Source organism: Chryseobacterium sp. (assembly GCF_029240215.1).
GTDB lineage: Bacteria > Bacteroidota > Bacteroidia > Flavobacteriales > Weeksellaceae > Chryseobacterium.
The window spans coordinates 230,687-288,357 of record NZ_JARBTK010000002.1; the positions used below are offsets into that span (position 1 = coordinate 230,687).

Below are 57,671 nucleotides of genomic sequence, written 5' to 3' on the forward strand. Positions count from 1 at the left end.
GAATTGTTGATCGTTCCGTAACCGCCTTCCATTAAATCTTTTCCATTGACGTAGAATTTGTTGATTGCATTTCCCTGATAAAGAATAGAGCCGTCTGCATTGACTTCAATTCCCGGGATTTTCTTCATTACGTCAGCCAAAGTACGGTCATTTTTGCTGTCGAAAGCTTTCAGATCGTAGGCAATGGTGTCACCTCTTGCGGTGATCATTTTGGTTTTCAGCTGTACTTCTTTTATTTCTGTAGCCTCAGACTGCATTTTGAATGTTAAAGTCTGATCACTGTTGCTGATTTGTTTTGTAAGAGGTTTTTGGTTAAAAGCTTTTACTTTCAGATCTACATTTGATTCTGCAGAAGTGAAAGTTACCTTATATTCCCCTTTAGAATTGGTGATTCCGTATGCAAGAATGGCATCTTTTCCTGGTTCTTCAACCGTTACACTTGCGCTTGGGATCGCAACACCGTCTTCATCTGTAATTTTACCCGAAATTGTTTTCTGAGAAAAAGCAACTACAGAAAAAAACACCATGAGAAATAAGGAGATTTTTCTTTTCATATGTATTGATTTATTTTTTTAAAAGGTCATATGGAATCGCAAGACCTGAATTCATGATGGCATTTTGCCAAACATGGCGATTTCATAATTTATTATTTGAATAATTAGTTATTAATTCATGTTTTTTGTTACATATTAGAGAGATATAATTTTGATTGAAAAGTTAAATCTCCATTTTATAACTACAAACATAGTTATAATTTTTTTATTTTTTAGTTTCTTATGAAGTTTTCTTATTTTTATTATGAATTTATCTTTTCTGTTTTACTTAAAAGTATAAATTTGTATAAACAACTTATAGTTATGGGAATAGGAACCAATCTCAAAAGATTAAGAAGCAAGACAAAATATTCCAGTAAGGATATTGCAGATCTGTTGGAAATAGACAGAAACACGTATTCTAATTGGGAAAACGAAGCTACAGATGTAAAATCTCAATATATTCCAAAGTTGGCAGATATTTTTAATGTAAAAATTCAGGATCTTTTTGATGATGGACAAAAGACCAATATTATAAATAACATTTATGATAATAAGGATAGTTCTGTGGGGCAAAAAGATATTCAGCAAGGTATCATCATTAACATAACCGATTCTGAAACAGCAAAACTTCTAAGTTCACAGCTTGAAGAATTGATCAAAAACCTAAAAAAATAAAATTCTCTCGGTAATTTTGTCATTCCGGAGGAATCTAAATTGTTTTTATTCATAGTCTAGATTCCTCCGGAATGACAAAAAAACTTTAAATACTGGCTTTTAATTAGAAGTAGTTATAAAACCATAAGCAGTTCCAATCGTGGTCATTCCATAGAGCCAAAATTAATAAAAACACAAAAAAATGATCGAATTTTCAGAGGGTATTTATACTTTCTATGTTTATATCCTGACTAATAAAAAACGAACCGTTTTATACACAGGCGTTACAAATAATCTCCATAAAAGGTTATCTCAGCACCAATCAAAAAACAATCCGAACAGCTTTACAGCAAAATACAATCTAGAATTTCTAGTTTACTACGAAAAATTTGGATGGATTCATCAAGCTATCGAAAGAGAAAAAGAAATTAAAGATTTCTCTCGGGATAAAAAACTTGAATTAATACGATCTCAAAATCCAAATTTAGAATTTTTTAATCACCTGTTTACTTCGCTTTAGATTGTTGAGATTCGTAGCCTGGATTCCTGCGGAATGACAAAGATGCCGTTATAACTATTCAAAAATTCTAATTCTAAAGGATTTAATTGACAATATGTTTGCCGTTGCAACACTATATTTGCCGTTCCAATTCCAACGTCATGCTTGTCGTTTTCCAACACTCTGTTTGTCATTCCGGAGGAATCTAAGCTGTTTTTTTCTTAGTCTAGATTCCTCCGGAATGACAAAGATGCTGTAATAATTATTCAAACAGCTTTAATTCTAAAGGATTATTAATGACAGTATGTTTGCCGTTCGTTGTTGAGATTCCTGCGGAATGACAAAGATGCTGTAACAATTATTCAAATAGCTTTAATTCTAAAGGATTATTAATGATAGTATGTTTGCCGTTCCAATGCTACATTTGCCGTTCCAACGTCATGCTTGTCATTTCACAACACTCTGTTTGTCATTCCGGAGGAATCTAAGCAGTTTTTTTTTCGTTGTTGAGATTCCTACGGAATGACAAAGATGATGTTATAATTATTCAAAAGTTTAATTCTAAAGGGAATGTTATTTGACAATTTTTCGGCATTCCATTGCTATGCTTTCCGTTTTCACCGCTACGTTTGTCATTCCGGAGGAATCTCAACAACGTATAAAATAGCTTAGATTCCTCCGGAATGACAAAGATGCTGTTAGAATTATTCAAAGGGCTTTAATTCTAAAGGATTATTATTCATTTTTTTTAATTTCTCAAATATTGCTTCTGTTTCTTTTCTCATACCTGCATCCATATCTGGGAAACCTGCAATAGTGTATTTTAGATTATAAGTTGCTTTTAGAAAATCTTTTTTACTAAGTTTTTTATATCCATTCAGATTGAATTCGAAATCATCTGTATTTTTTTCCAGCTTTATAACAGTAAAATGATAGTCATTTCGCGTATCATACAATTCAAATATCAAACCTGGTAAACCCGTAAACTTGTAAGGTCCCAAAGATTGCGGATATTCTTTAGAAAAATAAGCAATCCATCTTCTGCCGTATTTATTGGTTGCTGCCATTTGACATTTTATACCATTAATTATTTTTGTTTCACTATATAATACCCATTGTGTAGCAACATTTTCATCATATCTTAGTCTTTCGTCAATATAATTTCCGTACACGTTGGTAATACCATTTTTTTTCAATATTCTTTCGTCGATGTAATCTGCTGCCGAAAAGGTCACTCCAGATTTTCTTGAAGTTTTCTCTTCCTGATCAGTATCTTTTAAATAATTATTATATCCTGCAAAATAATAATCCTGTGAATTGCCAACTAAAACAAATTTTTGATCCCGCTGAAGATACTTATCTCCTAACTGAAGGGATGCTTTATAAATTACTTTTATTGTAGGTTGAAAGTCAAAATTTTGTCCGAAAAAGTATAAAAAATTAAGAGATAGAAATAAAATGCAAATTCTTTTCATATTTTATATAGTTTTTTCATTTGTTTTTTATTGAAAAGTATAAATTTGTATAAACAACTTATAGTTTAGTTATGGGAATAGGAACCAATCTCAAAAGATTAAGAAGCAAGACAAAATATTCCAGTAAGGATATCGCAGATCTGTTGGAAATAGACAGAAACACGTATTCTAATTGGGAAAACGAAGCTACAGATGTAAAATCTCAGTATATTCCAAAGTTGGCAGATATTTTTAATGTGAAAATTCAGGATCTTTTTGATGATGAACAAAAATTTCAAATTAATAATTTTGAAAACCGTGATAGTGCGACTGGTCAGCAAGGCATTATCATTAATATAACAGATTCTGAAACAGCAAAACTTCTAAGTTCACAGCTTGAAGAATTGATCAAAAACCTAAAAAAATAAAATTCTCTCCAGAGTTTTGTCATTCCGGAGGAATCTAAATAACTTATAAAAATTGCTTAGATTCCTTCGGAATGACAAAAATGCTGTTATAATTATTCAAACGGCTTTAATTCTAAAGGATTATTACTCATTCTTTTTCCTTTTTCTAAAAGAGATTCATAATATTTACGTTCTTCCGCACTAATAATTAAGCCCGGCAAAGCTTCAAATGTATTTTCTAAATTATATTTTGCTTTTAAATATTTATCTTTAGAATAGTTTTTAAAACTTGATAAATTATATTCGAAATCATCATCAAATTTCTCAACTTTTGTCAATGTAAAATGATAATCGTCCCTTGTATCATACAATTCAAATATTAAACCTGGTAAACCCGTAAACTTGTATGGACCTAAAGATTGTGGGTATTCTCTAGAAAAATAAGCAATCCATCTTCTACCGTATTTATTTGTTGCTGCCATTTGACATTTTATGCCATTGATCATTTTGGTATCTCCATACAATACCCATTTTAGATTTATTTTTTCTTCATAGCGAATTTTATTGTCCGGATTAATAAAAAACACAGTCGTTACTCCATTTTGTTTAATCAGTCTTTCCTGAAAATAATCGCTATAAACTCTTAGATCAATTCCTTTTGCTTCATACTGTCCCGTATCATTTAAATAATTTTGTGCTCCAGCAAAATAATAATCTTGCGAATTACCAACCAAAACAAACTCTTGAGTTTTTTGATATTTTTCACCCAATTGCAGTGAAGAATTATAATGCACTCTTATTGTAGGCTCAAAGTCTATCTTCTGACTAAAAAAATTTATAAAGCTACATACCAGAAATAAAATTTTTATTTTTTTCATATTTTGTTTTTTAATGTATAAAAAGCGGGGTTTCCTCCGCCGTTCATTTAATTAAGATTAAGACTTACTGTAGGTTTAACTCCACATTCACGCTCATTAATTAACGCAATTGAATTAGCAATTTGTTGATAAGTAGCACTATCTGAAAATGTAGTATAGTGTTTTATACCACAGGTTGAAGTCCAAACAGCTTGAATATCCTTAGCAAAAGCCATAACCGAAACGCCCATCATGGCGCAAAAAAATAGTTTTTTCATTTTGAGATTTTTAAAAATTAGTAAATAAATTTTTCCCAGATTGAAAATTTCGTCTAGAATAAATTTCCCATCCGGATGATGCATCATTTATGACTTTAAAAAGAAGTACATTGATACAGCAGAGTGCTGCAAAATGTTTCGCGATTTTCTAATTTGATGTCATGCAACAAACTTAAAAATAATTTTAAATAAATAATATACAATAAATTAGGCAATTATTGCGGTGTTTTTTTACCATAATCAAAATTTATAAACATTTCATTCGTATAAATTTTTAATATTGCAAATTATATTTCATAATATTATTACCATTACAACAATTGTAAAGACCAATCAAAAAATTTTTATCTGGAACAAATAAAAAAGTGATGAAGGTCATAGATTAAAAAGAACATTATTTGATTTATTGTATTCATATATTTAATAATTTTGTAACATAAAATATATAATAATGGGGGTTATTCTAAAACCTATAGATATTGTTGACGATATTACGAAAGAAGAGTTCCTTGAAAAATATCTGAAACCAAGAAGACCGGTAGTGATCAAAAACATGGCAAGAAAATGGCCGGCTTACCAAAAATGGACGATGGATTATGTGAAGGAAGTGGTAGGTGATGTCACCGTTCCTCTTTATGACAGTAAAAAAGCCGATCCCGCTGCTCCTATTAACACTCCGACAACCGAAATGAAGTTTGCGGATTATATCGATCTGATCCAAAGAGAGCCGACTGATCTGAGAATTTTCTTTTTTGATCCTATCAAACGTGCCAATAAATTGCTGGAAGATTATATTTCTCCTTCTGATTTGATGGGTGGATTTTTAGATAAATATCCTTCTATGTTCTTTGGCGGAAAAAGTTCGGTTACGTTTTTACATTACGATATCGATTTAGCACATATTTTCCACACCCATTTTAACGGAAGAAAACACGTTCTTCTTTTTGAACAGAAATGGAGAGACCGATTATATAAACTTCCTTATGCTACTTATTCTCTAGAAGATTTTGATATTTCTAATCCAGATTTTGAAAAATTTCCTGCACTTGACGGCATCGAAGGAATTGAGTGTTTTCTTGAGCATGGCGATACTTTATTTATGCCAACCGGATGGTGGCACTGGATGAAATATCTTGACGGAAGCTTCTCGCTTTCTCTTCGCGCATGGGACAAATCCTGGGCGGTGAAAGCCAACTCTCTCTGGAATCTTACCGTTCAGCGAAATTTTGACAATTTTATGAAAGGTCGCTTCAAAAAAAGATATATGGACTGGAAAGAGAAGAAGGCTGTAGAAAGAGCCAACTACGCTTTGAAAAGAGGTTTACCTAAATGATAAAAAAGACGTTTCGATTTGATGAAACGTCTTTTTTATTATATAAACGTTAAAACAATATTCTTTGATTTAGTGTATCCTTCCTACAAGAATTCTTCCATTTTCTCAAAAAGTGATATCATCGATTTTCCTTTTTCTGTAAGATGATATTCTATATGCAGTGGCTTATTCCTGATTACAACTTTTTCCAATATATCTGCTTCTGTCAAATCTCTTAATGCGATTGCTAATGATTGCTTATTTGCACCCTCTATTTCACGCAAAAGAGTATTAAATCTTAGAAAAGACTTGGTAGCCAAAAGAAAAATTTCTGGTTTTAATTTACCCGAAAACAGCTTCAGAAACCTTTGTACCGGGCAAATATGAGACTTATCATTTGTGTTTTTAGTAGTCATATTTTTTTTACTTATTGTAAAGTTATTCTAAAAAATTCATATTTGTATGACTTTTTTTTACAAAAAAAAGAAATAAAATAAACAATTAACTTAAACACATTAATGAAATGGAAAAGAAATCTTTTTTAAAATTTCTGCTTTTATTTTTGGGTCTTATGCACATCCCTATCTATTCTCAAAGTATAGTGGATCTAGACTCAAATATTGAAATTACCCAAACAGTTAACCAGAAAGGAGCTGTTGTAATAAAAGGTAATTTTAGCAAACCTGTAACCTCCGATCACGTAGTTCTTACGATCAAGTACAAAAACGACTTGGGAAATTGGATTCCTGTATGGAACAAAACGTTTATTGCCGCTAATGAGTTCAATCAAAATTTAACGGCAACATTTGAATTACCTGCTTCTAATGTTGGTATGCAAAATGTAAAAATTGAATTAAGTTCTAATTCTAATCTTTCAAATTGGCAGTCGATTATTTGGCAAAAAACGGTAGCTCATTACAAACAATCTGACTATACATCAGGAAAATGTCAGCTGGACGAAAATGAATATACCTACTTGTTTACACCAAAAACCAGTGGAACTGTTGTCTTAAATCCGGATGGAACTGTACAAAGTGTGAAAGACAGAGTAACTTCTCTGCAATTACCTAAAAAACTTGATAATATTGCTTTATCAATCAATGCCAACGGGATATTAGATAATTCCAACCCCGATGCTCCTGTCATCAATATCGAAAACCCTAATAATCTTGCTACTATAGCAAGCTCTCAAAAATATATTTACCAGGGAAGTGATACAAGCCCGTGGGAATATTCTTATCATGATCCTGTTTATATGTTTGCAGGAAAATTTTCAAGTGCAGGTTTTTTCATCAATTTCAGTAACTGGTTTTTACCCCCAGAAGAAGGAGGCGAACAGGCAGGTAGAGGATATTTAGACTTTACTAATCCTAATGCTTTGGTCAACAGATATTATAATCTTTACAATTATATTAATGAAGAACTGACTGATGTAATCACAAATCAGGAACCTGTAGTAATTATTATTAGTAAAGTAACAGGTTTAAGGGTATATAAGGCTAATGGAAGTTATGTTACTATTAACGCACTAAGTAATTATAATACCACTAATGATTACGGCTATCCTCCTTTATATGATAAAGACAGAGGACCAGGATCTGAAAATTTCTTTCTGAGCAATACTTCAAAGGCATCTATATATGGAGTTGGAGCCATCAGAAACAGACAAGTTACTTCAAGTTGGAACGGAACCTCCAGACCTTTAGCTGAAATAGAAACAGAAATTAATAAATTTATTAATTATGTGGGTATTTTTGGCAATACCGTTAACCCCGATACTGTTGCTTGTATCACAATTAATCCGGGGGCACAACCAGATGTTGTTGATTGGACAAAAGCGCCTAACAGTTATATTTTCACAGGTAAAGACAAAAATGGGAATAATGTAGACGGACTATATATTCCTGTGAAAAAAGCCTATGAAATGTGGAAGAACGGAAATTACATGAAAGGAACTACGATACCTTCAGGAGTGATAACGGCAGATGTATTGTGGGAAGATAATATGGGACTGATAAAATCTAAAGAAAATTATACTTTAGATATTATAGGAACTGGTGAAAATGCAGAAATAAAAGTACCTGTAAATAAGGTAAAAGAAGGAAATGCTCTTATCGCTTATAAAGTAAACGGAGAGGTTTTCTGGTCGTGGCATGTGTGGGTAACCGATGATCCCACAAACGGTTCCACGTATAAAAGTTATGATGACGTAAAAAGAGAATTAAGTAACGGTACTGTAGAAACTATTCCGAGTTCCGAATGGGGATGGATGGATAGAAACCTTGGTGCTTTAGGGGGATCTCTTAACGGCGATGGTTGGAATAGAAGTGGCGGGCTAATGTACCAGTGGGGAAGAAAAGATCCTTTTCCATCGTTAACAAATAATGACGCCAGCTTTTATCAGATAACCGGTAGTATGGGTAAAATTGTCTATGATGACGCAACAGCAAGGCTAAAATACGCCAACAGTCCTTTTAATGATTATAAAAACTTTAATGATCTAAGGTTATTTGTAAATAAATCAGTAGCCAATATAACAGACAACATCAGAGCATCGGTAAAAAATCCATTAAGTTTAATTTACGTCAATGATGATAATACTTCAACACCTTCTGTATATGGGACAACAGCTGATGGTGTTCCGTATTATTATAACTGGTTTGGGCAGGTACCGGGATTGCAGACTAATGAATTAAGTAAAGCTAATTTATGGTCAGATAATTCTATGGGGACACAGGCAACTGATATTACAGTTCCACAACCTTACAGAAATAAATCTTCTTACGACCCATGTCCAAACGGATGGAGACTTCCTTCAGTTTTGGTTGCATCATCAACAAAAAATGTAAGGATGGATTTTACACCTTTTGGACCTAAAGTAAACAGTCCGCTTTCAGCTTTAAATTTATCCGGATCAAATGTCCCTCCGGGATTATCTAACTTAAAACCATATTTGGCTGGTATAAAAGTATACCCTCAATACGGTTTTGACATGACTAATGTAGGTGGTAACAATATTGGCATATTTCCAGGAACCGGTTGGATCGGAAGAGGAAAAAGCGGAGATGGCAGATACCATACGAAAGCAACCTTCACAGACCAGCTTGAAACCTACTTATGGACCGCAACGATGACTAGTTATAGTGGATATTCATCAATTGCCAGTGCATTAAGATTAATTCCGTCTGCAGATCAGATCGTGAACGGATATCAACCGGACGCCGCAAATTATCCTAACGTTTATGGTTTGTATAGTTATAAACCTGCTGATGATTATCCAACGAATAATGCACATGCCTGCAGATGTATCAAAGATCCGTTGTTTGTAAAAAATAATTATGATTTCGAAACTAAATTTTTCAGTGAAACCGAAACTTACAAAACAGGATTAGATAACCCTAATAGTTATATGATTACAAAATCTACTACAGACCAAGTAATCTCAATACCTGTGAGCAAAGCTTTTTCTGTACAAAGCAATTATCTGGGTAATACTCAAATTTTAAACGCCGCAAATTTTAATGATTTAAAAGCGAATGTACTCTGGACAGATAATAATGGTTTAATAACTCAATTAACCATAGATAATCCGTCTTCTAAAGATGCTAATATAAACGTAAAAGTAAATGCCAACAAAGCAGGAAATGCTGTAGTTACATTACACAATGGCTCAATTACTAATCCTGTCTACTGGAGCTGGCATATTTGGGTAACCAATACCCCTTCAAATTCTCTTACTTATGTAAATGACACTCCTATTACCACCGATAATTATATGAATTATACTCAATATGGAACTATAATGAAGACCACGATTATGGATAGGAATTTAGGAGCTATTGAGGTTATGCCGACTTCTTATACTTATTATCCAGATATATATTTAGAAGCCAGTAGACTTCAGCTTAATAATTCGCAGGGATTGCATTACCAATGGGGTAGAAAAGACCCTCTGCCTACATTTACTAATGTGGTTCCACCTAATAGTGCTACTACTAATACTAAATTTAATGTATTCATAGGGACTACTAATAGTAGTGGGGTCGTATCATATTCAACTCTATCTGAAGCTACTTATAATTCAAATCACGTGGTGAATTATAATACCTATAAAAGCAGCATTAATACAACCGACAAAATAGATGCCAGGATAGAAAAAATTCTGGGATATTCTGCAGCAAATCCTCTAAAATTTATGAAGCCAGATGTTGCATATCCAACCCGTACAGACATAAATTACATCCTTGGTTCAGATTGGTTATTTGACACTAATTACCACGCCTTATATGCAGAAAGATGGGGCTTAGGTAGCAAAAAATCAGTATTTGATCCTTGTCCAAATGGTTGGAGAATTCCAGAGACTGGTACAAGTCCCACAAAATCTTCACCTTGGAGTTTAAAAAATAATCCTGAATTTTTTACAAGTGGCGGAAGTGATGGCAAGCCTGTTGATGGTACTGAAACAGGTTATTATGGCTCTGTAATTTCTCATTTGCAATGGTCGACGCAGTCTACTTATGGTAGAACAGTAGGGTTTTTATTTAATAATAGCTTATATAATGTAGGAAATTATCCGAAGGGGTATATTAGAGGCAAGAGATCTGTAGTGAATGTAGCTCCCCTAAACAGTTCAATTGCTGGTGATTCGCCAAGTGGAATCTGGTATGCCAATTTACAGCAAAACATGACAGGAAGAGGCACCTATATGAATTTTGACAAATTTTCTAGAATTCTTGTGAAATATACAGATGTAGATCCTTACGCTGCAATGAATTGCAGATGTGTAAAACAAGAAGACGATGGTATTCCAAGAGGTCCGCTACCGGGTATTCCTGTAACACAAAATTCTGGTTCTCAAGCAAAAAATATTTTTACCCAAGCAGTGATAGAAGAAAAAGTAAAAGATGATAAGTTGGTTTTATATCCTAATCCTGTAAAAGATATTCTGCATATTGAAGCAAAAGATGACAAAGATTATTACTATCAGATCTATAATATGTCTGGTCAGCTAGTAAAAGAAGGAAAATTTGACAGCAAACAAACCAATGTTTCTTCTTTAACCAGTGGAGTGTACTTAATTCGAATAAATAATTCTGAAAATATTGTTAAAATAGTAAAACAATAGGCTTATTTCAATATTAGAAAATAAATTTTAACCACGCTTTCGGGCGTGGTTTTTTGTACAATATATTCCCTCATAATTTATCCATTTACTAACAGTTCCTCCATATTCCGGGTTACTTCGTTGCATGAAAAACAGGCATTTTCGCCATCCTGAGAATACCATCTGCATTGGGAACGAATCGGGCAGAATGATAAATTCTTAATTGAGGAAGCATCAAAATCCTGAACTTTTTTTGAGAGTGAACATTTTGATTCTACATGGTTCCATTGTGAACAGCCTTTTTCCACACATTTTCCGGTAAAACGAAATCGTTGTTCGAGATTACTTTTCTTTTTATTAAGCTCAAGGAATTCTTTTGTAACGGTAAGCGGAGTAATAAAATTCACTTTTCCGTTTTTTCCCAAAACGCCAAAAAGCTGTGCCCCGGTTTTCCCTAAATAACTGGGACACATCTTTTTTGAGGAATTACTTTTAGCCTCCATAACCTTTGATTTGAGACTGAATATCTTTTAACTGAGACTGAATATCAATCTCCGGTTTGAAGATGATGATTCCCCACGGAAACCAGTCTTTGATACGAAGAGGTTTTGTAATAGCTCTGAAATCTCTCTGGGCAGAAAAAGAATGCGTGTTATCGATTTTTGACAGCTCAGAAAGCACAACATTCTGAATTCCCTTGTCGATGTTTTTCAATTGTGCATCGGTAAGATCTACTCCTTCTAATGAAACGAAAAAATGTTTTTTAGTTGCCATGATAATTGGTTTTAATGGTTTTACAGAGCAAATTTCGCTTTATAAAAACGTAAAACTTACAGGAAAAACACCTGAATCAGAAAGGAAAAAGACTGTATTTATTTTACTTAAAAAAATTAAATATCAATTGATTGAAATAAAAATCAATTTTGATAAATATATTTAGCATCAACAAAATCCGTGAGCCAAACATCATTTTCAGAAAGATAAAATTCAATTCCGTCGTCGGACATTTTTTGTGTGTTGATAATTAAAATAAATGGTTTTCCGTGACGCATTCCGACTTTGGTTGCGGTTTCTTTATCCTGACTTAAATGAACATGTTGTCGGTTTCTTTTTTCAATACCTTTTTCTAAAATGGACTCAATATTACTTTGAGCTGTACCATGATAGAGAAATTCTGGAGGTTGTTGCGGAACTAGAGCTAAATTAATATCAATAGAATGCCCTTGGTTCGCTCTGATTCTGGTTTTATCTTCATTAAAAATAAACCGTTTTTTATCATTGGTTTGTACGATTTCATCTAATTCTTCAAAGGTAAAACCTTGAGAATCGTTTGTGGATTTTGTAATCAATTCGCCAACATCTGTCCATCCGTTTTCATCTAAATTCAGATTAATGAGTTCGGGATGATGCCTGAGAACGTAGCTCAGGAATTTACTTGTCTTTTTCTTTTGTTGTTCGTTCATGGTTTGTGTTTTATTTCATTAATTTATTTTCTAACTTTCTACATAAGTTTTCAATATCATCCTTTCTCACTAACTCAGCAATCCATTCCTCAGGAATATTTTCAAAACCATAATAAATTCCTGCAATTCCGCCTGTGATAGCTCCCGTTGTGTCGGTATCTTCTCCTAGATTGACGGCTTTCAAAACAGCTTCGGAATAACTTTCTGAATTTAGGAAACACCATAATGAGGCTTCTAAACTGTGAAGAACGTAGCCGCTGCTTTTAATTTCACCTTCATTATATTTAGAAATATCACTCTTTAATATTCGTTGAAAAAGTTCAATCTCTTTTGGGTTAAAACCTTGAATTTCTGCATATTCCAAAGCTTTTTTTTGAACATGGTCATATGCTTTTTGTTTATCTTTTCCCTTAATTAATTCAATAGCAAGAATCACATAAATAAAACACGCAAAAACAGAACGAAAATGTCCATGAGTAATTGATGAAACTTCTTTTAAGGTTTGATAGAGCTTTTCAAGATTTTCTTCATCTTTAAGATAAAAAGCTAAGGGAAGGATTCTCATCAAAGAACCATTCCCATTATCTTCTTCAAAAATATTTCCTGAAAATTTTGCACTTTCTCCTTTAATCAATCTTGCAATGGAATGTCTTGTTGTTCCGCCAATATCGAAAAGTCTTCCGTGAGCCGTCCAATGTCCGTATTTGTTCCATTTTACAAAGCTTTCTCCGATTTTTTCTAAGTCATAACCTTTTGTCAATACTTCTGCAAGACAAAGAGTTAGAGAACTGTCGTCACTCCAAGTTCCTTTGGGTTGATTCCACGACATATATTCCAAATATCTGGTAACTGGGGATTTTTTTAGATCTTCTCTTTTCTTGAATTCCACTGGAACGCCCAAAGCATCGCCGATACAAACTCCGAAAATTCCGGCTTTTACAATATTTTCCATTAGGCTAGATTTACAAGCTTATCAAATAATAGTTTCATTCCTCTTGTTGCGGTCTCTTTCATAACAACAGCTCTTTGTCCATAGCCGAAGCTTGTTTCGTTGGGATTGATTACAATTAAAAGACAATCATCTTTGATCTCGTGAATCAATCCTGCCGCCGGATACACCTGTAATGAAGTCCCAATTACTAAGAAAATATCTGCTTCTTTTGCTTTTTTCGTGGCTTCTTTCATCAAAGGAACATCTTCCCCGAACCAAACGATAAAAGGTCTTAATTGGGCTCCGTCTTCTGCTTTATCTCCAATCTTGATGTCTTCTTTTTGTTCGTAAATCAAACTTTTGTTGTTGCACGAACAAGATTTTAACAATTCTCCATGAATGTGAAGAATATTTGTTGATCCCGCTCTTTCATGAAGATCGTCGATATTTTGAGTGATGATTTCAACCTCAAAATATTTTTCTAAATCTGCAATCAGTTTGTGAGCATCATTAGGCTCTACTTCATGAATCTGGCGACGTCTTTGATTATAGAATTCCAAAACCAATTCTCTGTCTTTTCTCCATCCTTCCGGACTTGCTACATCCGCTATATTATGATTTTCCCAAAGACCGTCTCCGTCTCTGAATGTTTTTATTCCGCTTTCGGCGCTGATTCCGGCACCGCTTAATATGGTTAGTTTTTTCATTTGTTTCCTGTTTTATTTTAAACGCAAAGTCCGCAAAGATTTTATTTAAAATATTCTGCATATTTTCGTTCGCAAAGGCATTTTACTCAGCAAATGAGCATTAATTTATTCTTTTAATAATTTTTTATAAATCTCTTCATTTTCATCATCAAAGCATACAAAAATAACTTTCTCAACAACATCTGATTCAAATTTTTTTACTTCCTGAATGGCAATTTTAGCCGCCAAATCTTTTGCAAATCTGTAAACCCCTGTACTGATATTTGGAAAAGAAATGGTTTTTACATCCAAACTTTCAGCTAGTTTTAAAGAATTTTTATAGCAATTTGCCAACAGTTGTGAGCATTTTTCTTCATTATTATTCCAAATGGGCCCGACCGTGTGAATGACATATTTTGCAGGAAGATTTCCGGCTGTTGTTACCACAGCTTCTCCGGTTTTACATTTTCCTTGTCTATTTCTGATCTTTCTACATTCTTCCAAAATCGCATTTCCGCCTGCGCGATGAATTGCTCCATCGACTCCACCGCCACCCAATAAAGATGAATTGGCAGCGTTGACGATGGCGTCTGATTTTATTTTGGTGATGTCGGCTTTTATTAATTCAATTTTCATCATTTTAGTTTAGTTTAATCTTAACTTTTTATTTCTTCAAAAGGCTTTATCATTTCTTCTTTCTTCGTCAAAACTGCGAACACCACTTTTTTAAATTTACTTTTATATTTTCCGTTAAGGTGTTTCTTGAATAGTTCTGCAATTTCTTTTGGATCATTTTTAAAAACTCCGCATCCCCAAGCTCCTAAAATCAATGTTTCGTTTCCTTGATGTAGAGCTAAAGCCAGCATCTTATCCATTCTCACATCCATTGCTCCGAAAATTTCACCAACTCTTTCAGGTTCTTGTTGCGTTACAACACCTGCATTTACAGCCGGAGACGTAATGAAATTACATGCAATAGGTTTCGGCAACAATTCTCCTTTATCTTTTCTGAAAACCGGAACTTTTGGACTGTAAATCATCATATCTGTGTAAAAACAAGACTTCATTGCACGATGAGTTTTATAATAATCGTCTGCCTGAAGTTGTGTTTCATATAACGCAGAAGTTCTTGCCAAACTTTCTTCTTGCGCTTCTGCTCCGTTGATAAAACCACCTCCCGGATTTTTTGCAGAGGCAAAATTCAGGCACATGATTTTCTGCTGATCTTCTTCTTCGCTTAACTTTAAAATGGCTTTTAAAGAACTGCAGTTCCAAACTTCAAATGTTGTTTCAAAATCTGTTTTGGGGAGTTCATTATTTACCATTTCCGAAAGTTCTTCTGATGAAAACAAAACAGTTCCTTTTTTAGAGAGTTCCAGTTCGTTTTCTATATTTATTTTTTCGTTATTTTCGTTTATATAATATTTTTTGGCTAAGATGTCTAAGGTATCTTTTGCCATTCCCTTATTTGTCATTTTCAATAGTTTTTTTATTCAAAATCATAAACATATACTTTTACATTATTTTTCAGCAATGTCTTTTCAATAATTGGTTCAATTTCTTCCCAGTTTCCACCAGCCAAACCACAACCAATTCTTGGCATATGAATACTTGCATTTAATTTTAAGACTTCATCAGTTAGTTTCTCCAAACATTTTTCAACAGCTTCATATCTAATCGGAGGAATTCCTTTTGAATTGGTAATCGTTTTATGTTGTCCAATCATATTGCAAATCCAAATATCATTTTCAACCTGAATAATTTGAATTTCTCCAAGATTAAAATTTTCTTTGCTCTGAAACCATTCTCTATACTCATTTTCTGGTTTCTTCCATCTTTTAGAAATTGCCATGACAAAACCTTTTCCCCAGCCACCAATATCATTGCATATATGAGCGATGATTTTATTTCCCTCAATCTGAGGATCTGTTGCATCTCCTTTTAAATATTGTATCGTTTTCATCTTTTTCTAATTGATTACCAAAACCGCTTCCTCCTCAGAAAGCCTGATTTCCGCCGTTGCCCCACTGTTGAATTGCAAAAAATCCTGTTCGATTCCGTCACTAAATATAAAACCATTATTTGGCATTAATGATTCTATCACAAGCTTATTTCCTCTTTTTATGGCTCCTCCGCAAATTTCGGTTTGAGTTTTTATGCTTTTAAAAGGCTCTCTTACCACAAAATACAAATCATCTTCATTCAATGTTGGATATTTCAGTTCTGTTGAACCTAAAATTCCATAAGCCATGTTGAAAATAGAACTCAGCCAACCCGTACTTCCTGTTTTTGTGGAAACGATAATTCCGCTGGATGAATGGGTTTCTTCTTTTCCATTCAACACGATTTTATATCTTGCCGAACTGTGAGAAGAAATTCCGATGAACAAATCATTGACTGCCATCAATTTTTGTCCGTCATTCAAAACCGCTTCTGCAAACCTCATTTTCTTTGAACTAAAAATTTCGTTAAGAACTGCATTCACGCCATTTAAAAAGTTTTTAACATTAAAAGGAAGCAGCACACCATCATATCTTTCTTCATCAGGATTGATCGCCACAATCGGAATATTTTTAGAATATTTTGCAACATTTGCTACCAATCCGTCTTGTCCGATTACAATAATCAAATTCTTTTCAGAGAAAATATAGGACGGAACAAATTCTCTTTCCACCACTTTATTTTTAATGACTTTGGAGAGCTTGGTCTGAACTTCAAGAAATGACTGATAGAATTTTTCATGTTCATCCACATATTCCTGAAAATCTCCTCCTGAACTTTCAATATAAAACTGAGCCTGAGCTTTGGTATTGAATCTCTCAATTAAAGACTCAAGCCTTGTTTTATTTTTAATGATGATGGCGTATTCGATTTGCATTTTTTTAATTTTTTTAACCATTAAGATGAATTAAGAAGTGAAGTTTAGTTAAGAAAATCATACTGATTTTTAAGCTTAAAAGCAAAACTCAATAATTCTTAGCAACTTAAATTCCTTAATGTTTCAAAATACTTTCTAATAAATCAGGACTTATATTTAAGTTTCCTATTTTGCCAGCATTTTCTGCTAATTCTCTGAAAGCTAAAGCTATGTTTGATCTTGCATCCTGATTTCCATTTAAAGCTGTTAAAACTCTCCAATCCATTTCTTTGTATGGTTTTAAAGAAGTTTCCAAAACATAACCTTGCGTTTCTGCTTCTTTTCTGTCGTTTTCGGTTTTTTGTTCTATCAGTTGTTTTCTCTGATTTTCAACGGAAATATCGGCAGCAATCTTCATTTCTCTCAAAACCCTGTTGTTTTCTTCCTGCTGAACTTCGGTTTCCATTCTTTTTTCTTCGATCTGTTTTTGTTTTTCTTCAACCGCAATTTCTGTGTTTAGCTCAGATTCTTTGATCTTTCTTTCCTGTTCGACCGCAAAATTTCTTCTTTCATAAATCGCTTCATCTGCCTGCTGTTGAAGTTTTTCTCTTGTTTCCGTTTCCAGTGCTCTTGCCATTTCGGGCGTAGTCTGAACAGCCAGAATATTGGCTCCTAATATCTCAATTCCCATCGTCTGAATCGCTTCTGAAGACTTTAATCCTTCCAGAATATTTCCTTCAATTTTTTTTGCTGAACGGATGGCATCTTTTAAACTTAATTCATGAATAAATGATGAAGTAGAAGTCTGCGCAAGATTAATTATCCTTTGATTAAGTTTTTCAATGTCGTTTTTCTTGTAAACTCCAGCCTCGTTTACCGTGAAATCCAACGTGTTTGAAAGTGCTTTCGGATCAGTAATTTTATAACTTATCTGTCCCTGAATTTTCACTGTCTGATAATCAAACGTATTTTCGTTAAAAATAAACGGCAGATCATTACTTCCCATCGGAATCGCAGCAATAGAACTGTTTGAAGCGAAATAAAAGAATGATAAACCTCTTCCCTCCCTTACGATTTCCCCATTTTTGAAATGAAGAACGTAAGTCATTGAATCAAATTTGATGTGTCTGAAACCAAACATAGCTTTACGTTTTAAATTAATATTTGTGTTATATTTACGCTAATTGAAAATTGCATAGTTTTGCAATAATACTTTTGCGAATTATCAATTTCATGATTGTGTTATTTTTACACAAATATAAGAAAGGTTAATTTTAGTAGCCAAATCTATTTGTGTTTATTTTACGCTAATTAATTTAATTGATTGATTTTCAGATGGGAAAATTTATTTAATTTAAACACGAATGACACAAATATTTTCACGAATGGCACAATTGATTATTGTTTATTTAAGTTTCGGCTAAGCCAATGGATTGTTTATTCATCAAAAAACAGGCTAAAGCCCGTTCCTATTGATACAAAAAATCCTAATTGTTTTAATGTTTGAATTTTGTGTTATTTGTGAAAAACATTTGTGCGGCTCGTGTTTAAAAATCATTTAATTTCGAAATAAAATCCTTGTTCTTCAAGCTCCTTATACTTCTCTTCATTGAAAGTAAATAATTTTCCGGGTCTTCCGCTGCCTTCTTTTTTAACATTATTCGTTTCATTCAAAAGTCCGTAACTCATGATTTTTTTGCGGAAATTTCTGCGGTCTATTTCCTGTCCGATAATGGTTTTGTACAAATTCTCAAGGTCTGAAAAAGGAAATTCTTCATTGAGAAGATTAAAGCCGATTGGTTGATATTGAATTTTTGTGCGAAGTCTTTTTAAAGCAATATCAATGATCGTTTGATGATCAAAAGCCAATTTCGGAAGACTGTTAATACCGAACCATTGTGCATCTTCCGCATCTGAATCTGCAAAAAGCTCGTGATAAGAAGGATTTACAAGCCCCAAATAAGCTATAGAAACTACTCTATTTCGCGGATCGCGACCCACATTACCAAAAGTATAAAGTTGTTCCAGAAAATCAGGGTTTATACCTGCTTCTTCGTGCAATTCTCTTTTTACAGCATCATCAAGATTTTCATCATCCAAAACAAGTCCTCCCGGAAGCGCCCAACCTCCTTTAAAAGGTTCAATATTTCTTTTAATTAAAAGAATCTGAAGATCCTTCTTATCAAAATATCCGAAAATAACTGCATCTACAGCAACTTTTATATCCTGTAATTTTTTTGGAGACTCCATTGTATTAATTTGCGTTGTGAATACACAAAATTACAATATATAAAAACCAATATCGATAATAAAATAATAATTTTTTGAAAAGGTATTTTTACTAAATTTATAACCAACTTAAAACTAAACTATTATGAAAAATTTATTATTTGCAGCTTGCACAGCTTTCTTGTTTATCGCTTGTGAAAAAGTAAAAGTGGATGTAAAAACAGGTTCAGACAAAACCGATTCTACCGCCAACGAAGAATGGAAACCTGTAGATTCTGCAACAGCTACAAAAGCCTGGATGGATTATGCAACTCCGGGAGATATGCAGAAAATGCTGGCAAAATCTGACGGAAACTGGTCAGGAGAAACTACAATGTGGATGGAAAACGGCGGAAAACCTATGACGAGTAAGTCTGAAGCTATCAACAAAATGGTTTTTGACGGTCGTTATCAGGTAAGTAGTCACAAAGGAAATTTTATGGGAATGCCTTTTGAAGGAATGAGTATTACCGGCTACGACAATTCTAAAAATAAATTTGTAAGCACTTGGATTGACAATATGGGAACAGGAATTATGAACATGGAAGGCGATTGGAATGCATCCAAAAAATCTATCGAATTTAAAGGTAAAATGACCGATCCGAGCAGACCGGGAAAAGATTGTAACATGAGAGAAGTATACACTTTTGTAGACGACACTCATCAAACAATGGAAATGTATGGTCCGGATTCTAAAACAGGCAAAGAATTCAAAACCATGGAAATTAAATTTGTGAAAAAATAAAATCCTACGCTTAAGATTTACCAAAAACAAAAAGACCGATAAAATTTATCGGTCTTTTTTATATTAATCGTTTAGCTTTAAAACTGCCATGAACGCTGATTGTGGCACTTCTACCCTACCAATCTGCTTCATTTTCTTTTTACCTTCTTTCTGTTTCTCAAGAAGCTTTCTCTTTCTGGAAATATCACCACCGTAACATTTTGCAGTAACGTCTTTTCTTAATGCTTTAATAGTTTCTCTTGCGATAACTTTCGCTCCCAACGCTGCCTGAACCGCAATATCAAACTGCTGTCTAGGAATCAGTTCACGAAGTTTTTCACACATCTTTTTACCTATGTAATACGCATTAGAATCGTGAATCAATGAAGATAAAGCATCAACCATATCTCCGTTAATAAGGATATCCATTTTTACCAACTTAGAAGAACGCATTCCGATTGGAGAATAATCAAATGAAGCATATCCTTTAGAAATAGATTTCAAACGATCATAAAAGTCGAAAACAACTTCTGCTAAAGGCATATTGAAGGTCAATTCTACTCTGTCCGCTGTTAAATAACTTTGATTGACAATTTCTCCTCTTTTCTCGATACATAGCGTCATTACTGCACCTACAAAATCAGATTTAGTAATAATAGAAGCTTTTATATATGGTTCTTCAACTCTATCTAAAAGATTGGGATCAATCATTTCAGACGGGTTGTTGATTAAAATTGCCGTTTCAGGATCTTTTTTTGAATATCCGTGGTACGAAACGTTGGGAACCGTGGTAATAACGTTCATATCAAACTCTCTTTCAAGACGCTCCTGAACAATTTCCATGTGAAGCATTCCTAAGAATCCGCAACGGAAACCAAAACCAAGTGCCGCAGAACTTTCAGGTTCAAAAACCAAAGAAGCATCATTCAGTCTTAATTTTTCCAATGAAAATCTTAATTCCTCAAAATCTTCAGATTCAATCGGATAAATTCCTGCAAAAACCATCGGTTTTACTTCTTCAAAACCATCAATTGCAGCAGCAGCAGGATTCACAAAAGAGGTAATGGTATCACCCACTTTTACTTCACGAGCATCCTTAATCCCTGAAATAATGTAACCTACATCACCACATTCAATTGTTTTTTTCGGAACCTGTTTTAGCTTTAAAGTTCCAACTTCATCAGCACCGTATTCTTTTCCTGTTGCAAAAAATTTGATCTTTTCGTTTTTAGAAATACTCCCGTTTACCACTTTGAAATAAGCCTCAATTCCTCTGAAAGGATTGTAAACCGAGTCAAAGATCAACGCCTGAAGAGGAGCTTTCGGATCTCCAACCGGAGCAGGAATTCTTGCAACGATCTGTTCTAACAAATCTCGAACACCTTCACCGGTTTTCCCTGAAACACGAAGAACATCTTCATACTTACACCCGATTAATCCCATAATTTCGTCGGTAACTTCTTCAGGATTTGCTGACGGAAGGTCAATTTTATTTAGAATCGGAATAATTTCCAGATCATTTTCTAGAGCCAGATACAAATTACTAATTGTTTGTGCCTGAATACTTTGAGCTGCATCAACAATCAGAAGCGCCCCCTCACAAGCAGCGATGGAACGGGAAACTTCGTAAGAAAAATCTACGTGTCCCGGTGTATCGATAAGGTTTAAAATATATTTTTCGCCATTAAGCTCATAATCCATCTGGATGGCGTGAGATTTTATCGTGATCCCACGTTCTTTTTCCAGATCCATATCATCCAGCGTCTGAGATTGTAATTCTCTCTGAGTCACGGTATTGGTGTACTCCAAAAGACGGTCTGCCAAAGTAGATTTACCGTGGTCGATATGGGCGATTATGCAAAAATTTCGTATGTTTTTCATTTAAGAACTATGTAATTTGCAAAGATAAAAAAAAGAGAGACAATTCCTCTCTCTTAACCTGTAAGCTATGAAATTAATTCATTAATTATTCGAAAAATCATATTCGCCCGTTAAAAGGTCTATGTAAATTTCTTCTTTTTCTTCTGTTTTCATTTTCTTCTGTTTTGCAGCTTGGTCGATAGAACCCGCAACTGCCCCTATTAAACCAAACATTCCGTATGCGCTGTTGTATTGTACCGGAAGAATCTGTCCTCTATTTGCCTTTATATAAAATCCATTTTCATTTTTACTAAGTTCTATAAAGCCAGACATTGTTTTCTTATAAGCTTTGCCATTTTCAATATAAGCAAACATTTTGTTAGAAGATATCTTTTCCTTCTTGCCGTTTTCTGATTTTATTGCCTTTGTAACTTCCCCTCTGTTATTTCTTTCCAAAACATAACTTCCTTGCAGAGGATTCTGATTGAAAAATGAAGTAAAATTCGGGTAAATTCCATCTTTTAATTGCTCATTTTTAAAGGCCGTATATGTACTTCTTAAATAAGCTTCATAATCAGAAAGATCATTAAGTGTTACTACATTTTGAATAGGTTCTAATGTATATGCTTTTTTAATAAAGACAGAGAAAATCACCGGAATATTTTTTACCATCAATTCTGAAACGTCTTTATCCTGAAAAGAAAAAACAGTATCTTTTTTATACAAAAACTTATACTGATCACCTTCTTTTTGAAAAATCTGAGCAGAAAAATCCATTGTTCCTTGTGTTTTCTTGCCGTCACTTTCTCCTGTTGAAAGTTTCAATCTTTTTAAAATAAGTAATAATTCATTTTGCCCTGATAAAGAATTTCCTTTATCATACCAAACTTTAAAATCATTTTCTGGTGTAGTGGGAAATATAACTTCTTTCATTTCTTTACTTTCACCAAAAGGCAACACTCCAATTGACTGATTTTGCCTTTGATCTAAAACCTTAAAATCTTTGTAAGTGACATCGTCAAATCTTGTAATATTCCCTTTAAACTTTATAACTTCTTTTGCCTGAGAAAATAGTAGGACCGCCAATAAAAAGAAAAACGCCTGAAATAGTTTTTTCATATTTTTTTTTGCAAAAATAGGATTTTTCTGAAAATTAAACGACCCTTGCAATAAATTGCAAGGGTCGTCCAACATTAAAAAAATAAACTATTATGGGTTTTGTCTGGGTTTTGAGCCCTTATTGTTCCCGCCGTGAGTTTTCTTCCTCTCATTCATTTTATCCCTCATCATTCCTTCAGACTGAAACAACTTCAAAACTTTCTGACACGGAATGACAGTTTGCATCTTTTCCGCATATTTTTTCCTGTTATCTAATAATTTTTGCCCTACATCAAAACTCTGCTGCAATTTTACTTTTGCCTCTTCCTCTGATAAGGTTTCCGGATTAAAATTAGAATCAAACTGACTTTTTATCTTTTTCTGATTGTCCAGATATTCATTGTACATTGCTGTAAATTCGGTTTTATCTTTCGGATCAACATTAAGATTATCTAGCACCATATTGTTCCTAAACTGGGTAAGAAGCGCTTTTCTCTCTTCCGGAGAAAGATTATTTATAACTTCTTTTCTTTGCTTAGGGTCCATTTTTTTCCAGTCGTAATCTGTCTTTTGGGCATTTAAGCCAAAACCATAAATAACAAGAAGTGTAAATAATATTTTTTTCATTTCTCTTTTAATTATATAAATCCAAATAAACATCCTGTGTGGAATTATTGGCTAATTCTGCAATCTCAGAATTTGAAAACGAATCCAAATATTCTGACATCTGTGCTTCGGTTTTCTTTGAAACTGGCTTTACAGTTTGTGGTTTTGCCTCTGTTTTTTCAGGAACATAGGCAACCGTTTTTATTTGTTGATTTTTCTGCTGATTGTCAATTGTTTGATTGTTATTTTCAACAGAAGTTAAATCAGATTTTAAAGTCTCATAAGCTACTTCGCTTTCCTTTTTCTGGTCAGAATTATTTGAAGCATAATTTTTCACAGAAGTGTTATCATCATTTGAATCTGAGAAAGAATTATACACAAAAGCTGATCCAAAAATCAATGCCAGTGATGCTGCAGCTGCATATCCCCAGTTTAATTTGAAAATAGGAGCCTTTTTATTTACATTCAATTGCATTATTACATTTTCCTGAACATTTTCAAACAAATGATCCGAAACTTTGTAAATATTTTTACGTTCTAATTTTTCCAGATCAAAATCATTCACCTCGCTCAATACTCTTTCCTGAATGCTTTCAAACATATTTTCAGGAAGTTTGTAAATATTTTTGCGTTCTAATTTCTCCAGATCAAAATCTTTCATGTCGTTGTTTCTAAAAATTATTTTTCGTAATTTTCTTTAATATATTCTTCTATTTTCTGCTTGGCATAATGATAATTTGTTTTTAAAGTTCCTACCGACATATCTACAATTTTAGATATTTCTTCGTAAGGTAAATCATCATAATACCGCATCATAAATACCAGTTTCTGCTTTTCGGGCAGGCTTTGTATGGCTTTCTGCAAAAAGACCTGTATCTCTTCAGCATCGCTGTGTGTATTATCGGCAACCAGATTCTGCATATAATATTCCGGATCTTCATCCGTTTTTTGCATTTTCTTCAGTTTATTGATCTGCTGCAACGCTTCATTGGTTGCAATTCTGTACAGCCAGGTATATAACTGACTGTCATTTTTAAACTGATGAAAATTCTGATATGCTTTTATAAAAGTCTCCTGCAAAGTGTCCTGAGCAAGGTCTCCATCTACAATAATCCTTCGGATGTGCCAATATAATCTACTCTGATAAGCATCCATCAATGCACGAATACCTTTTTCAAGAGTTCGTGGATTTTGCATCAGCGCAATAATCTCTGCGTCTTTAATCTTCATAAGATGCTTTCATTGTTTTGGATTACAAAAGTATTTAAAAGTTAAATTACTTATTCAATTTTTAGTCCAAATGTTCATAGAAAAATTTATAATACTCATTTATACAAACAAAATTCAATAGCATGTTTATTATTCTGGAAGAAACTGATAGACATGCGTGATGTTGTAAAGTCTAATATCAAAAAATCTTTAATCTTTAATCTTTAATCTTTAATCTTTAATCTTTAATCTTTAATCTTTAATCTTTAATCTTTAATCTTTAATCTTTAATCTTTAATCTTTAATTACAAATCACTTTTCTACTAATTATAACAAAATCTTATCTTTGTTAGATGCAAACTGTAATTATCGGTTCCGGAAATGTAGCTTATCACCTTGCAAAAGCTTTCACACAGAATAATATTCCTCTGAAACAGGTTTTTGGAAGAAATAAGGAAGATCTAAAAAAGATTTCCGAAGAATTAAATATTTCATACTCTACAAAAAGTCTTTCAGATGCAGATCTCTACATTATTTGTGTGAGTGATCAGTCTGTAGAAAATGTTTCAAAATTGATCACTAAAAAAGATTGTCTTGTTTCGCATACTTCAGGTTCATTGCCTAAAGAAATTCTGATAGGGGAGTACAGAAAATCAAGCTTTTATCCTTTGCAGACATTTTCAAAATCTAAACAATTGGATTATTCAAAAATCCCTTTTTTTATAGAAACCGAAATTGATGAAGATCAGAAATTACTTACTGATTTGGCCTCAAGAATTTCAGAAAATGTAATGAAAAGTGACCATGAAAAAAGAAAATATATTCATCTGACTGCAGTTTTCGCATGTAATTTTGTGAATCATCTTTTTTCCAGAGCTAAAGAAATTTCTGATGCTCAGGAAATTCCGTTTGATTATTTTTTACCGTTAATTGATGAGACCGTCAAAAAAATTCACGAAATTGAACCCAAATCAGCACAAACAGGACCCGCAGTGAGAAATGACACACGCGTTTTGGAATTACACGAACAATTATTGAAAGACGAAAGTCTTGAGATTTACAAAACAATGAATCATTCTATTAAAAAAATGTATGATTTAGATTAAAAGCATCGTAATTTGCTATCTTTGAAGAAACTCACAGAATATGAAAACAAATTTCGTCCCTTCACTTATCATTGGAATAGCAGTAATTATTACCGCATTAATATTAGGTTCAAGCTTCAAAAACAGAAATGTGAAACAAGACACAATATCTGTTACGGGTCTTGGCTCCAAAGATTTCACATCAGATGAGATTCGATGGGGAGGAAGTTTTGATGCATCGGCAATGGACGCAAAGGACGCCTACAATTTAATTTTGCAGGATAAAGAAAAGGTAAAAGCTTTTTTCCAGAGCAAAGGTTTTAAAAATGGCGAATTTTCTTTTGGCGGCGTCAATTTTTCAAAATCCTACCGCACTGTTACCAGTAAAGACTCCGAAGGTATTGAAAAGTCCGAAGAGATTTTTGATGGTTACAAAGCCACACAAAGCATTTCATTTAATGCAAAGAAAAATCCGGCTTTGATGAGAAAAATAGAAACTGTGATGGATAAAACCGCAGAACTCATTAACAGCGGTGTACAATTTGAGCCCGGAACGCCACAATATACCTATTCTGATCTTGCTTCACTGAAGCATAATTTGATCGAAGCAGGTGCAAAAGATGCTATGCAGAGAGCAGAAAAAATTGTAAATACCGCAGATGGAAGCCTTGGAAAACTAAAAGATGCCTCTATGGGTGTATTTCAAATTACCGCGAAAGGCTCAACTGATGAAGACAGCTACGGTGGAAATTTTGACACTTCAAGTAAGGCAAAATCAGCGAGAATTACCGTGAGACTGACTTACAATTTAGATTAAACTTTTTTATAAAAATGAGTTATAAAGAGAAATTAAAAAATATAAAAGCCTTTGTATTTGATGTAGACGGAGTTTTCACCGATGGAAGCGTTTATCTGATGCCTGGTGGAAATATGAGCAGAGTGATGAATGTCTTAGATGGTTATGCAGTCGTTAAAGCTCTAAAAAACAACTATTTAATCGGAGTAATAACCGGAGGAAATGACGAAATGGTAAGACACCGAATCAATTATCTCGGAATTGAAGATTATTACGCAAAATCACACGATAAAATGGTGGATTATGCAGATTTTAAAAATAAATACAATTTAAAAAACGAAGAAATTCTTACCATGGGAGATGACCTTCCGGATCTTCATATGATGCAAAATTCGGCAATTTCAACCTGTCCGGAAAATGCAGTTCCCGAAATTAAAAATATTGCAGATTACATTTCACCAAAACAGGGTGGAAGTGGAGCAGTTCGTGATGTGATTGAACAGGTAATGAAAGTTCAGGGAAAATGGCATGATGACAACACGCAATCTGTTTAAAATTGAATATGAAAATACTTTTAGCATCGCAATCTCCAAGAAGAAAAGAATTACTCTCAAGCTTAGGATTTGACTTTGAAGTCGTAAAAATCGATTGTGAAGAAATTTTACCTGAAAATATTGAAATAGAAAAAGCTGCAGCTTATTTATCTGAATTAAAAGCAGATGCATTCAGAAAACTTGAAGCTGATGAAGTTCTAATTACCGCAGATACAGTTGTAGCTATTGACAATCAGATTCTTGGGAAACCAAAAGATGAAGCAGACGCAAAAAACATGCTGCAGAAACTATCCGGAAAAACACATCAGGTTTTTACAGGGATTTCTATAAAAACTTTAGATAAGATAATTACCGAAACTGATGTTGCTGATGTAGATTTTGAAGAAATTTCTGATGAAGAGATTGATTTTTATCTGAAAAATTACAAACCTTTCGATAAAGCCGGGAGCTATGGCATTCAGGAATGGCTCGGAATGGCGAAAATTAAAAAAATGAATGGGAGTTTTTATACCATTATGGGACTTCCTACTCATTTGGTTTACAAAATTTTAAAAGAAATATAAATAAATTCCCCATAAAATTTTATTATTTTTACAGAATCATCAATCTGATCAGATAATAAAAAGCAGATTAGAGAGTTATATTGAATAATGAAAAAGAATATTATATTCCTTTTAGCAGCGATTATCGTTGTTTCCTGCACTACCAAGGTAAAAAAGCCGGAAGCGAGATCTAAATTTCTAAAAGGTTTCTCCACATATTACAATACGCTTTTTAATGCAAAAGACGCATTAAACAGTGAATTTACAAGCAGAGATAAAGCTCATAAAGACAATTTTTATGCGCCGCACATTCCTATCCTTACCTACGAAGAACAGCCGATTGGTAGTGATCTTGGACAATCTTCTGCGTTTGCAGAAAACTCGATGAAGATGGCAGATGTCAACCGTCCTTCAGCTTCGAATAGTAGCAGAAGTGCACCGGGAATGCCTCCTCCTGGAAATTCAGTTCCTGGAATGCCACAAGATCCCAACAATCCACAAGGAAAAGGTGCAACCACCCTCGAAATTGCAGAAGCAAAAGCTTTAAAGGCAATCGGAAAATATTCTGTCATCAGAAAAGGGGAGGAGCAGAACAAAACTATTTTTGACGCTTATATCATTCTTGCACAATCACGTATTTATCAGGGAAAATCAAGACAGGCTCTTGATGCACTTAACTACGTTTTTACCCATATGAAGGAAGACAAAAGACTTCCTTTAGCAAGAGTTTATGAAGGTTTAGCATACGCCGAACTTAAAGATTACTACAAGTCTGATCAGATTTTTGCAAAACTGAAAAGCGAAGGAATCAGTAAAGATCATGACAAACTTCTGAGTATTTATTATTCTGAATCCCTTTTGGATGCCGGTAAAAAAGAAGAAGCCGTAAAAGAGCTTGACCGTGCTTTTGAACTGAACGGGAACAGAAAACTGAAAAGCAGAATTGCATTTTTGAGAGGGCAGGTTTTAACGGAATTAGGAAGAAATGAGCCAGCTCGTGAAAGCTTTATGGCGGCTTACAAATATGCCAATGATTTTGAATTTGAGGTAAAATCACAAATCGAAATCGCAAAAACTTTTAACGGAAAAGGTGATTACAACGGTGCTAAAAAATACCTTGAAGATATCAGTAAAAAAGGAACGTACGAATCAAGAAAAAATGAGTTTTACTATGCTTTAGGCCTAATGGCAAACAAAGCAGGAAAACCAGAAGAAGGACAGGAATATTTCAGGAAATCTCTTTTGGAAAAAGTTTCAGATCCGCAGGTACGTGGTTTGGCTTATTATGAGATCGGAAGAAGATATTTAGATAAAAATGATTATATCGGGGCAGGTGCATATTATGATTCTGCATTGGCAACGATGACTTATGAACCTTCAAAAATACTTTTAAAAGATCAGTCAGCAAATATTAAGAAAATCTCTAAAAACTATTATCTGATCAGAAAAAATGACAGTATTCTTACCATAGCGAGAATGTCTGAAGCTCAGAAAACAGAATATTTTGCCAAACATATCGAAAAGCTTAAAGCAAAAGAAGCGAAAGAAGAATTAGAAAGATTGCGCGCAGAAAGAAACAAAGGCTTTGATACAGGAGATTATAATGCCAATTCACTTTTTGCAAACGGTTCAAATTCTTTTGAAGATTTCGGAACGGCTACAAAAGGATTTTATTATGGAAATACAGGAACAGTAAGCAAAGGAACCTCAACATTTAAGCAGGTTTGGGGAGACAGAGCATTGGTGGATAACTGGCGTTATTCTAAGAAAATGGCTTCTATTGAAGATATGAAAAATGAAGCTTTAGGTATAAATACAGCGCCGAACCCAAGACGTTTTGAACCTGCATATTATATTGAGCAGATTCCGAATGATGAAGCCAGATTATCTCAACTTAAAAAAGACCGAGACACAGCTTCTTTGGGTCTTGGAATCATGTATCAGAACTATTTTACCAATACACCTTTAGCAACAAAAACGCTGTATGATTTGGTAGATGTAAAACCTGAAGAAAAAGTAATGCTGCAGGCTTTGTATGAGATTTTTGCTATGAATTATGAGAAAAACCCGCAGGTTTCAGCAAGGGCAAAACAAATCTTATTGACAGATTATCCTTACAGTTCTTATGCAGAATTTGCAAGAAACCCCAAAAACAATACATTTGTAAAATCATCTCCGGAAACAGAAAATGATTACAAAATGGCATATGCTTTATTCGAATCTGAGAAATTTGCAGAAAGCCAAAATATCATTGATCAGGCGATTTTGAAAAATCCTAAAGATGCACTCGTTCCTAAACTTTCTCTTCTGAATGCTTTTAATGCAGGAAAATCAAGTGGAAAAGAGGTGATGATTCTGCAATTGGAACAGATCGTTTTAAATTACGGTAAAACTCCTGAAGGCGAAAAGGCAAAAGAAATGCTGAATTATCTTAAAAGTGATGTTACGTTTCAATCCACAGATAATAAAGGGAATGTTGTTTCTCAAAATGTTACCAATATTCCTCAAAAACCGTCTGAATTTAGTCAGCCAACGCAGAAGATTCAACAAAATAATATAACCGCTCCGGGAAATCAGAACAATCCGCTGCCGAACAGTTCACAACCCATGAATAATGCCATACAAAGCAATGTTCCTAAGAAACCGGATATGAATAGCAACACTCAACAACTACAACCGGCAACATCAGTTCCCGCGCAGAAAAAATAAACAAAAAAGCGAAGATCAGTCTTCGCTTTTTTTCTTTTTAACTCCGTGAAATTCTTTTAAATAAAAAGGTTCGAAGTAGGCTATATCTTCAAAATCTTTATTCTCGATTTTCTCTAAAGTTTTCTTTACTAAATATTGAGCAGAAGGGTAGATATCTTCATTAAACTCAGCATTGGGAAGCTGTAAAATTTCCTTTGCTTTTTTTGCGCCGTCACCAACGAAAATGATTTTTTTATCTTTAAATTCCTGAAAAGATGTTTCATCTAAAATTTTAGCTTCGATCGGCGTAATTTCATCTCCTTTATTTCCGTCGTAAACGGCAGTATAAACCTCCATTCTTCTTGCATCGACTAAAGGTATGACAAAATCATAGTTTTGATTTAAAAACGGCTCTATCATGCTTTCCAAAGAATTGACAGCAATTAAAGGAATTTTCAGTCCGTAGCAAAAACCTTTTGCAGACGCAGAACCTATTCTTAATCCGGTATAAGAACCCGGACCTTTTCCTAAAGAAACTGCTTCGATATCTTTTATTGACAGTTCAGCACCTTCCAAAGCCCATTCTACAAATGAGTGAAGACTTTCTGACTGTTTATAATTTTCTGAAACTTCTTCGCATACACACAACAGCTTTTCATTATCCGAAATGGCTACTGAGCAGTTTTTTGAAGATGTTTCAAGGTATAGGATTTTCATTAATCTAAAGATTTTTGCAAATTTATGGCTTTATTTCCACACTTTGTCGACTCCAAAGTTTCCAGACAGATTTCTTTTTGATCCAGATTTCAAGCACTGCAAGCTTCATTTCAAAATCATAATTTTTGTAGAGACCTGCAACTTTGATGATTCTTCTGAGACTGATGGTGTTTTTTAATTTTTTAATTTCAGAAACTTCAGACTGTCTGATTTCTTTGTAAATCACTTTTTTTGATGAGAAATCTTTTTTAAAATCATTCAAATTCTGAACCCAACCGTTGGAATGTCCGAAAGATACCTCTGAACACAAAAGATCTATAATTTTGTCATCGTTATTCTGCATGAGAGAATCAAGCCTTTTTGCTTCTGATAGAACTGCTTTTTCATGTTTTGAATAACTTTGAGAAAGTGCAGAAATAGAGAAGAAGAAAAAAATGAAAACTAAATATTTCATTCAGATTATCCTTTTCTGTAAATCGTTCTCGGTTCGCTTTGAGCACTCGGATAAATCGTCATATCTGAAACGGTAACGTGTTGCGGGGCATTCACACAATAAGCAATGGCATCTGCAATATCTTCTGCTTTTAAAGCTTCGTAACCTGCATAAACGGTTGCAGCTCTCTCCTGATCTCCTTTAAATCTAACCAAAGAAAAATCTGTTTCTACCGCTCCAGGTTGGATATTGGTTACCCTGATTCCAAATTCGGTAAGTTCAATTCGCATTCCTTCCGAAATAACATCAACAGCTTTTTTTGTTGCGCAATACACAACACCGTTTGCATAAGTCTGTCTTGCGGCAACCGAACTGATATTGATAATATGTCCTGAATTCCTTTCCTTCATCATCGGAATAAGCGTTTTGGATACATATAAAAGTCCTTTTACATTTCCATCGATCATAGAATCCCAATCTGAAGTGTTTCCGGCTGAAAGTGGCTCTAAACCATGCGCATTGCCTGCATTGTTGATGAGAACGTCAATGTTTTTCCATTCTTCTGGCAGAGAATTGATAGCATTTTCAACTTCTACAAGGTTTCTGACATCAAATTTTAGCGTAAAAACTTCGGTGAAAGCTGATAATTCCGTTTTTACAGATTCTAAAACTTCTGCACGTCTTCCGCAAATAATGATTCTGTTGCCTTGTTTTGCGAAAAGTTCTGCGGTGGATTTTCCGATTCCGGAAGTTGCTCCGGTGATGAGTATTGTCTTCATATTTTTGTTAGCATTTGGCTGTTGGCAATTGGCTAATAGATAAAAGCCTGCAGCGATATTAATTAGCATCGAATGCCTGAAAAGCATCCGAAATATGTTCTATTATTAAATTTCCTTTTTGATCAGGGAGTACAGAGATGATGTCAAACCTCACTTCCTGATTTTTATTAAATTCTTCCATAAAATGGTTGGCTGCGGTAACAATTGACTTGATTTTTCCTTTCGTAACAGCTTCTTGAGGCAGAATAAAAAAATCGGTTGATCTGGCTTTAACTTCTGTGACAATAATCAAATTGTCTTTTTCAGAAATAATATCAATTTCAGTTTTTTTAAACCTAAAATTTCGGACCAAAATTCTATAGCCGTTTTTCACTAAATATTCGGCCGATAAATCTTCTGCTTTTTTTCCTAAATCGTTGTGATCTGCCATTTTATTTTCTAAATTGATAAGCCCACCAAATCAACACAATCTGCAAAGGAAGTCTCAAAATAGTCAGCCAAAAATATTTATGATGAATCAGAGAAAACTTTCTTGCCATCTCGATATTTGCCGGAAAAACTGCGATAAATAAAGCGATGCAAAGATAAGCTCCAACTTTTTGAGTTTCCGGAAATAGAAGAAGAATGCCACACAAAATTTCTACTAATCCGCTTATGTAAACCATTTTCAAATGAGAAGGAATATAATCAGGCATGATTTTCATGAAAATATGAGGTTTCACAAAATGTAAAACCCCTGCTACAATCAGGAAAAATGCGAGTACAAATTTTGAGTAAAACATTTACTTTTTAAAATTTAATGAAATTGTTTTTCCAACTTTCAGGGAAACTTCTGAACCAATAATTAATGGTCTGTTGTCACGAATATGCCCGTTTGGGAAACCAAAAACAACCGGAAAATTGTATTTTGAAATTCTGTCTAAAATCAATTTATTGGCAAACTCATCAAAACTCTCTTCATATTGTTTGTTTTCTTTTTCGTCGCCCATATTGGTCATTCCGCCAATAATTAAGCCTTTTATTTTTGTGAAAACTCCAGCTAATTCTAAGCTCATGATCATTCGGTCGAGTGCATAAAAGTTTTCGCCAATATCTTCGATGAATAATATTTTATCTTTAAAATCAAAAGAATATTTCGTTCCTAGAAGAGCATAAATTAGCGCTAAATTTCCTCCAATCAATTCACCTTCCACATTACCTTCTTTATTAAAATGATTCGATTTTAAAGTATATTTTAAAGTTTTTCCTTTTAGAATATTAAAAGTAAGATCATAGCTTTCATCCGTAACTCCAAAACTTGAGGTTTTAATGGTTTGTCCGTGAATCGAAGCAAAACCTTTTTTCAATAAATAACTTTGAATAACGGTATTATCAGAATAACCGATGTACCATTTGGGGTTTTTAGCAAAACCTTTTAAATTTAGATTTTCAACTAAATGTTGACAACCGTAACCTCCACGAGAAGCCCAGATTGCAGAAATTTCAGGATCGTTTAATGCCCAATTGATGTCTTTTGTTCTTTGTTCTTCAGTTCCGGCATAGTTGTATCCGTTTGAAAATTTAGTATACAGATTTTCACCTAAAACAGTTTCAAAACCTTTGCTTTTAATTATTTGTAAACCTTTCTCAAGCTGAGTGGGGTCTACAGCTCCTGCAGGAGAAATAATGGCAATTTTATCACTTTTTTTAAGGGATTTCGGAAATATTTTTTTCATTGATCAACTGATGTTTTTAATTTAAACCCAACTTGTTTTATGGTTCTTTTTTGTAGATAAGTTCTTTTTTCTCAGCCTCTTCGAGTTTTTTATCAAACTGATTAAATTTTTTGAAACTCTGAAGGAAGATAAAAAAGCTGAAGAGAATTAAGACTGCACCGACACCTTTTCTTATATTGTTTGCCAATTTTTGTGTAAGCCTGTCATGGAATTGTTTTGCCAGAAAAATTTTAAGAAAATCAATCATTAAATACGTAGAAATCACCAAACCTAAGTAAAGAACCATATTTCCTGTATCGGGATATTGGTTTCTGACACCTATAACGGTTACGAGCCAAAAAAGGACAACTCCTACATTCAAAAGATTTAGAAGAAAGCCATTAAGGAAAGTTTTAATGTAATTCTGGCTGATGATTTTTTCTTCGCCTGGTAAGTGCATTTTGGTTTTGGTAACCAACATAATAATCCCATATGAGAGAATCAGAATAGAGGTAATTCTATAAAAACCAGGATGTTTGTCGATGAGACTTACAATATCTGCACTTGCATAATAAGCCGCTATAATACACAATAAATCTGCTGTAATAACACCGAAATCCAGCGCTAAAGCATGTCTCGGACCTCTTGTAAAACTGGTTTCTATCAAGAGAAAAAAAATAGGCCCAATGAAAACCAGGCTCAACATAAAACCCAGACCAACGGCCGACAATACAAGTTCAAACATTTATAATTTGTTTCAAATTCAAATTTAAAGATTATATTTTTATTTGAGTTTAAAAATGATTTTTTTAAGCAGAAATTGTATTTTTAAAAACTTTTCAAACAAAAAAAGACTGTCGCATTCGGACAGTCTTCATTATTTAAATTGAAATAGCACGCTTTAAATTTAGTAGTTATCTGGACAAGATTCACTGTAGATAAATTTGTAATCTTTTCTAACTTTTAAACCAAATATACCTCTTTCAAAAGTGTAAATGATTTGATTATTACCCCACATTTTCTTGTAATCAATAAAAAAACTTCTTGTCATATAAGAATATTTGTAGGCATCCCCACTCAAATAAATATATGTAGTTTTTCCTTTTTGATGACTATTTCTACCTCCAACTTCAGCAATCTTGCTTTTAAAGCAATATGTTTCTTTTCTTGGATTCATTCCTGTAGATAATTTATCAGAAAAAAACAATTGACTATCAAAGGAAAAACAACTCCAAAAAAGTATTTTTTATCTCCGTCTTTAATCTTAATAATGTTTTTGTTGATTAACCTATTTGTAATGATGCAAATTAAACTGATGATAACAACAAAACCATAAAAATTCATAACCGTTTTAAACATCAAAGTTGCTAGTAAAACAACATTTAAAATACTAAAAACAATAGATTTATCAACTTTGGTCATCAATCAACAATCTTAAAATCCAATTGCTTTTGAATTAAATTGGCTTTTACCACTTTAATCTGAACTTCTTCGCCGAGCTGAAACTTTCTACCTGTTCTTGAGCCGTAAACAGCGTGTGTCGACTTATCATACGTGTAAGAATCATCCATTAAATCACGCAATTTAATCAAACCTTCGGCGCCGTTTTCAGGAATTTGTACCCAGAAACCAAACTCGGCAACACCAGAAATAACTCCTGTAAAAGTTTCTCCCAAATGTTTTTCCATGAATTTTACCTGCATAAATTTGATAGAATCTCTTTCTGCATCGGCAGCCAAACGCTCTCTTGCACTGCAATGCTTAGATTTTTCTTCCAATTCGTTTTTGTCAGGAGATTTTCCTCCATCCAGATAATGCTGAAGTAATCTGTGCGCCAATAAATCCGGATAACGACGGATAGGAGAGGTAAAGTGCGAATAATAGTCAAATCCTAGTCCGTAATGACCGATTGGTTCGGTAGAATAAACGGCTTTACTCATGCTTCGCATTGCTAAAGTTTCGATCATATTTTCTTCGCCTTTGCCTTTTACATTTTGAAGTAAATTATTCAAAGATTCGGCAACTTTTTTGGTGTTTGCCAGATCCATTTTATATCCGAATGTTGATACGAAATCTCTCAAAGCTTCCAATTTTGCAGGATCCGGATCGTCGTGAACTCTGTAAATGAAGGTATTTCCGTTTGGTCTTCCTTTTTTCAGCGAGACAAATTCAGAAACTTTTCTGTTGGCCAAAAGCATGAATTCTTCAATCAAATGATTTGAATCTTTGCTTACTTTAAAGTAAACTCCAATCGGTTCGCTTTTTTCATTTAAATTAAATCGAACTTCGCTTCTGTCGAAAGTAATTGCACCGTTTTTAATTCTCTGATCACGCATTATTTTTGCGAGTCTGTCGAGCGTCAGAATTTCTTCCGTTAAATCACCTTCCTGAGTTTCAATTATTTCCTGGGCCTCTTCATAGGTAAATCTTCTGTCTGAGTGAATAGCAGTTCTACCAAACCATTCATTCACGACTTCAGCCTTATCATTCATCTCAAAAACCGCTGAGAACGTGAATTTATCTTCATTTGGACGAAGCGAACAAACGTCATTACTTAAAACTTCCGGCAACATCGGTACAACCCGGTCAACCAAATAGACTGAAGTTGCTCTTTCGTAGGCTTCATCGTCCAACATTGTTCCGGGAACAACATAATGAGAAACGTCTGCAATATGAACACCGATTTCCCAGTTTCCGTTGTCTAATTTTTGGATTGATAAGGCATCATCAAAGTCTTTTGCATCTTTCGGGTCTATCGTAAACGTGCAGATTTTACGCATATCTTTACGTTTTGCAACTTCTTCATCAGTAATTCTTCTGTCGATTTTATCGGCATCTGCTTCCACTTCTTCTGGAAAGCTATAGGGTAAACCGTATTCTGCTAGAATAGAATGAATTTCTGTTTCGTGTTCTCCTGGAGCTCCAAGGACTTTCATAATTTCGCCATCAGGATTTTTATCTCCGGGTTTCCATTCCAGCATTTTTACAACAACTTTATCGCCATTTTCTGCCCCGTTTATTTTACCTTTCGGTATGAAAATATCTGTGTTAATCGTCTTTTTATCACAAACTACAAATCCGAATTCTTTATGCTGAACAAGCTGGAAAGTTCCTACAAACTCTGTACGGTTTCTTTCCAAAACTTCAAGCACAGAGCCTTCCATTTTTTTACCTTTAAAATTGTAGGTTACGATAAGAACTTTATCACCCTGTAACGCATCTTTCACATTTTTTGCGTGAACGAAGACATCATCTTTTAAATTCTCAACATTCACATACGCATTTCCGCTTTGATTAAAATCGATAATTCCTGTCAAAGTACCTTCAATATTAAGATTGATGCTGTATTTACCTTTATCGGTTTCTTTAATTCTCTGGTTTGACAGAAGCTTATGCAAAGCCTGAATCACCAATTCACGCTGTCTTGGATTTTTGTAATCGATTCCGTCTGAGATTTGTTTGTAATTGTATATTTTGGTTTGGTTCTGATTCATAAAACGGAGAATCAATCTTCCAATTTCCAAGAGTTTTGAGTCATTTTTCTGACTTATGTATTTATTTTTTTTTGGCATTATTTAATTGCTTTTTTTAAAATATTATTTGTTGTATTTTCATTTTTGTAACTTCCTTCTGCTATCATAGACCAACTTGTAGTTTCAAAAATATATTTAAATGTATAATTATAAATAGTAGTATTGGTACTGATTACAAACGTAATTTCTGGATGAAATTTCTTATTTTCTATATTTCCATTTTCTTCTAATATAATTCTATTAAAATTATCAGGTAATTTAGAAAGTTTCTTATTCTTAATTTTAAGATATTTTATTTTACCATATTTTGGATCATAAAATGTAGCAAGCTTATTTATAAAAGTAATTTGCTCTCTATTCAATTTTCCAAATTCTTCATCATTTTCCTTGTAAAAACCATTATCACCCCAAAACAAAGAATTATTTGACGCAGGAAAAATATTTTGCTTAATAGCAATTAAAATATTTCTTAACATTTCTGCATTCCAAATGTAGGATTCTGTTGTATAATTTAAAGTTTCCGGAAATTCAAAAGCTGGACATTCTGATGGTCCATGTCCTTCAAAAATATTTGGATTGATAATTAACAAAACTGCAGAATCAAATTTAATCTTCTTTAAAATTTCTAATACCGGTTTTTGTAAAGATTTGTAATTAATTTCTTTCTGGAAATTTATGTAATCATCTGCTTCTTTTCTTGCAATTTCATAATTTTTAGAGCACTTTTTTTCACTACAACCATTTTTTTCACGAATACCAGGAATCGTAGGACACGCATCATCTTTATCTAAAATCCCATCTCCATCTGTATCTGGCCATGGACAACCATTGTTTTCCGAAGATCCTGCAACTGTAGGACAAGCATCATCGTTATCTATAACTTCATCTCCGTCTGTATCAGGATAAGGGCAACCATTGTTTTCTAATAAACCAGCATCTGTTGGACATTGATCCAAATAAAATAATTGTCCATCTTTGTCATCATCTGAAAGGCATATTTTTTTGCTAAATTCTTTTCTGCATTTTCTAAAAGCAACTTTATCCAATGTTTCTTGAGCAAAAGAAATATTGATAGCAAATAATAAAATAAAAGCTGCTTTTCTGTTCATTTTTTTGTGTTCATTAAAATTGAAAACAAATCAATTTTTTATAATTCAGATTTTAATTTGTATAAATTTAATACAAAAAAGGAGAAGAGGAGAGAAAAACCTGTTAATAATATCTTTCGACTTTTATAAGGTTCAAGTTGGAATAAACAGATTGGTAACTTCTGTCTGATGATGCAAATATAAGAAATAAAAAATAAATAAGGCTTGTAAACTGAATCACAAGCCTTTATGTTTTAGCAAAATGCTATTTTATCAACTCTTGTCTGGTGTCTTCCACCTTCAAAATCGGTAGACAAAAATTTATTGGCAATTTCAATGGCTACTTCTTTAGAAATAAATCTTGCAGGGATAGAAATCATATTTGCATCATTGTGCTGTCTTGCCAATTCTGCGATTTCCGGCATCCAACATAGTGCACAACGGATTTTCTGGTGTTTGTTTGCTGTAATCTGTACTCCGTTTCCGCTTCCGCAGATGAGAATTCCCAATTCGTTTTCTCCGTTTTCAACTGAAGTTGCTGCAGGATGCACAAAATCCGGGTAATCTACGCTGTCTGTAGAAAAAGTTCCGAAATCCTGCACTTCAAAGTTTTCTTCAAGATGTTTTTTCAGGATCTCTTTGTATTCAAAACCTGCATGATCTCCGGCAATAGCAATTTTTCTTTTCATATACTTTTCAAATTTTTTCAAATGATATACGTAATCGCTTAACGGCCATAGGTTTTCATATTTTCAAATGACAGCGATTTCATTTTTACTTAGTTATACTTTAGATTATTTTACAAATTTAAGTATTAAAATACAAATTGTGATTTACTCACTCATAAAATGTGAAAAGCTGTGTGAATAACTGTGGAAAACTTTTCTGAACTAAATGTTTTCTAATCCAAATAAAACATTACCGAAAGTTGCCTCCAAAAATTATCATCAAAACTTTCAAAATCTTTCCTGTGAGAAATCTGACTTTTCTCCATAGCAGAGAAACTAATAATTGCCAGTGTTTAAAAGTTATCCATATTTGTTAATAAGTCTTAAATTATTCACACTTTCAATAATTTACATTGTGAATTAAATATGAATTGAATTCAAACTGTATGTTATGAAGTTTTATCAAAAAAGTTATCCCCGAAACTCACAACACTCAACAACAACTATCATTCTTTTTTTAAATAATAAAGAAATTAATGTTGATTAGTGAATGAAGGGTTTGTGGGAATTTTTTTGAAAACTTTTATCTCTTTGAATCTTTTCCAAAAGTTTAAAATCTTACATTTGTGAAACAAAAAAATCAAACTCAATTGATGAAATAGGAAAAGTTTAAGAAAGTTAATTTGTTAAATACTTTAATTTCATCGGGGTCAAAAAAAAATATAAATCTGTATATGAAAACAATCAACGATTTCAATTTTAAAGATAAAAAAGCTTTGGTAAGAGTAGACTTTAATGTTCCTCAGGATGACCAGCTAAAAATTACTGATAATACCAGAATATCGGCGGTTAAACCTACGGTTGATAAAATTCTTAATGACGGAGGCTCTGTAATTTTAATGACACATCTTGGAAGACCAAAAGGGGAGGCTAAAGATGAGTTTTCTTTAAAACATATCGTCAATGAAGTTTCTGAAGTTCTCGGTCATGAGGTGAAGTTTGTAGAAGAATCAATAGGAGAAAAGGCTGAAAAAGCTGCTTCTGATCTACAACCCGGAGAAATCTTGTTACTTGAGAATCTACGTTTTCATAATGAAGAAGAAAAAGGAGATGAAGAATTTGCAGAACAGCTTTCAAAATTAGGTGATGCGTATGTAAATGACGCTTTCGGAACAGCACACAGAGCACATGCTTCTACAGCTGTTATAGCTAATTATTTTCAATCAACTAAATTTTTCGGTTTATTAATGGAAAATGAATTAAAAGCTATTGATAAAGTTCTAAAAAGTGGTGAAAGACCGGTTACAGCTATTCTTGGAGGCTCTAAAGTTTCAACTAAAATTACCATTATAGAAAATATTTTACCTGCTATTGACAATTTAATCATCGGTGGAGGTATGGCTTTTACTTTCATTAAAGCACTTGGTGGTAAGATCGGGAATTCTTTGGTAGAAGAAGATAAATTGCCTTTAGCTCTTGAAATTTTAGGAAAAGCAAAAGAACATAATGTGAAAGTATATCTGCCTTCTGATACGATTATCGCTGAAAGTTTCAGTAATGATGCGGATAGAAAAGAAGCTGATATTTATGAAATTCCTGAAGGATGGATGGGAATGGATGCAGGTCCAAAATCTCGTGAACAATTTAATGATGTTTTATTGAATTCAAGAACAATTTTATGGAATGGGCCAATCGGAGTTTTTGAAATGTCAAATTTCTCTGCCGGAACTGAAGCTTTAGGAGAAAGTATTACTGAAGCTACAAAATTAGGTGCGTTCTCATTAGTTGGAGGTGGAGACAGTGTTGCCTTCGTAAAACAATTCGGTTATGCTGATAAAGTAAGTTATGTGTCTACCGGAGGAGGAGCAATGTTAGAAAGCTTGGAAGGGTTAGAACTTCCGGGTATTGCTGCAATCAATAAATAATTATTTTAAAATATAAATTTTTAAGTCTGCTGAATTTTTCGGTAGACTTTTTTATTTTAAATTAAATTTGAGAAATTTAAGATTTTAGAAAAATTTTTAAAAATTGGCTTTTATAAATATATCAAAAATTTAAAAACAAAAATTTATATGTAAATTCAAAAATACTCTATAGAACAAGTGTTTTTATAATTTTTTTTTTAAGCTATTAAATTTTAATTTTCTTTTATTTTTATATAATTTGTCATTCCGGAGGAATCTAAACAAACAAAGAAGAATTAGAGTTTAGATTCCTCCGGAATGACAAAGTGTGCTTATTTGTAAGCTAACAATTTATTCAAACTTATGTTAAAATAATTTAGATTTTAAAAATTCAAAAATTAATTTTATTTAATCAAAGGAGGATTATTCAAAAAAATAAAAACTCAAAAAAAATCCTGAGTTTTTATAAAAATTCATCAAAATAGTTAAAAATTGACTTTCAGAAACGGCTTAAAAATCGATTTTCTATTTTTTTTCGATAATGTATATCAAACTTGAAAATTCGTTAGAAAATAATGCTTTTACGTTAGAAATCGTTCCGTGAATGACTGCTTTTAGCCAAAATAGAGGTGATTTTTTGTATTTTTCGCTCAACATTGAGATGTAATAAGAATCTAAAACCAAAGGTTTGATTTTTCTCATTTTCCAATTTGGTTTCTTAGAAATCAGATTTTCCATCCCAGATTTCGAAAAATGATAGATATGTCTTGGCACATCATAAGCGGCCCAAAAATCTTTATAATGTTTTGCATCGTAAGAAGTAGGGTTGGGAACAGCAATAATCAGTAAACCTTTTTCTTTCAGTTTTGAACTGAAAACTTCTAACATTTCATCCTGATTTTCGATATGTTCAAAGACATGCCATAATGTAATTGCATCTAAAGATTCACTTTCTATAGTATCTAAATTATCAATTATTTTCGCTTTAGTTATTTTATTTTGAGCGATTTTTCTGGCATCCAAATCTGGCTCAAAACCAAAAGCTTCAAAATCATTTTCAATAAATTTTACAAATTCTCCGGCTCCGCATCCGTAATCAAGTACTTTAGAATTCTTTTTTATTCTGTCGATAAGAATGGTTTTCTTGTACTGAAGATTAAAAGATTGCAAAAATTTATATAGCTTTTCTTTTAAACTTCCTGAATCCTGATGGTGCGAAATATAATCTTCACTTTCATAATATTTAGAAATGTTTGATGGAATAGGGGAGGTTTTAAAAACTCCTTTTGTATTGGTTTCCACAATTTCAAATATTTCCTGCGAAAGAAAATGATCTTTAATTTTCATGAGTTGTATGATATTTTAAAAAATGAAATTTGAAACCATTATAGTCCCAAATTTCACATATTTAATTTTAATTAATAAATGTTTCACGTGAAACATCATTGCCTTATCGTCCTAAATAAACCATTAAAACGTTGATATCAGAAGGAGAAACACCACTTATTCTTCCTGCCTGTGCCAATGTTTTTGGTCTTACTTTGGTCATTTTTTGTTTTGCTTCTGCAGAAAGACTGGATAATTTTATATAATCAAAATCTTCAGGAATCTTCACATTTTCCAATCTGTTTAGCTTAGCCACATTTTCTTTTTCCTTTTCAATGTAACCTTTATACTTGATATTTACTTCCGCCTGTTCTCTTACTTCATCATCATATTGTGATGCTTTTTCTTTAATAATATCAATTTCTTCTAATTTTTCCAATGTAATATTGGGTCTCGTAAGAAACTGAGAGGCTCTGTAAGCCTGATCTACGGGGTTACTTTCAATACCTTCTAAGATCGGATTAATCAAACCTGGTTTTAAAGAAGTTTCTCGTAGAAAAGACTCAAGTTCCTGACTTTTAGCGATTTTCTCTTCGACTCTTTTTAGTCTTTCACCATTTGCCAATCCTAATTTATGAGCTTTTTCAGTTAATCTGATATCCGCATTATCCTGTCTTAAAAGAAGTCTGTATTCAGCTCTTGAAGTAAACATTCTGTAAGGTTCTTCTGTACCTTTTGTAATTAAATCATCGATTAAAACACCAATATAAGCCTCATCTCTGTTTAGGATGAATTCATCCTTCTCATGCACTTTATTGTGTGCATTTATACCTGCCATTAAGCCTTGTCCGGCTGCTTCTTCATATCCTGTAGTACCATTAATCTGACCTGCAAAATATAAATTCTCAACCAATTTTGTTTCTAAAGTATGTTTTAGCTGAGTAGGAGGGAAGTAGTCATATTCAATCGCATAGCCTGGACGGAATACTTTTACGTTTTCAAATCCCGGAATATGCTTCATTGCTTTTATCTGAACATCTTCAGGTAAAGAAGAACTAAATCCGTTTACGTAGATTTCAACAGTCTTCCAACCTTCCGGTTCTACGAAAAGCTGATGTCTTGTACGCTCTGCAAAACGGTTAATTTTATCTTCAATACTCGGACAATATCTTGGTCCTAAACTTTGAATCGTACCATTAAACATTGGACTTCTGTCGAAACCTTCACGTAAGATATCATGTACGGTTTCATTCGTATAAACAATATGACAGCTTAATTGTTTCGTCAGTTTCGGAGTGTCTGAATAACTGAATTTCTGTGGATTTTCGTCTCCTTTTTGTTCGTCCATTTTAGAATAATCAAGACTTCTTCCGTCTACTCTTGGTGGAGTACCTGTCTTCATTCTTCCTGCTTCAAAACCTGAAGAAACCAATTGTTCGGTAATTCCAAAAGCTCTTGGTTCACCCATTCTTCCACCACCTAATTGCTTATCTCCAACGTGGATTAAGCCATTAAGAAAAGTACCATTGGTAAGAACTACAGATTTTGATCTGATTTCTATTCCTAAAGAAGTTACAACGCCTACAGCTTGATTATTTTCTATAATTAAACTCTTCACCATGTCCTGAAAGAAATCAATATTTGGAGTGTTTTCTAAAGCGTATCTCCATTCTTCTGCGAACAACATTCTGTCATTTTGCGTTCTTGGAGACCACATTGCAGGACCTTTTGAAAGGTTTAGCATTTTAAATTGGATCGCAGATTTATCGGCAATAATTCCGGAGTAACCTCCCATTGCATCAATTTCTCTTACGATCTGTCCTTTGGCAATTCCTCCCATTGCGGGGTTACAGCTCATCTGCCCAATGGTCTGCATATTCATTGTAACCAGTAAAGTTTTTGATCCTAAATTGGCAGCAGCAGCAGCAGCCTCACAACCAGCGTGACCTGCACCTACTACAATTACATCATATATTTCTGAAATCATTTTAATTGCTTATTTAAGCCTTAAATTTTTAAATTTATATAAATGTTTCACGTGAAACATTGTATCGAAATAAGGCTTAAAGTGCCTATACTTCGATGTTTCTAGCCCCGATAGTAGCATTTGTTTGAGCTCTTTTTCTTTTGAAAAAAGAAAAAAGCGAGTGCGGATAGCGGGAAATAGCTCCTAATTATATTTTGCAATATAAAAGTCTTCTTTGCTTCGCATTTCCTGTTCTTCTTCTTCTGATTTATCTTTATAACCACATAGATGTAGAATACCGTGAGCCAAGACTCTTCTTAATTCTTCTTCATAGTTTTTTGATAGGGTAGAAGCGTTGTCTGAAATGCGCTGCAAAGATACAAAAATCTCGCCGCTTATTGTTTTGCCTTTTACGGAATCGAAAGTGATGATGTCTGTGTAATAATCATGCTGCAGATAATCCTGATTAATCTTCAGTAAATATTCGTCGTCACAGAAAATATAGTTGATTTCTCCTAATTTTTTTTCCTCTGAAAGAATAATTTCTTCCAGCCATTTTGTGTATTCTGTATTTACCGTTTCGGGTAAGTTTTCGTAAAAGAACTGTATCATTGTTTTAAAACCAGTGTCCTAAAATAACACTGAATATACCTTTTTGATTATTTTTAAGTGAATGACTGAAGTTGAATTTTATCTGTCCAAAAGGAGATTTATAACCCGCCATAATTCCTAATGAACTGTAATTTACTTTTGCTGCATCTTCAAAACTGATATCATCCGAAAGATTGGCAAAAGAGAAATTCCCACTCAGGAAAAAGTTTTTATAAAATTTAAACTGAATATCATTAGAAATCAGTGCTACGTTATTGCTGTTTAATTGGGCAAAATAGAATCCGTTGAATGTTTTAAAATTAACAATATTCTGCTCAAAGATTCCACCCAATCTGTATTGGTAGAATTGTGGAAGATTGTCACCAATGGTAATTCCTCCATATAGATTTAAATGATAGCTGAATTGCTTTGATAAAGGAATGTTGACTCTGATATCTGCTTTTACCTGAACGACTCTTTTCTCGACTTCAGATTTTAAAAGATCAATAACTTTACCTTCCGCATTAAGATAAAATCCTCTGCGTGGAAAATCTCTGTCATTTTGGGTATCACTTTTCAGGAATACATACGGGTTGAGAAAACGACTATACCTCTTATTGGTACCGTTAATGTCTGCCTCAAAGTAGTCATGGCTTAATCCCGCTCCTATAGCAAATTTATCCCGCCAAATCGACTGTATGTAAGCTTCATTTCTGAGCCATTCCCATTTGTCAATATTGATATTGTTATTTCCCTTCAGATCAAAACTCATCCCTGAAGAGTAAATTCCGAATCCTGGAATGTAGCCGTTGTCAATAAAATAATTCAGGTAGAATCTTGGTTTGTCACCAACTATTACATCCAATGATAAATTTGAATTTTTAAATAATAATCTTTTTGCTGAATAATTAAGCAATAATCCTGTCTTAAAAATCTCATCGTAGTGCAATCCGAATTTCAAAAAATGTCTTGCATCATCTTCCGTCACATATAATTTCAGATAATTGATATTATTTTCTGTAACGATATCATAGTTGATGAAACGATAGTTGTTTGTGGCAACCAATTTATCTATACCTCTGTTTACACTTCCGTAAGTTTGCATCGATGGAAGTCTGAGTCCCATTTTACCGAGAACGTAGTTTTTACCGTAAATTCTGCTTCCGATTAATGCAATACTGTCAATCTTATAGACATTAGAATAAATAGGATTTATAGGCTGTCTAAGGCGGTCAAAAGAACGCTTTGGAAGTTTATCTAATATATCAACATACTTCAGACCTTCCACAAAGCCGCTGTCAAGAATTTTCTTCTTATCATCATAGCTTGTTGCGGTCATTCCTTTAAGATTGGGTTTGATGTTGATATCAGTAAATTTGTACTGACGACGTGTATCTTTTTGAATCCCGAAATCGATAACCTGATTAAGAATTGAAATGATGTTATTTAAATCCTCTCTCTTTGAAAGATCCTGATTCAAATCTACACCGATAACAATATCAATTCCTTTATCTTTCAAAGGTTTTGAAGGATAATTTACAGTCATTGCACCGTCAATATAGATACTATCACCTATTTTTACAGGATCCATCAGTGAAGGAAACGCCGAACTCGCCATGATTGACTGCACTAAATCTCCTTTTTCAAAGATCTGCATATTTCCACTTTCCAGATTGGTGGCAACACACATGAAAGGAATGGGTAATTTTGAAAAATCCTCGATTGTAGAAACATTTTTAAATAATTCTTTCAATAAATAAACATTCTTCTGACCAGAACTGATCGAGGAGGGAAGGTTGATCTTCCCATTTTTTAAAGGAATTGATAAAAGATATTTATCTACAGATTTATTAAAAAATGTGCTTTCAGTTCGTGATTTCGGATCTCGGATTAAAGAATAAAAATCGGTATCAGTAACAATTTTTTCAATGTCTTTTCCTGTATATCCTGAAGCATAAAGCCCACCGATAATTGCTCCCATACTGGTTCCGGATATGTAATCAACTTTAACTCCTAAAGAATCCAAGACTTTTAAAACCCCGACGTGCGCAAATCCTTTTGCACCACCTCCCGCAAGAGAAAGTCCGATTTTCGGATTTTTTGGAATAACCAAACCTTCTTTTACCTGAGAATGGATAAAAATCAATTGGAATGCGAATAAAAGCGTAAGGAGTTTTTTCATAATTAATCTTTTACATAAATCCGTTTCACACGAGGAGATATCGAGGTTAATACTTCATAAGTGATGGTTTTGCAGTACCCTGCAAATTCTTTAAGGCTTGGTTTGGCGTTGAAAATGGTCACTTTATCACCTTCTTTTACATTGGGAACTTCATCTACATTGATCATCATCATATCCATGCAGATATTTCCGATGATTGGAGCCAAGGTTTTATTAATACCCACATTTCCCACCTGATTTCCTATCAATCTTGGAATTCCATCTGCGTAACCGACAGGAATTGTGGCAATTTTGGTTAAATGACTGGTCTTATATTTTCTGCTGTAACCCACTGATTCTCCGTTTTCTACCATGGAAATCTGTGAAATTACAGTTTTGAAACTTACACTTGAATGCAATTGTTTCTGAATTTCAGCATTAGGAGATTCACCTAACATTCCAATACCGATTCTCACCATATCGCATTGATAATCTGTGTAATTTGTAATTCCGGATGAGTTTAAAATATGTCTTAAAGGTTGATAGCCAATATTTTCAATTAAATAGTTTGAATTTTTGTTAAAAGTTTCCAACTGTTTTAAAGTAAATTCCCTTTCAGAAGGAACATCAGAAGATGATAAATGACTGAAAATACTCTGAACCCTCAGATTCTTATTTTGTAAGCTTTGAATTAACTGATCCAATTCATATTCCTTAAAACCAAGTCGATGCATTCCTGTTTCAAGTTTGATATGGATAGGATATTTTTTATCGTACCCTGATTTCTGAACGGCTTCGTAAAACAATTCTAAAACCCTGAAACTGTAAATTTCCGGCTCAAGATTATACTGAATAATTGCATCATAACTGTGCTGTTCAGGATTCATCACAACAATCGGTGTGGTAATTCCTTTTTTGCGAAGTTCGACACCTTCATCTGCAAAAGCAACTCCCAAATAATCAATATGATGATGCTGAAGGAACTCTGAAATTTCATAACTTCCTAATCCATAAGCATTTGCTTTTACCATTGCCATCATTTTGGTAGAAGGTTTTAGTAGAGATTTATGGTAATTGATGTTGTGCAAAATCGCATTCAGATTGATTTCTAAAACTGTATCATGCTTTCTCAGTTCCAAAAGATCTTTAAGTTTTTCAATTTCAAATTTTCTTGCACCTTTAAGTAAAATGATTTGGTTTTCAATTTCCGTGAGGTGTTTACTTTCAATTAATTCCTGAGTATTAATGAAAGTAAAAGTATTAGATTTAAAAAGTGTTCTGAATTTGGAAATTTCTTCACCAATTAAGAAAACTGAATCAAATTTTTGCTCATTCACCAGTTCTGAAACCTCTTCATACAATTCCTCAGAATTTGTATTAACACCGATAATGTCGGTTAAAACCAATGACTTTTTAGATTTTTTATATTCGTTTAAGAATTGTAAAGCTGTTTTTAAAGAATCAAGATCCAGATTGAATGAATCATTGATGATGATATTGTTTTTAATTCCTTCAATGGCTTCAAGACGCATTTCTACAGCTTTCAGAGCGTTGATTTTTTCGATGATTTTATCAGTAGTGATATTCAGTTCTTTTAAGACTGTAATAAGAGCTAAAGCATTCGTTAAAGTGGCTTCATCACGTTGATTAACCGGAAAATTGATTTCTTCATCAAAATATTTGACAACAATATTTTCATCTTTAATATTGGTTTTAATGAAGACATCATTCTTTTCTTGAAATCCGTAAGAAATTAATTTTTTGCTTGAATAGATTTCTTTTATTTTATTATCAACCAGTATATTATCCGAATTGTAAATGACAACCTCAGAATCTTTGAAAAGTTTGATTTTTTCATCAATTAAATCTTCTTCAGACTCAAAATTTGCTGCATGAGCTGTTCCGATATGAGTTAATAAACCTATTTGAGGATGAAAAATATTTTCCAAAACCTGCATTTCATTCGGCATGGAAATTCCAACTTCAAATATCCCTAATTGGTGATTTTGATTAATTTGAAGTAAAGAAAGTGGAAGACCAATCTGCGAATTAAAACTTTTCGGACTTTTTACCGTTGGAAATTCGTTCCACAAACATTGATACAACCATTCTTTAAGAATTGTCTTCCCATTACTTCCGGTAATTCCTATTGACTTTAAATCTGAATGTTCGAAATGATATTTTGCTAATTTCTGAAGAAAATCTACAGAGTTTTCCACAATAATCCATGTAATATTTTTAAATTGTGGGTACTGATGTTCTGAAATAATAATTTTTATCCCTCTGTCAATAGCAGATTCTATAAATTTTTCTCCCGAATTTTTTTTGGTATTAATGGCAATAAAAGCAGTATTCTTGGTTGCATATATTATCCTGCTGTCAAAAGCTATATTTTTGATAATTAATTCTTCATCACCAATAATATTCGAATTGGTGATTTGTGCAATTTCGTTTACTGTATAATTCATTAGTGCCTATTCTGCTTATATTTTGTGTTTGATATAATGAAATTCTTGTAAGTTTATTAATTCTAAACCTAAACCTTAGCCTAAATTAACCATTTTTCTTCTTCAAAAGTACTTCGTCAATAAAAACACGACGGCTTACTGCTTCATAACTTTCTGTTTCGCCTAATTCTACAAGATTATTTCCCTGAGAAATCCTCATAGAATAATTGGCTAAATTCCCGGTTCTTTTGCAGATTGCATGAACTTTCGTTACATATTCTGCCGTTGCCATTAAATTTGGCATCGGGCCGAAAGGTCGCCCAAGAAAATCCATATCCAAACCTGCAATAACTACTCTTATTCCATTGTTTGCCAATTCATTAGCCACTTCTACGATGCTTTCGTCAAAGAATTGTGCTTCATCAATTCCTACCACGTCACAATTTGATCCCAAAAGAATAATTTCATTAGGATTTTCAACTGCAGTGCTTCGGATCTTATTTTTATTGTGAGAAACGACATCTTCATCAGAATATCTCGTATCTGTTTTGGGTTTGAAAATTTCCACATTCTGCCCCGCCATTTCAGCTCTTCTCAGTCTTCTGATCAACTCTTCGGTTTTTCCGGAAAACATTGAGCCACAAATAACTTCCATCCAACCGCTTTGTTTGGAATGATTAATTGTATTTTCTAAAAACATTTGTTATTTTAGCCGTAATATTTTAAGATCAAAAGTAAGCAATTTTAATAAGATTCTTCTATGCAGAACATCCAAGATTTACAGGAAAAGATTTTTTTTGAATCAAAGAATATCATTGGTATTCTTGACAAAATAAACCATGTTGACGAACTACTTTCTAAGCAGGATCTTATTGATCAATTAGCAGAAAGAATTTCTTTTTTGAAATTGTTGAAATCTAAAGTGGAGTATTACCAAAAGGATGATTTACAATTTTCACAAGCTTTTTCGAATCATTCTCTAGCCGAATCTATCTCTGAATCTCAGGATTTTTCTCATGAAGTAATGGAAGAAGAAGCCATTTTTAATAATGAACTAAACGAAATCGGAAAAGCAGAAACTCATCTTCCGAATAATGTAATGGAAGAAGAGGCGATTTTTAATAATCAACTGAATGAAATTGAGGAAAATGAATTCCATGAAAACTTGGTCAGCCTTGCCGAAGAAGAAAAGATTGTTGAAAACGCTGAAGAAAATACCGTTCATGAAGATTTAGATACGCACATTACAGAGGAAGAATCTGTTTTTAATGACCAATTGGATGAAATTGAAGAGGAAGATGCAAATGAAGAAGTTTCTGAAGTTTTGAGTTTTGTGGATGAAGAAAGAATCTTAGAAAATTCTGTTCCTGAAGAAGACAATATTGAAGAAGAAATATTTGATCAAAAAGTAACTGAGGAAGAAGCCATTTTTAATAATCAGTTAAATGAAATTGACGAATTTGAAAATGAGATTTCTGATGAAAGTGTTTCAGATTCATTTGAGGAAGAAGAGCAAATTCAGAATAATTATGAATCTGTAAAAATTACAGATGATTCTTCGGAGAAAATTCCAAGTATGTTTGAATCAGATGAGCCTGAAGATGAAATTTTAATTGAAGAGTCTGAAAATGAGACTGTTTCTGATGATTTTAAATATGATGAAGACGGAATAATTACTGAAAACTCTAATGTAGAAAGTATTCTGACAGAAATTAAAAAAGATACTGAAACAGAAATCGAAATCAACGAAAATACTTTAACAAACGAAGATTCTGACAGAAGGAAAATTGTTGATATCGACAGACCTTCATCAGACATCGAAAAAGAAAAACCTGCATCCGACGAAAGCTTTGAAAATTTGGAAGCGTATCAACAGGAGAAGAAAATAAGACTGGCGAATATTAAAGGCTTAAAAACAATTCAAACATTGTTTGATGATGATCCTTTAGCAAGAGAAATTCCTCAAGACAAGCCGGCTCCGGTTGTGAAAGAAGATTCAGGAAGTATCTTAAAAACCAATATTCCTACGGAATATATGGAAGCTGAAAAGCAAAAACCGGAATTCAGATTAGATCTAAATGACAGAATGGCTTTTACAAAACTTCTTTTCGGAGGAAGCCAGACCGACCTTAACCAAGCCGTTGCTGAGCTGAACAGATGCAGAAATCTGGAAGAGGCAAAAGAATATCTAAGCGAACTGTACTACGACAGAAAATGGAATAAAGTCGATGAGTACGCACAGAGACTTTGGATATTGGTAGAAAATAAATTCTTATAATTTTGAGTGGAATCCTATATTTTGTTCCCACACCGGTCGGGAACTTAGAAGACATGACTTTCAGAGCGATTAAAGTGCTGAAAGAGGTCGATTATATTTTGTGTGAAGACACAAGAACTTCAGGAGTGCTTTTGAAGCATTACGAAATTTCAAAACCATTAAAATCTTATCATTTACATAACGAGCATACTGCGACCCAAAAAGTGATTGCAGATCTTCAAAGCGGACAAAATATCGCAATCATTACCGATGCAGGAACTCCGGGAATTTCGGACCCTGGATATTTATTGGCAAAAGCAGGTTCGGATAACAATATTGAAATGATATGCCTTCCAGGTGCAACGGCTTTGATTCCGGCATTGGTGGTTTCTGGTTTGCCAAATAATGAGTTTTTGTTTGCTGGTTTCCTTCCTCCGAAAAAAGGCAGACAAACGAAGCTGAAACAACTGGCTGAAGAGAAAAAAACCATTGTTTTATACGAAAGTCCGCATAAGATCAACACGACTTTAGAGCAGATTAAAGAATTTTTTGGAGAAGAAACAAGAGCAAGTCTGAGTCGTGAAATTTCAAAAAAATTCGAAGAAACTAAAAGAGGAACAATCAGTGAATTAATTGAATTTTCTAAAAGTAAAACTTTAAAGGGAGAGATTGTACTCATTGTGAATAATTCAGCCAAGTAATCGCTAATTGAATGAGTAATCCAAAAATTATTTTAAGATAAATAATATCTTTGCAATTTCAAACTAAACTATTTTAGATAAAATCATCATATATATGAAACTATTAGAAGGAAAAGTAGCGCTAATTACCGGAGCTACAAGAGGAATCGGAAGAGGAATTGCCGAAATTTTTGCTCAACAGGGAGCTAAAGTAGCATTTACCTACGCCGGTTCTGTAGAAAAAGCGAAAGAATTGGAAACTGCTTTGAGTTCTGTAACTCAAATTAAAGGGTACCAGTCTGATGCATCAGATTACGATGCTGCTCAGAAATTGGTAGAAGAAGTAATGGCAGAGTTTGGTAAAATTGATATTTTGGTCAACAATGCAGGAATCACAAAAGATAATCTGTTGATGAGAATGTCAAAAGATGATTGGGACACGATAATTAAAGTTAATTTAGATTCTGTATTCAACCTTACGAAAGCGGTAATTAAGCCGATGATGAAGGCGAAATCAGGCTCTATCATCAATATGACTTCTGTAGTTGGAGTAAAAGGTAATGCAGGACAGGCAAACTATGCTGCTTCTAAAGCCGGAGTTATAGGATTCACAAAGTCTGTTGCTTTAGAATTGGGATCAAGAAACATCCGTTGTAACGCAATTGCTCCAGGATTTATCGAAACTGAAATGACAGCAGCTTTAGATGAAAAAACAGTTCAGGGATGGAGAGAAGGAATTCCTTTGAAGAGAGGAGGTCAGCCGGAAGATGTAGCAAATGCTTGTGTATTCTTCGGAAGCGAAATGTCTTCTTACATTTCCGGACAAGTCTTGAATGTAGACGGAGGAATGCTTACTTAAGATCAGTTTAAATCAAAATATAAATCCCTTTCATATCTTTATGAGAGGGATTTTTGTTATTCGGAATCAATATAATTTCTCAGCCAGATCCGAAGATCCTTTTCAGAGGAAATTTCAAGCTTTTTCCGAAGATTATAACGGTTATTTTCTATTGTTTTTACTGCTTTGAAGGTATAGTCTGCTATTTCTTTAGTGTTAAACCCTAAGTAAATATAAGCAGCAAAAGTAAGTTCAGAAACTTTAAATTTCGGATTGATACTGAGCATTTTCAGTGTAAAGTGCGGACAAACTTCCTGAAATTTCGTAAAAAATTCTGAACTGTTTTCTTTAGCGAGCTTCCTTACTTCATTGAAGGCTTCGTTGACCTGTAGTTTTACTATTACTTTTTCATTTTCCTGTACAGCTTTTTCTGACCGGAGCTGTTTGGCCATTTCTAAAGCTTTATGGTTTCTGATTTTAGATTTTTTTAGAAGATAAATAATAAAAGCAGAAATAAAAATAAGCAAGGATGAAATAATCAGCGTTAATTTCCAGCTTTCTCTCACTTCCTTCTGATGTTTCGCTTTTTCCTCTTTCATAACCTCATTCAGCACAAAATCACGTTCATTTTTTTTGCGTCCGTCTAATTCGGTATGTACTTTCAGATACATATCATGATATTTTTTTGCTTCTGAAGCATTACCTTGCGAAATGTGAAGTTCAGAGATTTTTTTAAGCAATTCGCTCTTGATATCAGGAAAATTATTCTGCTCAAAACTTTTTAGTGCACAATCATAATATTGATGGGATTTTTCGTAATCTTTTTGATGAATATAAAGATTTCCCAGACCAATAAGAGATTCAATTTTGCAGGGATGCTTTTTACCGTTAAAAAATTCTAATGATTTGTTATAATAATATTGCGCAGAATCTATTTTGTTTTTGCTAAGATGATAATTTCCGAAACCAAGGCAAGAACAGCCTTTTTGAATATAAGCATCTTTAAATTTGATTTTTTTTAGAATTTTTTTTTCTTTTTTAAGATAATAATACATCGAATCCGGCATATTGATATTTTGAAAAAGGTAACTCAGATTAGAATAGGTGGCGCTTTCTGTAAGCGAATCTGTGATGTTTTTCTGAGATTTGCTTTCAAGAATATCAATGGTTTTTCTATAATTTTCGGAAGATAAAGTATAAAGCTCCAGCAACAGGTAGTTTCCTCCTAATAAAGCTGAAAGCTTTGCAGAATGGGTTTTGTCTTTGGCTAAATATTTTGTGTACTGCTGTGCTTTTTTTACATTCTGTACGCTTTCTCTGAATTTTGCATTGTCGTAAAAATAGGCAGCGAGATAATAATAACCGTAAGAAAGGCCTTTATCATATTTTAATTGCTCAGATAAATTGATTATTTTTTTTGAAGAAGCAAAAACCTGATTTGTTTCTCCATTCAGATACAATTCATTGGTACGGCTGATAAGCTGATCGATTTTCCTTTGTTGAGAATTAGAATTTTGTCCTGATAAAGAAAGGCTTTCTAATATGAAAAGGACTAGGAAAAGATTGCAAAAATCTCTTTTAAAACCCATTTTTATATTCTTTTTCTTTGCAAAGATGAATAAGCTCCGGAAAAAAAACGTAAAATATATTTTAGAGGACTTTATCAAATCCATATTTAAGGCTAATGTTGGTTAAAAAATATTTTCTTTTCATCCATCATCAAATTTTAATTAATCAATGATTTACTAATATCTTTTTTACATCAATCTGCGGTGTTTTCTGCCAGATAAGTTCTTGATCAGGCGGTAAATTTAGTTTTAAATTTCATAATAATCTTTATTTTCTCCGAACTTTAAAAATCATAAGTTTTAAAACTAACGTCAAAAGAAACTTTTGTTATGTATTGATTTTATATAAACAATAGTTGCCTCTTTATTATCCTGGCAAAATTGTCAGGAGGGTAAGAATAAGGTTGAATAAATTTAAAAAGATATTCAAAAAATAAAATGTGATTGAAGTTCAGAGATGAAATTAATTGGCAGGAGTAAATTTTTGTACCACACAATATCAAACAAGGGAAGACTTAAAAGTAAGATCAATAAAAACTCCGAATACTTTTTCCAGACTGATAAAATATTCGGAGGAAGACTTTCTTCGTCATTCGTATTCTGTGTTTCGTTTGAAGATGCAAATAGAAAGAAAATAAATAAAATAACCAAAAACTCTACCCCTCAACAAACCCTCTATCTGGTGAAACCTTTGTTTGAAAACGTTTTCAACGGTATGTGAAATTCATTGATTGGTTTTGAAGCACTGATAATCAGTCATTAAAAACCTGATTTTCCTGTTCCTGAACTCTTATAAAAGTCGTTCTTTTAGATAATTCTTTCAATGTTGGAGCACCTACATAGGTACAGGTTGATCGCACTCCACCCAAAATATCTTTCACAGTTTCTGATACAGGACCTTTGTATTTTATTTTCACAGTTTTACCTTCAGAAGCCCTGTATTCAGCTACACCTCCGGAATGTTTATCCATTGCTGTTTTTGAGCTCATGCCATAGAAGAGTTTAAACTTCTTCCCATTTTCTTCGATCATTTCACCTCCACTTTCATCATGACCGGCAAACATTCCGCCGAGCATCACAAAATCTGCTCCTCCGCCAAAAGCTTTGGCAACATCTCCCGGAACTTTGCATCCTCCGTCTGCAATGATGTGACCTTTCAATCCATGCGCTGCATCTGCACATTCTATAATCGCAGAAAGTTGGGGATAGCCGACTCCGGTTTTTACTCTTGTGGTACAGACAGAACCTGGACCAATTCCAACTTTGATAATATCTGCACCAACTAAAAGAAGTTCTTCTACCATTTCACCTGTTACCACATTTCCTGCAATGATAATTTTATCAGGGAAATTTTCTCTGGCTTTTTTTACAAACTGTACAAAGTGTTCAGAATATCCATTTGCAACGTCAATGCATAGAAATTCTATTTTTGGATGTTGACTCAAAATTGTTTTTATTTTTTCTTCATCTGCTTTTCCCGTTCCTGTGCTTAAAGCAATGTATTGGTGAATACTTTCTTCCTGATTGTCAAGGAATTCTTTCCACTCTTCAACAGTATAATGTTTGTGAACAGCGGTGATTATTTTGTCTTTTGCGAGCTCTATGGCCATTTCAAAAGTTCCTACCGTATCCATATTGGCAGCGATTACTGGAGTTCCTTTCCATTTTTTTTGAGTGTGAAGAAATGTAAATTCTCTGTTTAAATCTACTTCTGACCGTGATTTTAAAGTAGACCGTTTTGGTCTGAACATTACATCTTTAAATCCCAGCTTGATATCATTTTCTATTCGCATTTTGTCTATTGATTTAGTATTTACAAATTAAAATTAATAATTTATCCTAAATATACTACTTTTGAAATCATGGATTTTCCTGTTACTTTTCAGATTTTCGGTAAAACAATTTTGGCGCATCCTGTGTTTGAAACATTAGGAATATTTCTAGGGATGCGTTTTTATTTTTATCTAAAAAGAAAATCTTCCGAAAAACTGTCTTTCAATACTTCGGCTGCAATTTTAATCGGTGCAACTGCCGGAGCATTATTTGGCTCAAAACTGATTGGGAATTTAGAAAACCCATATATGCTGTTTGAAAATTTTAGCTTAAAAAGAGTCTGGACAAACAATACGATTGTTGGCGGTTTGGCTTTTGGACTAATTGGAGTAGAATTAGGAAAAAAAATTGTCGGGCATAAAGAAAGTACAGGCGATCTGATTGTTTTCCCATTGATCTTGGCAATTATTATCGGACGAATAGGCTGTTTTCTAACGGGAGTTCACGAAGAAACGTATGGAATACCTACAGATTCTATTTTCGGAATGCATCTTGGTGATGAATATCTCAGACATCCGGTAGCGCTGTACGAGATTGCATTTTTGATTCTTCTCTGGATTGTTTTAAAAATAAATAACAAAAAATTAGACCCTTCAGGTTTTATTTTTCAGATATTTATGCTGAGTTATTTCACGTTTAGATTTACCTTAGACTTTATAAAACCTAAAATTGAAATTATTGGAAATTTAGGAACGATTCAGCTCGTTTGTCTTTGTGTAA

Annotated in this window: 56 protein-coding genes and 1 pseudogene (2 of these 57 running past the window's edge); 17 read left to right on the forward strand and 40 right to left on the reverse strand. The window is 33.3% G+C overall.

Going from position 1 to position 57,671, the window contains the following annotated elements; translation table 11 throughout:
• Positions 1-554: the 5' end (the start) of a TonB-dependent receptor gene (locus K0R77_RS05025; RefSeq protein ID WP_300349323.1), read on the reverse strand. 2,209 nt of this gene lie to the left of the window's left edge; 554 of the gene's 2,763 nt are visible here — the first part of the coding sequence; the start codon lies at positions 552-554; the stop codon falls past the left edge of the window.
• Positions 555-857: 303 nt separating this feature from the next.
• On the opposite strand from K0R77_RS05025, the gene K0R77_RS05030 reads away from it, so the two are divergent.
• Entirely contained in the window at positions 858-1,211 is a 354-nt protein-coding gene (locus K0R77_RS05030) for a helix-turn-helix transcriptional regulator (protein ID WP_300349325.1), read from the forward strand.
• 181 nt (positions 1,212-1,392) lie between these two features.
• A complete protein-coding gene (locus K0R77_RS05035) occupies positions 1,393-1,710 on the forward strand; it encodes a GIY-YIG nuclease family protein (RefSeq protein WP_300349328.1) in 318 nt (105 codons plus the stop codon).
• A gap of 683 nt (positions 1,711-2,393) precedes the next feature.
• Here the strand turns inward: K0R77_RS05035 and K0R77_RS05040 are convergent.
• Positions 2,394-3,164 (reverse strand): GLPGLI family protein, encoded by a 771-nt coding sequence (locus K0R77_RS05040; protein WP_300349331.1) that lies wholly within the window; start codon positions 3,162-3,164, stop codon positions 2,394-2,396.
• Between the two features lie 71 nt (positions 3,165-3,235).
• Between K0R77_RS05040 and K0R77_RS05045 the strand changes: the two genes are divergently transcribed.
• Complete coding sequence (locus K0R77_RS05045; RefSeq protein ID WP_300349335.1) at positions 3,236-3,571, forward strand: helix-turn-helix transcriptional regulator; 336 nt, start codon at positions 3,236-3,238, stop codon at positions 3,569-3,571.
• Positions 3,572-3,663: 92 nt separating this feature from the next.
• On the opposite strand, the gene K0R77_RS05050 is transcribed toward K0R77_RS05045, so the two are convergent.
• Both K0R77_RS05050 and K0R77_RS05055 read right to left on the reverse strand, forming a co-directional pair.
• Positions 3,664-4,428, reverse strand: coding sequence for a GLPGLI family protein (locus K0R77_RS05050; protein ID WP_300349338.1), 765 nt, complete (start codon positions 4,426-4,428; stop codon positions 3,664-3,666).
• Between the two features lie 47 nt (positions 4,429-4,475).
• Positions 4,476-4,685, reverse strand: coding sequence for a hypothetical protein (locus K0R77_RS05055; RefSeq protein WP_300349341.1), 210 nt, complete (start codon positions 4,683-4,685; stop codon positions 4,476-4,478).
• A 451-nt stretch (positions 4,686-5,136) separates the two neighbouring features.
• On the opposite strand from K0R77_RS05055, the gene K0R77_RS05060 reads away from it, so the two are divergent.
• A complete protein-coding gene (locus tag K0R77_RS05060) occupies positions 5,137-6,018 on the forward strand; it encodes a cupin-like domain-containing protein (protein WP_300349343.1) in 882 nt (293 codons plus the stop codon).
• An 83-nt stretch (positions 6,019-6,101) separates the two neighbouring features.
• Here the strand turns inward: K0R77_RS05060 and K0R77_RS05065 are convergent, their stop codons facing one another.
• Complete coding sequence (locus tag K0R77_RS05065) at positions 6,102-6,413, reverse strand: helix-turn-helix domain-containing protein (protein ID WP_300349346.1); 312 nt, start codon at positions 6,411-6,413, stop codon at positions 6,102-6,104.
• A gap of 107 nt (positions 6,414-6,520) precedes the next feature.
• On the opposite strand from K0R77_RS05065, the gene K0R77_RS05070 reads away from it, so the two are divergent.
• Positions 6,521-11,122, forward strand: coding sequence for a T9SS type A sorting domain-containing protein (locus K0R77_RS05070; protein ID WP_300349349.1), 4,602 nt, complete (start codon positions 6,521-6,523; stop codon positions 11,120-11,122).
• A 77-nt stretch (positions 11,123-11,199) separates the two neighbouring features.
• Here the strand turns inward: K0R77_RS05070 and K0R77_RS05075 are convergent, their stop codons facing one another.
• The 11 genes from K0R77_RS05075 to K0R77_RS05125 form a co-directional block, all read right to left on the reverse strand.
• Positions 11,200-11,604 (reverse strand): hypothetical protein, encoded by a 405-nt coding sequence (locus K0R77_RS05075; RefSeq protein WP_300349352.1) that lies wholly within the window; start codon positions 11,602-11,604, stop codon positions 11,200-11,202.
• A complete protein-coding gene (locus K0R77_RS05080) occupies positions 11,594-11,875 on the reverse strand; it encodes a hypothetical protein (protein ID WP_300349355.1) in 282 nt (93 codons plus the stop codon). The genes K0R77_RS05075 and K0R77_RS05080 overlap by 11 nt, the downstream gene beginning before the upstream one ends.
• 143 nt (positions 11,876-12,018) lie before the next feature.
• Positions 12,019-12,564, reverse strand: a complete 546-nt coding sequence (locus tag K0R77_RS05085; RefSeq protein ID WP_300349358.1) for an RNA 2'-phosphotransferase — start codon at positions 12,562-12,564, stop codon at positions 12,019-12,021.
• 10 nt (positions 12,565-12,574) lie between these two features.
• Entirely contained in the window at positions 12,575-13,516 is a 942-nt protein-coding gene (locus K0R77_RS05090) for an ADP-ribosylglycohydrolase family protein (protein ID WP_300349361.1), read from the reverse strand.
• Complete coding sequence (locus K0R77_RS05095; RefSeq protein WP_300349363.1) at positions 13,516-14,202, reverse strand: NAD-dependent deacylase; 687 nt, start codon at positions 14,200-14,202, stop codon at positions 13,516-13,518. The genes K0R77_RS05090 and K0R77_RS05095 overlap by 1 nt, the downstream gene beginning before the upstream one ends.
• 105 nt (positions 14,203-14,307) lie before the next feature.
• Positions 14,308-14,817 (reverse strand): O-acetyl-ADP-ribose deacetylase, encoded by a 510-nt coding sequence (locus K0R77_RS05100; protein WP_300349365.1) that lies wholly within the window; start codon positions 14,815-14,817, stop codon positions 14,308-14,310.
• 20 nt (positions 14,818-14,837) lie between these two features.
• The gene (locus K0R77_RS05105; protein ID WP_300349367.1) at positions 14,838-15,656 is read right to left on the reverse strand and encodes a TIGR02452 family protein; all 819 of its coding nucleotides are present in this window, start codon (positions 15,654-15,656) and stop codon (positions 14,838-14,840) included.
• Between the two features lie 14 nt (positions 15,657-15,670).
• Positions 15,671-16,144: a macro domain-containing protein gene (locus K0R77_RS05110; protein WP_300349369.1), complete on the reverse strand. Its 474-nt coding sequence runs from the start codon at positions 16,142-16,144 to the stop codon at positions 15,671-15,673.
• Between the two features lie 6 nt (positions 16,145-16,150).
• A complete protein-coding gene (locus K0R77_RS05115) occupies positions 16,151-17,059 on the reverse strand; it encodes a sugar kinase (RefSeq protein WP_300349372.1) in 909 nt (302 codons plus the stop codon).
• Between the two features lie 115 nt (positions 17,060-17,174).
• Positions 17,175-18,146, reverse strand: coding sequence for an SPFH domain-containing protein (locus K0R77_RS05120; RefSeq protein ID WP_300349374.1), 972 nt, complete (start codon positions 18,144-18,146; stop codon positions 17,175-17,177).
• Positions 18,147-18,592: 446 nt separating this feature from the next.
• Positions 18,593-19,288, reverse strand: coding sequence for an NUDIX domain-containing protein (locus K0R77_RS05125; RefSeq protein WP_300349376.1), 696 nt, complete (start codon positions 19,286-19,288; stop codon positions 18,593-18,595).
• A 124-nt stretch (positions 19,289-19,412) separates the two neighbouring features.
• On the opposite strand from K0R77_RS05125, the gene K0R77_RS05130 reads away from it, so the two are divergent.
• Positions 19,413-20,051 carry a DUF1579 domain-containing protein gene (locus tag K0R77_RS05130; RefSeq protein ID WP_300349379.1) on the forward strand — a complete coding sequence of 213 codons (639 nt, stop codon included), beginning with the start codon at positions 19,413-19,415 and terminating at the stop codon, positions 20,049-20,051.
• A gap of 63 nt (positions 20,052-20,114) precedes the next feature.
• On the opposite strand, the gene lepA is transcribed toward K0R77_RS05130, so the two are convergent.
• The 5 genes from lepA to K0R77_RS05155 form a co-directional block, all read right to left on the reverse strand.
• On the reverse strand, positions 20,115-21,911 hold the full coding sequence (gene lepA, locus K0R77_RS05135; RefSeq protein WP_300349382.1) for a translation elongation factor 4: 1,797 nt from the start codon (positions 21,909-21,911) through the stop codon (positions 20,115-20,117).
• Between the two features lie 81 nt (positions 21,912-21,992).
• Entirely contained in the window at positions 21,993-23,009 is a 1,017-nt protein-coding gene (locus tag K0R77_RS05140) for a hypothetical protein (protein WP_300349384.1), read from the reverse strand.
• Positions 23,010-23,099: 90 nt separating this feature from the next.
• Complete coding sequence (locus K0R77_RS05145; RefSeq protein WP_300349387.1) at positions 23,100-23,615, reverse strand: hypothetical protein; 516 nt, start codon at positions 23,613-23,615, stop codon at positions 23,100-23,102.
• A 7-nt stretch (positions 23,616-23,622) separates the two neighbouring features.
• A complete protein-coding gene (locus K0R77_RS05150; protein ID WP_300349390.1) occupies positions 23,623-24,255 on the reverse strand; it encodes a hypothetical protein in 633 nt (210 codons plus the stop codon).
• Between the two features lie 17 nt (positions 24,256-24,272).
• Complete coding sequence (locus K0R77_RS05155; protein ID WP_300349393.1) at positions 24,273-24,824, reverse strand: sigma-70 family RNA polymerase sigma factor; 552 nt, start codon at positions 24,822-24,824, stop codon at positions 24,273-24,275.
• 332 nt (positions 24,825-25,156) lie between these two features.
• Between K0R77_RS05155 and K0R77_RS05160 the strand changes: the two genes are divergently transcribed.
• The 5 genes from K0R77_RS05160 (at position 25,157) to K0R77_RS05180 (ending at position 30,489) form a co-directional block, all read left to right on the forward strand.
• Positions 25,157-25,909, forward strand: a complete 753-nt coding sequence (locus K0R77_RS05160) for a Rossmann-like and DUF2520 domain-containing protein (protein ID WP_300349396.1) — start codon at positions 25,157-25,159, stop codon at positions 25,907-25,909.
• Between the two features lie 40 nt (positions 25,910-25,949).
• A complete protein-coding gene (locus tag K0R77_RS05165; RefSeq protein ID WP_300349399.1) occupies positions 25,950-26,705 on the forward strand; it encodes an SIMPL domain-containing protein in 756 nt (251 codons plus the stop codon).
• Between the two features lie 14 nt (positions 26,706-26,719).
• Positions 26,720-27,238, forward strand: a complete 519-nt coding sequence (locus K0R77_RS05170; RefSeq protein WP_300349402.1) for an HAD family hydrolase — start codon at positions 26,720-26,722, stop codon at positions 27,236-27,238.
• Between the two features lie 8 nt (positions 27,239-27,246).
• Complete coding sequence (locus tag K0R77_RS05175; protein ID WP_300349405.1) at positions 27,247-27,801, forward strand: nucleoside triphosphate pyrophosphatase; 555 nt, start codon at positions 27,247-27,249, stop codon at positions 27,799-27,801.
• A gap of 87 nt (positions 27,802-27,888) precedes the next feature.
• Positions 27,889-30,489: a tetratricopeptide repeat protein gene (locus K0R77_RS05180; RefSeq protein WP_300349408.1), complete on the forward strand. Its 2,601-nt coding sequence runs from the start codon at positions 27,889-27,891 to the stop codon at positions 30,487-30,489.
• 15 nt (positions 30,490-30,504) lie between these two features.
• Here the strand turns inward: K0R77_RS05180 and tsaB are convergent, their stop codons facing one another.
• The 11 genes and pseudogenes from tsaB to rpiB all read right to left on the reverse strand — a co-directional run bounded on the left by tsaB (position 30,505) and on the right by rpiB (position 39,401).
• Positions 30,505-31,185, reverse strand: coding sequence for a tRNA (adenosine(37)-N6)-threonylcarbamoyltransferase complex dimerization subunit type 1 TsaB (gene tsaB / locus K0R77_RS05185; RefSeq protein WP_300349411.1), 681 nt, complete (start codon positions 31,183-31,185; stop codon positions 30,505-30,507).
• A 22-nt stretch (positions 31,186-31,207) separates the two neighbouring features.
• Positions 31,208-31,639: a hypothetical protein gene (locus K0R77_RS05190; RefSeq protein ID WP_300349413.1), complete on the reverse strand. Its 432-nt coding sequence runs from the start codon at positions 31,637-31,639 to the stop codon at positions 31,208-31,210.
• A 5-nt stretch (positions 31,640-31,644) separates the two neighbouring features.
• A complete protein-coding gene (locus tag K0R77_RS05195; protein WP_300349416.1) occupies positions 31,645-32,397 on the reverse strand; it encodes an SDR family NAD(P)-dependent oxidoreductase in 753 nt (250 codons plus the stop codon).
• 58 nt (positions 32,398-32,455) lie between these two features.
• Positions 32,456-32,827: a YraN family protein gene (locus tag K0R77_RS05200; RefSeq protein WP_300349419.1), complete on the reverse strand. Its 372-nt coding sequence runs from the start codon at positions 32,825-32,827 to the stop codon at positions 32,456-32,458.
• 1 nt (position 32,828) lies between these two features.
• Positions 32,829-33,179: a MauE/DoxX family redox-associated membrane protein gene (locus K0R77_RS05205; RefSeq protein ID WP_300349422.1), complete on the reverse strand. Its 351-nt coding sequence runs from the start codon at positions 33,177-33,179 to the stop codon at positions 32,829-32,831.
• Positions 33,180-34,112 carry an LD-carboxypeptidase gene (locus tag K0R77_RS05210; protein WP_300349424.1) on the reverse strand — a complete coding sequence of 311 codons (933 nt, stop codon included), beginning with the start codon at positions 34,110-34,112 and terminating at the stop codon, positions 33,180-33,182.
• A gap of 37 nt (positions 34,113-34,149) precedes the next feature.
• Positions 34,150-34,836, reverse strand: coding sequence for a LysE family transporter (locus tag K0R77_RS05215; protein WP_300349426.1), 687 nt, complete (start codon positions 34,834-34,836; stop codon positions 34,150-34,152).
• A 162-nt stretch (positions 34,837-34,998) separates the two neighbouring features.
• The gene (locus K0R77_RS05220; RefSeq protein WP_300349429.1) at positions 34,999-35,268 is read right to left on the reverse strand and encodes a hypothetical protein; all 270 of its coding nucleotides are present in this window, start codon (positions 35,266-35,268) and stop codon (positions 34,999-35,001) included.
• Between the two features lie 244 nt (positions 35,269-35,512).
• Complete coding sequence (gene rnr, locus K0R77_RS05225; protein ID WP_300349432.1) at positions 35,513-37,663, reverse strand: ribonuclease R; 2,151 nt, start codon at positions 37,661-37,663, stop codon at positions 35,513-35,515.
• Between the two features lie 683 nt (positions 37,664-38,346).
• Positions 38,347-38,577 (reverse strand): annotated as a pseudogene (locus K0R77_RS05230) (thrombospondin type 3 repeat-containing protein); the annotation flags it as partial.
• A 389-nt stretch (positions 38,578-38,966) separates the two neighbouring features.
• On the reverse strand, positions 38,967-39,401 hold the full coding sequence (rpiB, locus tag K0R77_RS05235) for a ribose 5-phosphate isomerase B (protein ID WP_300349434.1): 435 nt from the start codon (positions 39,399-39,401) through the stop codon (positions 38,967-38,969).
• A 713-nt stretch (positions 39,402-40,114) separates the two neighbouring features.
• On the opposite strand from rpiB, the gene pgk reads away from it, so the two are divergent.
• Positions 40,115-41,305: a phosphoglycerate kinase gene (gene pgk / locus K0R77_RS05240; protein WP_300349437.1), complete on the forward strand. Its 1,191-nt coding sequence runs from the start codon at positions 40,115-40,117 to the stop codon at positions 41,303-41,305.
• A 504-nt stretch (positions 41,306-41,809) separates the two neighbouring features.
• Here pgk and K0R77_RS05245 read toward each other — a convergent pair.
• From K0R77_RS05245 to K0R77_RS05270, 6 genes are all read right to left on the reverse strand, one after another.
• Positions 41,810-42,631, reverse strand: a complete 822-nt coding sequence (locus K0R77_RS05245; protein WP_300349440.1) for a class I SAM-dependent methyltransferase — start codon at positions 42,629-42,631, stop codon at positions 41,810-41,812.
• 103 nt (positions 42,632-42,734) lie between these two features.
• Positions 42,735-44,597 carry a tRNA uridine-5-carboxymethylaminomethyl(34) synthesis enzyme MnmG gene (gene mnmG / locus K0R77_RS05250; protein ID WP_300349442.1) on the reverse strand — a complete coding sequence of 621 codons (1,863 nt, stop codon included), beginning with the start codon at positions 44,595-44,597 and terminating at the stop codon, positions 42,735-42,737.
• 183 nt (positions 44,598-44,780) lie between these two features.
• Positions 44,781-45,188, reverse strand: a complete 408-nt coding sequence (ybeY, locus tag K0R77_RS05255) for an rRNA maturation RNase YbeY (protein WP_300349445.1) — start codon at positions 45,186-45,188, stop codon at positions 44,781-44,783.
• Between the two features lie 4 nt (positions 45,189-45,192).
• Positions 45,193-47,349 carry a patatin-like phospholipase family protein gene (locus K0R77_RS05260; protein WP_300349447.1) on the reverse strand — a complete coding sequence of 719 codons (2,157 nt, stop codon included), beginning with the start codon at positions 47,347-47,349 and terminating at the stop codon, positions 45,193-45,195.
• Positions 47,350-47,351: 2 nt separating this feature from the next.
• Complete coding sequence (locus K0R77_RS05265; protein WP_300349450.1) at positions 47,352-49,796, reverse strand: bifunctional UDP-N-acetylmuramoyl-tripeptide:D-alanyl-D-alanine ligase/alanine racemase; 2,445 nt, start codon at positions 49,794-49,796, stop codon at positions 47,352-47,354.
• 85 nt (positions 49,797-49,881) lie between these two features.
• Positions 49,882-50,475, reverse strand: a complete 594-nt coding sequence (locus tag K0R77_RS05270; protein ID WP_300349453.1) for a thymidine kinase — start codon at positions 50,473-50,475, stop codon at positions 49,882-49,884.
• Between the two features lie 60 nt (positions 50,476-50,535).
• Between K0R77_RS05270 and K0R77_RS05275 the strand changes: the two genes are divergently transcribed.
• The 3 genes from K0R77_RS05275 (at position 50,536) to fabG (ending at position 53,571) form a co-directional block, all read left to right on the forward strand.
• Positions 50,536-52,053: a hypothetical protein gene (locus tag K0R77_RS05275; protein ID WP_300349456.1), complete on the forward strand. Its 1,518-nt coding sequence runs from the start codon at positions 50,536-50,538 to the stop codon at positions 52,051-52,053.
• Between the two features lie 2 nt (positions 52,054-52,055).
• Positions 52,056-52,733, forward strand: a complete 678-nt coding sequence (gene rsmI / locus K0R77_RS05280; protein ID WP_300349459.1) for a 16S rRNA (cytidine(1402)-2'-O)-methyltransferase — start codon at positions 52,056-52,058, stop codon at positions 52,731-52,733.
• Positions 52,734-52,827: 94 nt separating this feature from the next.
• Positions 52,828-53,571 (forward strand): 3-oxoacyl-[acyl-carrier-protein] reductase, encoded by a 744-nt coding sequence (fabG, locus tag K0R77_RS05285; protein ID WP_300349461.1) that lies wholly within the window; start codon positions 52,828-52,830, stop codon positions 53,569-53,571.
• Positions 53,572-53,627: 56 nt separating this feature from the next.
• On the opposite strand, the gene K0R77_RS05290 is transcribed toward fabG, so the two are convergent.
• On the reverse strand, positions 53,628-55,139 hold the full coding sequence (locus K0R77_RS05290) for a tetratricopeptide repeat protein (protein ID WP_300349464.1): 1,512 nt from the start codon (positions 55,137-55,139) through the stop codon (positions 53,628-53,630).
• 436 nt (positions 55,140-55,575) lie between these two features.
• On the opposite strand from K0R77_RS05290, the gene K0R77_RS05295 reads away from it, so the two are divergent.
• Positions 55,576-55,839, forward strand: a complete 264-nt coding sequence (locus K0R77_RS05295; RefSeq protein ID WP_300349467.1) for a hypothetical protein — start codon at positions 55,576-55,578, stop codon at positions 55,837-55,839.
• Positions 55,840-55,870: 31 nt separating this feature from the next.
• Here K0R77_RS05295 and K0R77_RS05300 read toward each other — a convergent pair whose 3' ends face one another.
• The gene (locus K0R77_RS05300) at positions 55,871-56,911 is read right to left on the reverse strand and encodes a GMP reductase (protein ID WP_300349468.1); all 1,041 of its coding nucleotides are present in this window, start codon (positions 56,909-56,911) and stop codon (positions 55,871-55,873) included.
• A gap of 69 nt (positions 56,912-56,980) precedes the next feature.
• On the opposite strand from K0R77_RS05300, the gene K0R77_RS05305 reads away from it, so the two are divergent.
• A protein-coding gene (locus tag K0R77_RS05305) for a prolipoprotein diacylglyceryl transferase (protein ID WP_300349469.1) crosses the window boundary here: on the forward strand, positions 56,981-57,671 show its 5' portion. 80 nt of this gene lie beyond the right edge of the window; 691 of the gene's 771 nt are visible here — the first part of the coding sequence; the start codon lies at positions 56,981-56,983; its stop codon lies off the right edge, out of view.

Excerpts from the sequence above, each read along its gene's own strand:
- K0R77_RS05030 (WP_300349325.1), top strand. The coding sequence starts at position 858 with ATGGGAATAGGAACCAATCTCAAAAGATTAAGAAGCAAGACAAAATAT.
- K0R77_RS05035 (WP_300349328.1), top strand. The coding sequence starts at position 1,393 with ATGATCGAATTTTCAGAGGGTATTTATACTTTCTATGTTTATATCCTG.
- K0R77_RS05040 (WP_300349331.1), bottom strand. The coding sequence starts at position 3,164 with ATGAAAAGAATTTGCATTTTATTTCTATCTCTTAATTTTTTATACTTT.
- K0R77_RS05045 (WP_300349335.1), top strand. The coding sequence starts at position 3,236 with ATGGGAATAGGAACCAATCTCAAAAGATTAAGAAGCAAGACAAAATAT.
- K0R77_RS05050 (WP_300349338.1), bottom strand. The coding sequence starts at position 4,428 with ATGAAAAAAATAAAAATTTTATTTCTGGTATGTAGCTTTATAAATTTT.
- K0R77_RS05055 (WP_300349341.1), bottom strand. The coding sequence starts at position 4,685 with ATGAAAAAACTATTTTTTTGCGCCATGATGGGCGTTTCGGTTATGGCT.
- K0R77_RS05060 (WP_300349343.1), top strand. The coding sequence starts at position 5,137 with ATGGGGGTTATTCTAAAACCTATAGATATTGTTGACGATATTACGAAA.
- K0R77_RS05065 (WP_300349346.1), bottom strand. The coding sequence starts at position 6,413 with ATGACTACTAAAAACACAAATGATAAGTCTCATATTTGCCCGGTACAA.
- K0R77_RS05070 (WP_300349349.1), top strand. The coding sequence starts at position 6,521 with ATGGAAAAGAAATCTTTTTTAAAATTTCTGCTTTTATTTTTGGGTCTT.
- K0R77_RS05075 (WP_300349352.1), bottom strand. The coding sequence starts at position 11,604 with ATGGAGGCTAAAAGTAATTCCTCAAAAAAGATGTGTCCCAGTTATTTA.
- K0R77_RS05080 (WP_300349355.1), bottom strand. The coding sequence starts at position 11,875 with ATGGCAACTAAAAAACATTTTTTCGTTTCATTAGAAGGAGTAGATCTT.
- K0R77_RS05085 (WP_300349358.1), bottom strand. The coding sequence starts at position 12,564 with ATGAACGAACAACAAAAGAAAAAGACAAGTAAATTCCTGAGCTACGTT.
- K0R77_RS05090 (WP_300349361.1), bottom strand. The coding sequence starts at position 13,516 with ATGGAAAATATTGTAAAAGCCGGAATTTTCGGAGTTTGTATCGGCGAT.
- K0R77_RS05095 (WP_300349363.1), bottom strand. The coding sequence starts at position 14,202 with ATGAAAAAACTAACCATATTAAGCGGTGCCGGAATCAGCGCCGAAAGC.
- K0R77_RS05100 (WP_300349365.1), bottom strand. The coding sequence starts at position 14,817 with ATGAAAATTGAATTAATAAAAGCCGACATCACCAAAATAAAATCAGAC.
- K0R77_RS05105 (WP_300349367.1), bottom strand. The coding sequence starts at position 15,656 with ATGACAAATAAGGGAATGGCAAAAGATACCTTAGACATCTTAGCCAAA.
- K0R77_RS05110 (WP_300349369.1), bottom strand. The coding sequence starts at position 16,144 with ATGAAAACGATACAATATTTAAAAGGAGATGCAACAGATCCTCAGATT.
- K0R77_RS05115 (WP_300349372.1), bottom strand. The coding sequence starts at position 17,059 with ATGCAAATCGAATACGCCATCATCATTAAAAATAAAACAAGGCTTGAG.
- K0R77_RS05120 (WP_300349374.1), bottom strand. The coding sequence starts at position 18,146 with ATGACTTACGTTCTTCATTTCAAAAATGGGGAAATCGTAAGGGAGGGA.
- K0R77_RS05125 (WP_300349376.1), bottom strand. The coding sequence starts at position 19,288 with ATGGAGTCTCCAAAAAAATTACAGGATATAAAAGTTGCTGTAGATGCA.
- K0R77_RS05130 (WP_300349379.1), top strand. The coding sequence starts at position 19,413 with ATGAAAAATTTATTATTTGCAGCTTGCACAGCTTTCTTGTTTATCGCT.
- lepA (WP_300349382.1), bottom strand. The coding sequence starts at position 21,911 with ATGAAAAACATACGAAATTTTTGCATAATCGCCCATATCGACCACGGT.
- K0R77_RS05140 (WP_300349384.1), bottom strand. The coding sequence starts at position 23,009 with ATGAAAAAACTATTTCAGGCGTTTTTCTTTTTATTGGCGGTCCTACTA.
- K0R77_RS05145 (WP_300349387.1), bottom strand. The coding sequence starts at position 23,615 with ATGAAAAAAATATTATTTACACTTCTTGTTATTTATGGTTTTGGCTTA.
- K0R77_RS05150 (WP_300349390.1), bottom strand. The coding sequence starts at position 24,255 with ATGAAAGATTTTGATCTGGAGAAATTAGAACGCAAAAATATTTACAAA.
- K0R77_RS05155 (WP_300349393.1), bottom strand. The coding sequence starts at position 24,824 with ATGAAGATTAAAGACGCAGAGATTATTGCGCTGATGCAAAATCCACGA.
- K0R77_RS05160 (WP_300349396.1), top strand. The coding sequence starts at position 25,157 with ATGCAAACTGTAATTATCGGTTCCGGAAATGTAGCTTATCACCTTGCA.
- K0R77_RS05165 (WP_300349399.1), top strand. The coding sequence starts at position 25,950 with ATGAAAACAAATTTCGTCCCTTCACTTATCATTGGAATAGCAGTAATT.
- K0R77_RS05170 (WP_300349402.1), top strand. The coding sequence starts at position 26,720 with ATGAGTTATAAAGAGAAATTAAAAAATATAAAAGCCTTTGTATTTGAT.
- K0R77_RS05175 (WP_300349405.1), top strand. The coding sequence starts at position 27,247 with ATGAAAATACTTTTAGCATCGCAATCTCCAAGAAGAAAAGAATTACTC.
- K0R77_RS05180 (WP_300349408.1), top strand. The coding sequence starts at position 27,889 with ATGAAAAAGAATATTATATTCCTTTTAGCAGCGATTATCGTTGTTTCC.
- tsaB (WP_300349411.1), bottom strand. The coding sequence starts at position 31,185 with ATGAAAATCCTATACCTTGAAACATCTTCAAAAAACTGCTCAGTAGCC.
- K0R77_RS05190 (WP_300349413.1), bottom strand. The coding sequence starts at position 31,639 with ATGAAATATTTAGTTTTCATTTTTTTCTTCTTCTCTATTTCTGCACTT.
- K0R77_RS05195 (WP_300349416.1), bottom strand. The coding sequence starts at position 32,397 with ATGAAGACAATACTCATCACCGGAGCAACTTCCGGAATCGGAAAATCC.
- K0R77_RS05200 (WP_300349419.1), bottom strand. The coding sequence starts at position 32,827 with ATGGCAGATCACAACGATTTAGGAAAAAAAGCAGAAGATTTATCGGCC.
- K0R77_RS05205 (WP_300349422.1), bottom strand. The coding sequence starts at position 33,179 with ATGTTTTACTCAAAATTTGTACTCGCATTTTTCCTGATTGTAGCAGGG.
- K0R77_RS05210 (WP_300349424.1), bottom strand. The coding sequence starts at position 34,112 with ATGAAAAAAATATTTCCGAAATCCCTTAAAAAAAGTGATAAAATTGCC.
- K0R77_RS05215 (WP_300349426.1), bottom strand. The coding sequence starts at position 34,836 with ATGTTTGAACTTGTATTGTCGGCCGTTGGTCTGGGTTTTATGTTGAGC.
- K0R77_RS05220 (WP_300349429.1), bottom strand. The coding sequence starts at position 35,268 with ATGAATCCAAGAAAAGAAACATATTGCTTTAAAAGCAAGATTGCTGAA.
- rnr (WP_300349432.1), bottom strand. The coding sequence starts at position 37,663 with ATGCCAAAAAAAAATAAATACATAAGTCAGAAAAATGACTCAAAACTC.
- rpiB (WP_300349434.1), bottom strand. The coding sequence starts at position 39,401 with ATGAAAAGAAAAATTGCTATTGCCGGAGATCATGCAGGTTTTGAATAC.
- pgk (WP_300349437.1), top strand. The coding sequence starts at position 40,115 with ATGAAAACAATCAACGATTTCAATTTTAAAGATAAAAAAGCTTTGGTA.
- K0R77_RS05245 (WP_300349440.1), bottom strand. The coding sequence starts at position 42,631 with ATGAAAATTAAAGATCATTTTCTTTCGCAGGAAATATTTGAAATTGTG.
- mnmG (WP_300349442.1), bottom strand. The coding sequence starts at position 44,597 with ATGATTTCAGAAATATATGATGTAATTGTAGTAGGTGCAGGTCACGCT.
- ybeY (WP_300349445.1), bottom strand. The coding sequence starts at position 45,188 with ATGATACAGTTCTTTTACGAAAACTTACCCGAAACGGTAAATACAGAA.
- K0R77_RS05260 (WP_300349447.1), bottom strand. The coding sequence starts at position 47,349 with ATGAAAAAACTCCTTACGCTTTTATTCGCATTCCAATTGATTTTTATC.
- K0R77_RS05265 (WP_300349450.1), bottom strand. The coding sequence starts at position 49,796 with ATGAATTATACAGTAAACGAAATTGCACAAATCACCAATTCGAATATT.
- K0R77_RS05270 (WP_300349453.1), bottom strand. The coding sequence starts at position 50,475 with ATGTTTTTAGAAAATACAATTAATCATTCCAAACAAAGCGGTTGGATG.
- K0R77_RS05275 (WP_300349456.1), top strand. The coding sequence starts at position 50,536 with ATGCAGAACATCCAAGATTTACAGGAAAAGATTTTTTTTGAATCAAAG.
- fabG (WP_300349461.1), top strand. The coding sequence starts at position 52,828 with ATGAAACTATTAGAAGGAAAAGTAGCGCTAATTACCGGAGCTACAAGA.
- K0R77_RS05290 (WP_300349464.1), bottom strand. The coding sequence starts at position 55,139 with ATGGGTTTTAAAAGAGATTTTTGCAATCTTTTCCTAGTCCTTTTCATA.
- K0R77_RS05295 (WP_300349467.1), top strand. The coding sequence starts at position 55,576 with ATGAAATTAATTGGCAGGAGTAAATTTTTGTACCACACAATATCAAAC.
- K0R77_RS05300 (WP_300349468.1), bottom strand. The coding sequence starts at position 56,911 with ATGCGAATAGAAAATGATATCAAGCTGGGATTTAAAGATGTAATGTTC.